Annotated in this window: 48 protein-coding genes (2 of these 48 running past the window's edge); 24 read left to right on the forward strand and 24 right to left on the reverse strand. The window is 36.0% G+C overall.

The window, feature by feature from the left end:
- On the reverse strand, positions 1–1,153 hold the 5' end (the start) of the coding sequence (locus tag B0X80_RS12325) for a glycoside hydrolase family 3 protein (RefSeq protein WP_077340682.1). 1,421 nt of this gene lie to the left of the window's left edge; only the first 1,153 of its 2,574 coding nucleotides appear in the window; the start codon lies at positions 1,151–1,153; its stop codon lies beyond the left edge, outside the window.
- Positions 1,154–1,429: 276 nt separating this feature from the next.
- On the opposite strand from B0X80_RS12325, the gene B0X80_RS12330 reads away from it, so the two are divergent.
- The 3 genes from B0X80_RS12330 (at position 1,430) to B0X80_RS12340 (ending at position 5,518) form a co-directional block, all read left to right on the forward strand.
- Positions 1,430–2,758 (forward strand): GH1 family beta-glucosidase, encoded by a 1,329-nt coding sequence (locus B0X80_RS12330; RefSeq protein ID WP_077340684.1) that lies wholly within the window; start codon positions 1,430–1,432, stop codon positions 2,756–2,758.
- Positions 2,759–2,856: 98 nt separating this feature from the next.
- Positions 2,857–4,383: an MFS transporter gene (locus tag B0X80_RS12335; RefSeq protein WP_077340686.1), complete on the forward strand. Its 1,527-nt coding sequence runs from the start codon at positions 2,857–2,859 to the stop codon at positions 4,381–4,383.
- A 133-nt stretch (positions 4,384–4,516) separates the two neighbouring features.
- A complete protein-coding gene (locus B0X80_RS12340) occupies positions 4,517–5,518 on the forward strand; it encodes a LacI family DNA-binding transcriptional regulator (RefSeq protein ID WP_077340688.1) in 1,002 nt (333 codons plus the stop codon).
- Between the two features lie 42 nt (positions 5,519–5,560).
- Here B0X80_RS12340 and B0X80_RS12345 read toward each other — a convergent pair whose 3' ends face one another.
- The 3 genes from B0X80_RS12345 to B0X80_RS12355 all read right to left on the reverse strand — a co-directional run bounded on the left by B0X80_RS12345 (position 5,561) and on the right by B0X80_RS12355 (position 11,101).
- Entirely contained in the window at positions 5,561–6,829 is a 1,269-nt protein-coding gene (locus B0X80_RS12345) for a glycerate kinase type-2 family protein (protein ID WP_077340690.1), read from the reverse strand.
- A gap of 53 nt (positions 6,830–6,882) precedes the next feature.
- Entirely contained in the window at positions 6,883–8,463 is a 1,581-nt protein-coding gene (locus B0X80_RS12350; RefSeq protein WP_077340692.1) for a sodium:solute symporter family protein, read from the reverse strand.
- A 142-nt stretch (positions 8,464–8,605) separates the two neighbouring features.
- The gene (locus tag B0X80_RS12355; RefSeq protein WP_077340694.1) at positions 8,606–11,101 is read right to left on the reverse strand and encodes a TonB-dependent receptor domain-containing protein; all 2,496 of its coding nucleotides are present in this window, start codon (positions 11,099–11,101) and stop codon (positions 8,606–8,608) included.
- A gap of 290 nt (positions 11,102–11,391) precedes the next feature.
- Between B0X80_RS12355 and B0X80_RS12360 the strand changes: the two genes are divergently transcribed.
- The 4 genes from B0X80_RS12360 (at position 11,392) to B0X80_RS12375 (ending at position 16,194) form a co-directional block, all read left to right on the forward strand.
- The gene (locus B0X80_RS12360; RefSeq protein ID WP_077340696.1) at positions 11,392–12,660 is read left to right on the forward strand and encodes an MGH1-like glycoside hydrolase domain-containing protein; all 1,269 of its coding nucleotides are present in this window, start codon (positions 11,392–11,394) and stop codon (positions 12,658–12,660) included.
- Positions 12,661–12,681: 21 nt separating this feature from the next.
- Complete coding sequence (locus B0X80_RS12365; RefSeq protein WP_077340698.1) at positions 12,682–13,674, forward strand: carbohydrate kinase family protein; 993 nt, start codon at positions 12,682–12,684, stop codon at positions 13,672–13,674.
- Between the two features lie 15 nt (positions 13,675–13,689).
- Positions 13,690–14,865, forward strand: coding sequence for an AGE family epimerase/isomerase (locus B0X80_RS12370; RefSeq protein ID WP_077340700.1), 1,176 nt, complete (start codon positions 13,690–13,692; stop codon positions 14,863–14,865).
- Between the two features lie 171 nt (positions 14,866–15,036).
- On the forward strand, positions 15,037–16,194 hold the full coding sequence (locus B0X80_RS12375; RefSeq protein WP_077340702.1) for an ROK family transcriptional regulator: 1,158 nt from the start codon (positions 15,037–15,039) through the stop codon (positions 16,192–16,194).
- 21 nt (positions 16,195–16,215) lie between these two features.
- On the opposite strand, the gene B0X80_RS12380 is transcribed toward B0X80_RS12375, so the two are convergent.
- Positions 16,216–17,046, reverse strand: a complete 831-nt coding sequence (locus tag B0X80_RS12380; protein ID WP_077340705.1) for a helix-turn-helix transcriptional regulator — start codon at positions 17,044–17,046, stop codon at positions 16,216–16,218.
- Positions 17,047–17,208: 162 nt separating this feature from the next.
- On the opposite strand from B0X80_RS12380, the gene B0X80_RS12385 reads away from it, so the two are divergent.
- The 10 genes from B0X80_RS12385 (at position 17,209) to B0X80_RS12430 (ending at position 33,721) form a co-directional block, all read left to right on the forward strand.
- Positions 17,209–17,496: a SemiSWEET transporter gene (locus B0X80_RS12385; protein ID WP_076419335.1), complete on the forward strand. Its 288-nt coding sequence runs from the start codon at positions 17,209–17,211 to the stop codon at positions 17,494–17,496.
- Positions 17,497–17,814: 318 nt separating this feature from the next.
- On the forward strand, positions 17,815–19,521 hold the full coding sequence (locus tag B0X80_RS12390; protein ID WP_077340707.1) for a methyl-accepting chemotaxis protein: 1,707 nt from the start codon (positions 17,815–17,817) through the stop codon (positions 19,519–19,521).
- A gap of 139 nt (positions 19,522–19,660) precedes the next feature.
- On the forward strand, positions 19,661–22,438 hold the full coding sequence (locus tag B0X80_RS12395) for an EAL domain-containing protein (protein WP_077340709.1): 2,778 nt from the start codon (positions 19,661–19,663) through the stop codon (positions 22,436–22,438).
- Positions 22,431–23,441: a transporter gene (locus tag B0X80_RS12400; protein ID WP_077340711.1), complete on the forward strand. Its 1,011-nt coding sequence runs from the start codon at positions 22,431–22,433 to the stop codon at positions 23,439–23,441. The genes B0X80_RS12395 and B0X80_RS12400 overlap by 8 nt, the downstream gene beginning before the upstream one ends.
- Positions 23,438–23,959, forward strand: coding sequence for a YfiR family protein (locus B0X80_RS12405; RefSeq protein WP_077340713.1), 522 nt, complete (start codon positions 23,438–23,440; stop codon positions 23,957–23,959). The genes B0X80_RS12400 and B0X80_RS12405 overlap by 4 nt, the downstream gene beginning before the upstream one ends.
- Before the next feature lie 185 nt (positions 23,960–24,144).
- On the forward strand, positions 24,145–26,688 hold the full coding sequence (locus B0X80_RS12410) for a glycoside hydrolase family 2 TIM barrel-domain containing protein (RefSeq protein WP_077340715.1): 2,544 nt from the start codon (positions 24,145–24,147) through the stop codon (positions 26,686–26,688).
- Between the two features lie 567 nt (positions 26,689–27,255).
- Positions 27,256–28,422 carry a serine hydrolase domain-containing protein gene (locus tag B0X80_RS12415; RefSeq protein ID WP_077340717.1) on the forward strand — a complete coding sequence of 389 codons (1,167 nt, stop codon included), beginning with the start codon at positions 27,256–27,258 and terminating at the stop codon, positions 28,420–28,422.
- A 221-nt stretch (positions 28,423–28,643) separates the two neighbouring features.
- Entirely contained in the window at positions 28,644–29,129 is a 486-nt protein-coding gene (locus B0X80_RS12420) for a hotdog fold domain-containing protein (protein WP_077340719.1), read from the forward strand.
- A gap of 334 nt (positions 29,130–29,463) precedes the next feature.
- On the forward strand, positions 29,464–33,099 hold the full coding sequence (locus B0X80_RS12425) for a hypothetical protein (protein ID WP_077340722.1): 3,636 nt from the start codon (positions 29,464–29,466) through the stop codon (positions 33,097–33,099).
- 7 nt (positions 33,100–33,106) lie between these two features.
- Positions 33,107–33,721, forward strand: coding sequence for a PEP-CTERM sorting domain-containing protein (locus B0X80_RS12430; RefSeq protein ID WP_139345317.1), 615 nt, complete (start codon positions 33,107–33,109; stop codon positions 33,719–33,721).
- A gap of 115 nt (positions 33,722–33,836) precedes the next feature.
- Here B0X80_RS12430 and B0X80_RS12435 read toward each other — a convergent pair whose 3' ends face one another.
- Positions 33,837–34,823 carry a zinc-dependent alcohol dehydrogenase family protein gene (locus B0X80_RS12435; protein ID WP_077340727.1) on the reverse strand — a complete coding sequence of 329 codons (987 nt, stop codon included), beginning with the start codon at positions 34,821–34,823 and terminating at the stop codon, positions 33,837–33,839.
- 102 nt (positions 34,824–34,925) lie between these two features.
- On the opposite strand from B0X80_RS12435, the gene B0X80_RS12440 reads away from it, so the two are divergent.
- Both B0X80_RS12440 and B0X80_RS12445 read left to right on the forward strand, forming a co-directional pair.
- Positions 34,926–35,822 (forward strand): LysR family transcriptional regulator, encoded by an 897-nt coding sequence (locus B0X80_RS12440; RefSeq protein ID WP_077340729.1) that lies wholly within the window; start codon positions 34,926–34,928, stop codon positions 35,820–35,822.
- Between the two features lie 108 nt (positions 35,823–35,930).
- On the forward strand, positions 35,931–36,350 hold the full coding sequence (locus B0X80_RS12445) for a hypothetical protein (RefSeq protein ID WP_077340731.1): 420 nt from the start codon (positions 35,931–35,933) through the stop codon (positions 36,348–36,350).
- An 83-nt stretch (positions 36,351–36,433) separates the two neighbouring features.
- On the opposite strand, the gene fdx is transcribed toward B0X80_RS12445, so the two are convergent.
- From fdx to trmJ, 9 genes are all read right to left on the reverse strand, one after another.
- Complete coding sequence (gene fdx, locus B0X80_RS12450; protein ID WP_077340734.1) at positions 36,434–36,772, reverse strand: ISC system 2Fe-2S type ferredoxin; 339 nt, start codon at positions 36,770–36,772, stop codon at positions 36,434–36,436.
- Positions 36,773–36,776: 4 nt separating this feature from the next.
- Positions 36,777–38,651 (reverse strand): Fe-S protein assembly chaperone HscA, encoded by a 1,875-nt coding sequence (hscA, locus tag B0X80_RS12455; protein WP_077340736.1) that lies wholly within the window; start codon positions 38,649–38,651, stop codon positions 36,777–36,779.
- A 14-nt stretch (positions 38,652–38,665) separates the two neighbouring features.
- A complete protein-coding gene (gene hscB / locus B0X80_RS12460) occupies positions 38,666–39,193 on the reverse strand; it encodes a co-chaperone HscB (RefSeq protein WP_077340856.1) in 528 nt (175 codons plus the stop codon).
- 26 nt (positions 39,194–39,219) lie between these two features.
- Positions 39,220–39,543, reverse strand: a complete 324-nt coding sequence (gene iscA / locus B0X80_RS12465) for an iron-sulfur cluster assembly protein IscA (RefSeq protein WP_076419319.1) — start codon at positions 39,541–39,543, stop codon at positions 39,220–39,222.
- Positions 39,544–39,560: 17 nt separating this feature from the next.
- The gene (iscU, locus tag B0X80_RS12470; protein WP_077340739.1) at positions 39,561–39,941 is read right to left on the reverse strand and encodes a Fe-S cluster assembly scaffold IscU; all 381 of its coding nucleotides are present in this window, start codon (positions 39,939–39,941) and stop codon (positions 39,561–39,563) included.
- Between the two features lie 100 nt (positions 39,942–40,041).
- Entirely contained in the window at positions 40,042–41,256 is a 1,215-nt protein-coding gene (locus B0X80_RS12475) for an IscS subfamily cysteine desulfurase (protein ID WP_077340741.1), read from the reverse strand.
- A gap of 35 nt (positions 41,257–41,291) precedes the next feature.
- A complete protein-coding gene (gene iscR / locus B0X80_RS12480; protein WP_076419316.1) occupies positions 41,292–41,804 on the reverse strand; it encodes a Fe-S cluster assembly transcriptional regulator IscR in 513 nt (170 codons plus the stop codon).
- Between the two features lie 166 nt (positions 41,805–41,970).
- Entirely contained in the window at positions 41,971–42,780 is an 810-nt protein-coding gene (gene cysE, locus B0X80_RS12485; protein ID WP_077340743.1) for a serine O-acetyltransferase, read from the reverse strand.
- Between the two features lie 34 nt (positions 42,781–42,814).
- Positions 42,815–43,570, reverse strand: coding sequence for a tRNA (cytosine(32)/uridine(32)-2'-O)-methyltransferase TrmJ (gene trmJ, locus B0X80_RS12490; protein WP_077340857.1), 756 nt, complete (start codon positions 43,568–43,570; stop codon positions 42,815–42,817).
- 411 nt (positions 43,571–43,981) lie between these two features.
- On the opposite strand from trmJ, the gene suhB reads away from it, so the two are divergent.
- Complete coding sequence (gene suhB, locus B0X80_RS12495) at positions 43,982–44,785, forward strand: inositol-1-monophosphatase (protein ID WP_077340745.1); 804 nt, start codon at positions 43,982–43,984, stop codon at positions 44,783–44,785.
- A 145-nt stretch (positions 44,786–44,930) separates the two neighbouring features.
- On the opposite strand, the gene B0X80_RS12500 is transcribed toward suhB, so the two are convergent.
- From B0X80_RS12500 to B0X80_RS12525, 6 genes are all read right to left on the reverse strand, one after another.
- Positions 44,931–46,238 (reverse strand): tetratricopeptide repeat protein, encoded by a 1,308-nt coding sequence (locus B0X80_RS12500; protein ID WP_089024875.1) that lies wholly within the window; start codon positions 46,236–46,238, stop codon positions 44,931–44,933.
- 8 nt (positions 46,239–46,246) lie between these two features.
- On the reverse strand, positions 46,247–46,867 hold the full coding sequence (locus B0X80_RS12505; protein ID WP_077340748.1) for an energy transducer TonB: 621 nt from the start codon (positions 46,865–46,867) through the stop codon (positions 46,247–46,249).
- Positions 46,868–46,869: 2 nt separating this feature from the next.
- On the reverse strand, positions 46,870–47,283 hold the full coding sequence (locus tag B0X80_RS12510; protein WP_076419312.1) for an ExbD/TolR family protein: 414 nt from the start codon (positions 47,281–47,283) through the stop codon (positions 46,870–46,872).
- A gap of 114 nt (positions 47,284–47,397) precedes the next feature.
- Entirely contained in the window at positions 47,398–47,925 is a 528-nt protein-coding gene (locus tag B0X80_RS12515) for a MotA/TolQ/ExbB proton channel family protein (RefSeq protein WP_077340750.1), read from the reverse strand.
- Positions 47,926–47,928: 3 nt separating this feature from the next.
- Entirely contained in the window at positions 47,929–49,314 is a 1,386-nt protein-coding gene (locus tag B0X80_RS12520; RefSeq protein WP_077340752.1) for a MotA/TolQ/ExbB proton channel family protein, read from the reverse strand.
- Between the two features lie 23 nt (positions 49,315–49,337).
- Positions 49,338–50,126 (reverse strand): DUF3450 domain-containing protein, encoded by a 789-nt coding sequence (locus B0X80_RS12525; RefSeq protein ID WP_076419309.1) that lies wholly within the window; start codon positions 50,124–50,126, stop codon positions 49,338–49,340.
- A gap of 297 nt (positions 50,127–50,423) precedes the next feature.
- On the opposite strand from B0X80_RS12525, the gene B0X80_RS12530 reads away from it, so the two are divergent.
- Positions 50,424–51,074, forward strand: a complete 651-nt coding sequence (locus B0X80_RS12530; protein ID WP_077340754.1) for a sulfotransferase family protein — start codon at positions 50,424–50,426, stop codon at positions 51,072–51,074.
- A 22-nt stretch (positions 51,075–51,096) separates the two neighbouring features.
- The gene (locus B0X80_RS12535; RefSeq protein ID WP_077340756.1) at positions 51,097–51,834 is read left to right on the forward strand and encodes a dienelactone hydrolase family protein; all 738 of its coding nucleotides are present in this window, start codon (positions 51,097–51,099) and stop codon (positions 51,832–51,834) included.
- Between the two features lie 111 nt (positions 51,835–51,945).
- Here the strand turns inward: B0X80_RS12535 and eno are convergent, their stop codons facing one another.
- Together eno and B0X80_RS12545 are read right to left on the reverse strand one after the other, a co-directional pair.
- On the reverse strand, positions 51,946–53,244 hold the full coding sequence (gene eno, locus B0X80_RS12540) for a phosphopyruvate hydratase (RefSeq protein ID WP_077340758.1): 1,299 nt from the start codon (positions 53,242–53,244) through the stop codon (positions 51,946–51,948).
- Between the two features lie 186 nt (positions 53,245–53,430).
- Complete coding sequence (locus tag B0X80_RS12545; protein ID WP_077340760.1) at positions 53,431–55,068, reverse strand: CTP synthase; 1,638 nt, start codon at positions 55,066–55,068, stop codon at positions 53,431–53,433.
- Between the two features lie 326 nt (positions 55,069–55,394).
- Here B0X80_RS12545 and B0X80_RS12550 point away from each other — a divergent pair, with 326 nt between their 5' ends.
- The gene (locus tag B0X80_RS12550) at positions 55,395–57,101 is read left to right on the forward strand and encodes a two-component system response regulator (protein ID WP_077340762.1); all 1,707 of its coding nucleotides are present in this window, start codon (positions 55,395–55,397) and stop codon (positions 57,099–57,101) included.
- Positions 57,102–57,188: 87 nt separating this feature from the next.
- Positions 57,189–57,572, forward strand: a complete 384-nt coding sequence (locus B0X80_RS12555; protein WP_077340764.1) for a response regulator — start codon at positions 57,189–57,191, stop codon at positions 57,570–57,572.
- Here the strand turns inward: B0X80_RS12555 and B0X80_RS12560 are convergent.
- Positions 57,569–57,671: the end of a CHASE domain-containing protein gene (locus tag B0X80_RS12560; RefSeq protein WP_077340765.1), read on the reverse strand. The gene runs 1,838 nt beyond the window's last position; the window shows 103 of its 1,941 coding nt (coding positions 1,839–1,941); its start codon lies off the right edge, out of view; it ends in the stop codon at positions 57,569–57,571. The genes B0X80_RS12555 and B0X80_RS12560 overlap by 4 nt on opposite strands.

Raw genomic sequence — 57,671 nt, forward strand, 5'->3', positions numbered from 1 at the left:
CTAAAATTTCACCTGCTTTAACTTGAGCAATCGTATTTTCAAGCAAAGGCTTCCATGCAGAAGTAGGTACCATAAAGATATCTAACCCTGCATTTACAGCTTGAGCACAACTTTCATTTGAGCAACCTTTAACTTGTCCGTGGCCATTCCAGTCACCAACAACAAAGCCGTCGAAGCCCATTTTTTCTTTTAGTACATCATTCAATAAATACTTGCTGCCGTGATTTTTTTTACCATGCCAGCTATTAAAAGAAGCCATTACAGACTGAGAGCCCGCAGCTAATCCGCCGATATACCCTTGCGCGTGAAGTTTAAAAAGCTCTTCTTCTGAATCAATGTTATCACCTTGATCATCTCCGCCAACGGTTCCTCCATCACCTAAAAAGTGCTTAACGGTACTAATAACCCGAGTATCACCTAAAAAATCTTTATCTGCGTGACCTTGTAAACCTTTTACAATAGACGCTGCATAAATTTTAACTATGTCAGGATCTTCAGAATAGCCTTCGTAAGTTCTTCCCCAACGATCATCACGTACCACGGCAACTGTTGGTGCGAACACCCAATCAATACCCGTTACCATAACCTCTTTAGCTGTGATTGCTGCAATATTCTCAATTAAATCAGGGTTATTAGCGGCACCTAAACCAATATTATGAGGAAACAAAGTAGCGCCAATAACATTGTTATGGCCATGAACTGCATCAGTTCCCCACATAGTTGGAATATTAATACCGTCTAAACTGTCATCAACTGACGCTTGATACATATCCTCAGCAAGCTTTATCCAATCACTTGGTGTTGAATGTTTGTTACCGTTTGGAAAAGAGCCGCCACCATTTAAATATGAACCAAAGCCATATTTACGCATATCTTCTACGGTAATATCTCTAATTTCAGGTTGTATCATTTGAGCAACTTTTTGCTCTAACGTCATACTATCAACTAAAGCTTTTACCTTACGCTCTAATTGAGGATCCGTTTTTACTTCATAGGCTAATTTTGGCCAAAGTGTATTGTTATTATGGTCATTCGAAGCTTTAACCTGCTGTAAAGATTGATCCACTGTTTTATTTTGTTCAATGCTGTTACACCCCTGAATAAAGAGTGACAAGGTAAGACTTAACACTAATGTAGAATTATATTTTTTCATAAAGAAACCTAGAATATTTAGAAAATAGTTATTAGTCGTTATAACTAAAAGAAAAATATAGATTTATCCCTAACTCCAATAAAGAGTAAATCATTTGTAGTTAGTAAATTAAATAAAACTTATTGACCTTTTAGGTATAAAACACTAACCTAAATGTAAGCGCTTTCATAGTTATATTTTAAATAATAGCAATTTGATAAACCGTTAAAACATTGAATAACTAAAATTCAATAAAAATAACAGAACTAAATTCTTCTACTATTTCTTGGACGTAAAATGAGAAAACTATCTTTACCCGAAAATTCTAAAATGTTGACACCTTCTTTCACCTTTGGTGTAGCAACAGCTTCATTTCAAATAGAAGGAGGTATCGATTCAAGATTACCCTGTATTTGGGACACATTCTGTGCAACCCCAAATAAAGTAGCTGACGGCTCTGATGGAACAACGGCCTGTGATCACTTTAATTTATGGGAAGAAGATTTAGATTTGATTGATTCTTTAGGCGTAGATGCATACCGATTTTCAATTTCTTGGCCCAGAGTTATACATAAAAATGGGGAATTAAATCAAGAAGGTGTAAATTATTACCTGAATATTCTAGAACGCTTAGAGCAAAAAAATATCAAAGCCTTTGTAACGCTATACCATTGGGATTTACCGCAACACCTTGAAGATAATGGCGGTTGGCTAAACCGTGAAACAGCTTTCGAATTTGCTGAATACGCAGACAAAATAACACAGGCGATTGGTCATAAAGTTCACTCTTTTGCGACCCTAAACGAACCCTTTTGTAGTGCCTATTTAGGGTATGAAATTGGTGTACATGCCCCAGGTAAAATAGGTCAAGGGAACGGAAGAAAAGCCGCACATCATTTATTATTAGGCCATGGTTTAGCTATGGAAAAACTCAACAAAAACTGTCCAGATGCTCTCAACGGCATTGTACTTAACTTTACGCCTTGCTACCCCGCTAGTGAAAAAGAAGAAGATATTAAAGTAACGAAATTTGCTGATGATTACTTTAACCAATGGTACGCAAAGCCAATATTTGATGGGGCTTATCCGGAAATATTACACAACTTACCTGAAGAAAATCGTCCAGATATATTAGCCGGAGACATGGAGATAATTTCTCATCCAATTGATTTCTTAGGTATTAACTTTTATACGCGTGCTATATACAAGGCTGACGACACTGAACATTTTATTCAATTAGCTCCTCCATCACCTAGAACTGATATTGGTTGGGAAATATATCCACAAGCACTCAACAAGCTACTTACGTCACTTAACGAAACCTATAAACTGCCACCTGTTTACATCACCGAAAACGGTGCAGCTATGGCAGATATAATAGAAAACGGCCAAGTAGATGATTTTGATAGGGTTAACTATTACCAACAACATTTAACCGTAGTAGACCAAGCAATTAAAGACGGTATTACCATTGACGGTTATTTTGCTTGGAGTTTAATGGACAATTTTGAATGGGCAGAAGGTTACTTAAAACGCTTTGGTATTGTGCATGTTGACTATGAAACACAAAAAAGAACCATTAAAGCCAGCGGACATGCCTTTAAAAATTTGATATCTAATAGATAGTTAAAAAGTTAAATTATTATCCGTTATTATCAATAATCAGATGCGATGAAGTTAAGCTTCATCGTTTACCATAAACTAACAACAATAAGATAATCAATATGACCAAACTGCCATTCTATGAAAAAGTCGGTTACGCCATGGGTGATGCTGCAGCTAATTTAGTATGGCGCGGAGCATTAGCCTATCTAGCCGTATTTTATACTGACACGTTTGGACTTACTGCTGCTGCTGCAGCCATGCTATTTTTAGTGGTTAGATTATCTGACGGTGTTACGGATATTGTAATGGGTATGATCGCCGACAGAACAAATACTCGCTGGGGTAAATTTAGACCATGGATTTTATGGTCTACTCCCGTACTTGGCTTATTTATGGTGTTATGTTTTACCACTCCTAACTTTAGCGATAATGGCAAATTAGTTTATGCCTACTTTACTTATATAGGTTTAACCTTAGCTTACACATTAAACAACGTACCCTACTCTGCCTTAATGGGCGTAATGACAGATAGCGATATAGAAAGAACAAGTTTATCAGGCTTTAGATTTGCAGGGGCATTTTTAGGAGGCCTTTTAGTGATGGGATTTCTGCCTGAACTAGTCGCTTACTTTGGTAATGGCAACGATGCTCAAGGCTATCAATATACTATGTACGTATTTGCATCGTTACTTATTGCTTTGATGGTGATTACATTTGCTACCACCAAAGAGCGCGTTGAAGCTCCCATTGATCCAAACTCTAATTTAAAAACAGAGCTTTGGGATTTAACCAAAAACCTACCTTTTATCATTTTACCTTTATTATCAATGACTTTGTTTTTTTATTACCGCGAAATATACAGCGGTATATTTTTTGTCGTAGTAATGACAGCTATGGCTCTTGTCATCAAAAAACTCATTAATAATACGCCTGAAAACATGACAGGAACCCAACGTGACATGGTTGATTTGTTAACCAATAAACCTTGGTTAATTCTTCTTGGTATGGGTTTTTTAACCATGATGTTTAACGGCATAAAATATGGAGTTATCGCCTACTACTTTAAATATCATGTAGGTGATGAACTTATGGCTGGTCAATACTTTGTCGCTTTACTTGTTGTTTCTATTTTAGGAGCATTAGCTACAGAACATTTATCAAAGTGGCTAGGTAAAAAGAAAGTATTTATTATTTCACTTATACTGAGTGGCCTTTTAACTGGCGCCTTTTATTGGATACCCCAAGGTAATATTACCGCTATTTTTGTTTTAGGTTGTTCAGCTGAATTTTTTGCAGCCATGATGCCAACATTATTTTTTACTATGCTAGGTGATTCAGCCGATTATTCAGAATGGAAAAACAAAAGAAGAGCCACAGGATTAATTTATTCCGCGGGCACTTTCGTACAAAAAACGGGTGGCGGTTTTGCCGGTGCACTGGTACTCGTTGTACTAGCAAGTTACGGCTATAACGGTATGGATGTATCAACAATTGATCAGTCTTTACCAGGCATGCAATTATTAATGAGTTGGATCCCCGCCAGTTTTGCTTTTATTGCAGCAGGCCTTATGGTTTTATATCCATTAACAAGCCAGCAAAATGCCTTAATTGGCTCTGAACTCATGCGACGTAGAGTAGAAAATTAAAGAGATAAACTTTAACCTTCGGATCTATTTAAGAAAAACCATGGTAAAATACGAAAGATAAAATTAATTTATAGTTTTTTAAGTCAAACAGCTTACCTCCTAACAAGAGGACTAATAATAACAATGGAAAAACATGGCAACTATTTACCAAGTTTCTGAACTTGCAGGTGTATCTTTAGCAACGGTATCTCGCGTTTTAAATAAAAACACTCGTGTTAGTGATAAAACACGAGAAAAAGTTGAAAATGCCATGAATGAATTAGGCTATCGGCCTAACTCTATCGCTCAATCTCTTGCATCAAATCGCTCAAACAGTGTTGGTATTCTTGTAGCCGAACTTCATGGTCCTATTTTTGGTCATATGATGGCAGGTATAGAGTCAGAATTAAGAGCAGCGGGTAAACACGTTATTATTACTACAGGTCACAGTGAAGAAGAAAAAGAAAAAGACGGTATCGAGTTTCTATTAAGTAGAAATTGCGACGCACTTATTTTACATGTTGAAGCCGTTTCAGATGAGTTTTTAATAGAATTAAGTAAAGGTACTGTACCAATCTATTTAATGAGTCGCTATGTAAGCGAACTTAAAGATCATTGTATTAGTATAGACAATTGTTTAGGTGGTTACTTAGCAACCCAAGCCGTTTTAGCGCAAGGCCACACTGATATTGCGTACATTACAGGTCACCAATATAAAGCTGACTCGGTTAATCGTCTTATTGGTCATAAAAAAGCATTGGCTGAAAAAAATATAGCTTTTGATGAAAACTTATTTTTTGTGGGAGACTATAAAGAAACAGGTGGAAGCGCAGGACTAAAACACTTTATTGATAATAAGCGTTCATTTTCAGCTTTAGTTTGTGCCAACGATGAAATGGCATCAGGTGCGATGAAGTATGCACGAGAGCATGGTTATGAACTTCCTAAAGACTTGTCAATAATGGGGTTTGATAATGTTATTTTTGCAAACTACTTATACCCTAAGTTAACCACCATAGATAACCCAGTAAGTGATATGGGGAAAATGGCGGCTAAATTAGTCCTTAAAACCGTGTATAACCAGAAAAATATTGAGATTCAAAATATCTTTGAACCTAAAGTTATCATGAGAAAATCGGTTATTGAGCATAAATAATACCCAATAACATAAAAAATACACAAATAAATTCAGCTCAACCTAATTAACAGGCTCAATCATAATAACCCTAAAGTCGTTCACATTCGTATGTGTGGGCCCTGTAATAATTAAATCCCCTAGTGGTTCAAAAAAGTTAAAGCTATTATTTTTCTTTAAATAAGACTCAAGTAATAACCCCTTATCTTGTGCTCGTTTTATCGTGGTTTCATCAATAAAAGCGCCAGCAACATCTTGATTTCCGTCAACCCCATCAGTATCACACGCTAAAGCTGATATACCTTTAGCACCTTGTAACTCTTTAGCCAACGCAAGCATGTACTGTTGATTAGGTCCGCCATGTCCGGCTTCTTTATCTAAAGTAACAGTAAGCTCTCCGCCAGAAAAAAGTAATGTGGGTTCATTCAACATTTGCGTTTTTAAAGCGATTTTTGCATGTTCTGCGGCCACTTTATTGGCATCGCCTATTTCATCATAATTAAGAACTTTAATTTTCCATTTTGCTAAGTCAACACTCGCAATAGCCTTATCAATTGACTGTCGAGCATTTGCCATAATAGTAAAGTTTTTAATAGGCTCTGGAAATATTGATTGGGCAGAGATACCTTCTTTAACTTGTTCAGCAAGCAACGCCTTTTCGACTGAAGCAATGGGTTGCCAATGATATTTAGTTAATACATTAAGCGCTTGTTCACCCGTTGTATTATCTTTAATCGTTGGGCCAGAAGCTATAGTTGCAGGATCATCTCCAACCACATCAGAAATAATTAAGGTATAAAACTCACCTTTAACAGCCTCTGCTAATTTCCCGCCTTTTATTTGAGACAGTTGTTTTCTTACACAATTAATTTCGTCAATAGAAGCACCAGAAGCAAGTAAAAATTTATTGATCTGCATTTTCTCTGCAAAGCTAACGCCCTCAATAGGTAACGAAAGTAAAGCAGAGCCGCCACCTGAAATTAAAAACACAACGGGAACATCTTTCGGTACGCTATGAGCTAAAGCTAAAATTTCTTTACCTGCTTCAATACTTCCTTCATCAGGAATAGGATGACCTGCCGTTAATATTTTAATACGGCCAATACTTAAGTTATTGGTATAGCCATGACGAGTCACTACCGTTCCATAACATTTTTCTCCAAAGAACTGATGCATAGTATTTGCCATATCAACAGCGGCTTTCCCCGCTCCTATTACGCATAAACCGTTACTGGCATCAATATTTTCAAGATGTTTTGGCATACATACCGACGGGAGACTTTCGTTTACAGCAATTTCAAATAAGTTTTGTAAAAATTTTTTAGTTTTCATTGTTTTACACACATAAAATAAAAACAGAGAGTCGTTCAGCTCCCTATTAAAAATTAACTTAATAACGACGGAATTGATAAACAAATAGCAATCATTACGAAGAAATAAGCCACTAAAATAGCAATATCTTTTCTTGATAAAATAGCCGGTGTATCAGACAAAGACGTTAAAGAAGGGTTATACGGCATACGTTCTGTTTTACTAAAAAGTAATATTCCATAAGCGACAACACAGGTTACAAGTAATCCAACCAAATTCCACCAAAACCAAAACAGTTCAGGTACGCATAACCAGAGATAAATATTAAATGCGACACCAGCAAGCAAGCCAATATTAATCTGTAAAGCACATAAGCGCTTATCAAAAACAGCTAATAAGAAAATAGCTAAGATAGGCCCATAAAAAACAGAACCCACTTTGTTAATAGCTTCAATAACCGTGGCAGCTATATCACCAGCATACAAAGAAAGCGTTAAGGTAACTACGCCCCAAAGAATCGATGTATACTTTGCATATTTCATGTAAGTTTCATCATCAGGCTTTTTGTCTGTAATACGGCAATAATCTTCTACAGTAACTGCTGATAATGAATTAATAGTTGAGCTTAACGATGACATTGCCGCTGCTAAAATAGCAACAATTAAAATCCCTATTATGCCGTGAGGTAGATAATTAATAATAAAAACAGGCATCATCATGTCGCTTTTACCTTCCGGTATAAGCTCTGCAAAGCTAGCATCAGATAAAGCTAAGGTGCCTATAATTAAGCCTGAAAAACAATAAAGTAGAGTTACAGGAAAACGTAAGAAACCATTCGCCATCATCATTTTTTTAAGTTGGTTAGGATCTTTTGCCGAAAGTGCTCGCTGTGTTTGAGTTTGGTCACAGCCATAATAAGATGCATACAAAACAATACCGCCAAACACCATAGGTAAAAAACCAAAACCATCACCTTCCACACCGTAAGAAGAGAAGTTAATGGCTTGTAGACGAGACTGATCCACGTTTTGTAAAAAACTATCAATCCCCCCTAAGTGAGTTAAGCCAAAATAAATACAAGCAATAGTTCCCAGCACAATAATAATCATTTGAATAGCGTCACCATAAACAACGGCTTTCATTCCCCCTTGTAAAGAATAAAGTAAGGTAATAACACCTACTAATATAATTGATTGCCAAAGAGTTATTCCCATAGTGGCAATAAGAATAAGTGACACTGCGTAAATCATAATACCGGTAGAAAATGCACGACTAAATTGAAAAACAAAACTAATAACTAATCGAGAAGAACGCCCAAAGCGTTGCTCTAGGTAATCGTAAATACTAACAACCCCAGAACGATAAAGCACAGGCAATACGGTAGACAATACCAAAATCATTGCTAGCGGTACCGCTAATTCATACGAAAGCCACTGCATTCCGCCTCCCTCTCTCATACCAACAAAAGCGGGAGCTGAAACAAAGCTAATGGCGGAAAGCTGTGTAGCCATTACAGATAACGTTAAAGGCTTCCAGCCTAGCGTTCTACCACCTAAGAAATAATCAGATTTAGTTGATTGTCCCCTAAGCTTAAATCCCATAAAAATCAGTAAAACTAGGTAAATAGCAATAATGCCATAATCAAAAGTATTCATGGAGTTGCAACCTTAGCCAAAAGTAAATTAAGTAAAAAATAACAATAAGTTATATATTTACATTATGCATATGCACATCAAATAGCGTTAAGAAAGGCAATACATTTATATATTGCCTTCTGCTTGCATGACTTAAGATTGATTAAAAGTCATATCTTGCGGTAATGCTAACTCTACGAGGTAAAATAGGTCTACCTACAAAGAAAGTTGCATCAGATACTTGACTATTCCCTTGACGAGGAGAACCTTCTGTTACACCGTCACTATCAAATAAGTTAAATACACCTACACCTAAACGAATTTGTTGATCATTTGCTAGCTCCCATGTATACCCTGCATCTAATCTCACAATACTATGGCTATCTAATTCAACGGTATTACTGTTATTAGCAAAAGCAGCTCCAAAGTAACTTACGGCAATACGCGCATCAACTACTCCATTGTTATAAGTTAAACCTAAGTTACCTGTAAAATCAGGTTGTCTACTAGGTTCTTTATCAAGAATACTCGCATCTCCTTCAGAGAAACTAGCGTCTTGATAAGTGATATTACCGTCGAGTAAAAGTTCATCAGAAATATTCCAGCGACCAATAATTTCAGCCCCTACTGTTTCGGTAGATAAAATACTGAGTTGTTCATCAATACCACCGCTACCATTATTAACAAAATCTACATTGCGTCGATTATCTAAATTAGCCATAAAGATTGATGCATCAATATATAAGTTATCAGGGAAGTACTTAATACCTAAAGCCGCTAGCGTGATATCTTCACCTTCGTAGCTTTGCGGTTCGCCATTTTCGTTAAACTTAATACTACGTATTTGTGGAAAGAAGTAACCTTTTGAAGCATTACCATACAAATTAACAGTATCATTCAATTTATATAAAGCAGCTGCAGAAAATGCAGCTTCCGTTGTCCCTACTTCTCCATATAAAAAGCGACCATTACCTGTAGTATTAACTTGTAAATTGGGCGCTAAACTAACATCGTCATTCACTATAACGCTTGTACTGCCTTCTGATTTTTGAGTACCTTCAGCACGTTCAAGTCTCATACCTATATCAAATGCCCAATTATCATTTTCCATTTGATCTGTAATATATATTGCTGCACGTTTAGAGCTTAAACGCTTATTGGTATAGCTAGTACCTGGCCCTGTAACGCCATTTTTAGCATACTGAACCGTATTACCTAAGTTATCAGTAAACGATAAATCCACTAAACGAGCACTTTTTCCATCACTAAAGTCAGCTAAATAACTAGAAATAATGTTGTAATCCATTTGTTCCGCATGAATAAAAAACGTACCTATGTTTACAGTATGATCAAAGCCGCCGCCTTCTAACGTACCGGTAATATTAAATTCCGTACTAAAAAAGTTACCATCGCGTTGACGATCTAATAATCGGTTACCAAATAAAGAATAATCGCTTGGAACAGCTTTACCTGTTTCAGCCCATGTATAACTTGGCGTACCATATAAATCAGTTAAAGAAACTTTATCGTCTACGTCATTATCAGTAAAATCAAAGCCATGGTCAGGATTTGTAGCATAACCAGTGAGTGATTCTGGCGAATTAGTCACACCATCACCGTCTAAAAATAAATTAAACGTATGCTCATAATCAGCAACTTTTGCTTTAGCGTTTAAGGTCCAGGTATCGTTTAAATCTTTTTGGAATTCAATACCAATAGAGCCACCTTCAGTAGAAACACCATCTCTAATAGTTGATTCATATTTACCATCAGCTGTTGGGTATGATAATTCTGCAGCACTAACAGTCTGCCCTACATAAACAGTAGAGCCATTGTTACCGGTTAATCTTTCTCGGCTTTCTCCATCTAGAGGTAATGGTAAGAAAAACTGTACTTTATCGTTTATCATTTGACCGGAAATTTTGAAAAAACCATCATTAAATTCTTTTAAAATGTTGCCGCGTAATTGATAACCTTTAGTAGGTAAACCAGAATCTAATGGCCCTTCATCATAACGATAAAAGCCTGACATAGCGTAATATAGATTGTCTTTACTTGATAAAGCTCCGCTAGTAAAAAAGTCTGTTCTTAAACGGCCATCTTCAGCAACTTCTAATTGCACAGTGCTTTCTGGGTCGTCTGAGCCGGTTTTAGAGATGTAATTAATAATACCTGCAACTGAGCCGGGGCCAAATAAGTTGGAAACACCACCTCCTACAAATTCAACACGCTCAATACCTATATCTGGGCGATAATAAACATCTTGTGCTGTAGATGTAAGACCTGATTGAAATGCAGGCATACCATCATAATTTAATGGAGTAAATTGAAATTGTCCGCCAGAAGGTAAACCACGAACAAAAGCGTTCGTAGCAACTTCACCACCACCGCCTTCAACTTTTATTCCTGGAACACTCATTAAAATATCAGCTTGGCTAGTAAAGCCTTTTTTAGCAATATCTTCGTTAGTAAACCACGTTGTTTTTGCTGGAGTATCCGCTTCTGTACGTTGAACGCTTGAACCAGTAATAAGAATAACTTCGGTATTTTCTACTTTTTTATTTCCGGCTTCTTTTACTTTTTCTTCAGCAGCCCATGTAGATGTAGACGATGTAGCTAGAGCAACCATTATGACTTTAGATAATAGATTTAATTTCATTTTTATTTCCCCGTTATAACATGTTGATATTTAAATTTTTTAAACTTCATGTTTAGTCATTTATAAAAAGCATAATTATTGTTAACTCAATTAAATATAGTGCATATAAAAATAAGTATTACTTCAAATTTAGCTAACTGACTTTTGCTTGTTTATTAATTACTCACTACAGTAAAACATATAGTTTTTCTCATTTCAACCCAAAATAGGTTTTATTTGTCTTGATATTCAATCCCATTTGATGATTTAATACCCATAACGAGTTATTTGTATTTAAAGAGAGTATAAAAATGACAGATAAAAAAGTATTAATAGAGAAAGCAAAAGAGATTTTGAAGCGTAATAATGTAGATGGATACACCGTACCTACACATGACTTATATCCTTTTCAATGGAATTGGGATGCCGCTATTACCGCACTAGGCTGGATGAAATTTGATGAAAGTCGTGCTTGGCTTGAAATTGAAATGCTACTAAAAGGTCAATGGGATAATGGTATGGTGCCACATATCGTTTTCCATAAACCTGTAGATACCTATTTCCCAGGCCCTGATGTTTGGGGGGTTAAAAATGACATTCCAACAACGGCAATATCACAACCTCCAGTACTTGTTAGTATTGTTAAAATAATGGTTGAGCAAGCAACAGATAAAGCCTTAGCTGAAAGTAAACTAACAGAAATATTACCTAAACTTATCGCTTATCATCAATGGTGGTATAACGACCGAGATCCTGAAAACACAGGCCTTGTTGTGAGTTATCATCCATGGGAGTCAGGCATGGATAACAGCCCAGCCTGGGATGAAAGCTTAGCAGCTGTACCACCTGTTACTTATAAATATAAGCGTAAAGATCTTGATCATGTTGATTCTGAGGAACGCCCTCATGCCGAACAGTATGACCGTTACATTTACCTTGTTGATTTTTTCAAAAACTCGAACTTTGATAGTGAAGCTATTTATAAAAACTGCCCATATAAAGTCAACGATTTAGGTATTATTACGATACTCCATAAAGCAACTAAAGATCTCATTTTTCTTTGCAAACACGCAAACACAAATAAACAAGAAGTCACTTGGTTTAATGAGCAATTAACATTAACAGAAAAAGGGATTAATACCCTTTGGAGTGAAGAACATAAAAGCTTCTTAAATAAAGATGTGATCACTCAAAAGTTATCTCCTATATTAACCACTGGCACCATGCTCGTTATTTATGCCGAACTTGCTTCAGCAGAACAAATAAATGTATTAAAACCTTTATTAAATGATTGGTTAAATGAAACAAAGTACTGCATGTCTTCAACCTATGCTAAATGCGAAGCGTTTGAACCACAAAGATATTGGCGCGGACCAGTATGGCTACATATTAATTGGATGATCGCATTAGGCGCAGACAGTTATGGTTTAATCGAAGAAAGCGCACAATTAAAAACAGAATCAGAAGAGCTATTAACAAAGTTTGGTTACTTTGAATATTTCAATAGCGAAACTGGTGTCGGCTGTGGTGGTGACGATTTTTCATGGACTGCGGCCATCGCATTACATTGGTTTTTATAAAGTATAAAGAGAGATAGACTAATGAAATCAGTCATTTGTTTTGGTGAAGCTCTTATCGATTTTTTAAATATTAGTCGATTTGAAGAAAAGCCTTTGTGGCTAAATGAGTTTCGACAATATCCCGGAGGCGCGCCAGCAAATGTTGCGGTAGCCATAGCACGGTTAGGTGGAAAGTCTTTATTTGCAGGGCAAGTAGGTAAAGACACTTTCGGTGATTTTTTAGAGCAAGCACTTACTTGTTATCAAGTAGACACTCGATTAATGTCTCGTCATCCCACCGCAAAAACGGCTCTTGCTTTTGTGACACTCGATGAAGAAGGCGATAGAAGTTTTACTTTTTTCAGAGAAGCTACGGCTGACTTATTGTTTAAACCTTCTCAAGTAGATGAAAACTGGTTTACTCACTCTTCTATCTTTCATTTTTGTAGTAATACGTTAACCAATGAATATATTACCGAAACCACACAATTTGCTGTAACTATGGCTAAAAGTAAAGGGTTAACGATTAGCTTCGATGTTAATTTACGCCATAACTTATGGGTAAATGAATCGATAAATATTGAACGTGTTAATGCCTTGGCTGAACAGGCTCATGTATTAAAATATTCAAAAGACGAGTTAGATTTTCTCGCCCAAGGTGATCAACAAACTTATATTGATTCTTTAATGGCTCAAGGTGTATTGCTTATACTCATTACCGACGGCCCCGACACTATTCATTATTATAGTGGTATGCACAGCGGAACAGTAAATCCACCACGTGTAAACGCTGTAGATACAACCGCAGGTGGTGATGCTTTTATTGGAGGCTTTTTATTTGGCTTAAACAAGATTAGTCAAACAAGCCCAGCCAAACAACATCTAACTTCATTAAACTCAATCATTCCTTTAATCAACTTTGCAGCAGCTTGTGGTGCGCATGCCGTTACTAAACCCGGCGCATTCCCAGCACTCCCAATATTTGATGATGTATCTTCAAGTTGGCAATTAAACTCATTCGATAATAAATCGTAAATAAAAAGGCCGAATATGAATTTTTATAGCTCTGAATTTTTAACACAACATAGCCAATCTATTCTTGATTTTTATGATAATAGCGTTGTTGATCAAACCGGTGGTTATTATCAGAATTTTTACGATAATGGCGACGTGTTTAATGGGCGTTTTCGTCAATTAGTCAGTAGTACCCGTATTATTGTTAACTATGCGATGGCAGGAATAGCTCTTAATAAACCTGAATACTTTACAATTGCAAAGCATGGCCTTGATTACCTAGAACAAGTCCATTGGCAAGAAAAAAGCCAAACCTATGCGTGGACTTTAGAAAATCATCAGCCTCTTGATATGACACAACAAGCCTATGGTTACGCATTTGTTTTATTAGCCTATGCCGCTGCTAAAAAAGCCAATATTATAACAACCGATGAGCCATTATTAAAAACTTATCAGTTATTAGAACAACGCTTTTGGCAGCCTGAATTTGGTTTATACGCCGATGAAATTAACATACATGGCGAACTTAATAACTATCGTGGTCAAAATGCCAATATGCATTTATGTGAAGCTATGATTGCCGCTTATGAAGCAACCCATAATAAATTATTTTTAGATAGAGCTTTTCTAATTGCAGAAAATATAGCTCAACGTCAAGCAAGTTATACCAATGGTTTGATTTGGGAGCATTATAAAACCGACTTTTCTCCTGATTGGGAATACAACAAAAACGATCCTAAAAACTTATATCGTCCTTGGGGATTTCAGCCAGGTCACCAAACCGAATGGACAAAGCTATTATTAATGCTTAACCGTCACAAACCGACTGCTTGGTTAGTTGACAAAGCAAAAGTATTATTCGATAAAGCTATGGATGTTGCATGGGATGAAACTCACGGCGGACTCATTTACGGTTTTGATCCTGAAGGAGATTGGTGCGACGACGACAAATACTTTTGGGTACAATCAGAAAGCTTTGCCGCTGCCGCCATGTTACATAAAGCAACAGGTGAAGAAGTCTATTTAACTCATTACAATAAACTGTGGCAATATAGCTGGGATCACATGATCGACCATACCTATGGCGCATGGTTTAGAGTGTTAACTCGTGATAATAAAAAAATGTCTAATGAAAAAAGTAGCGCTGGAGCAAAATGCGACTATCACTCTTTAGGCGCTTGTTTAGAAGTGTTAAGAACAATAACCCCCTAACCTCAAAAGCACCAGCCATCTCAATAGGCATATTGACCTAAAACACGTCTATTGAGATAAATCAGATAGCAATACTTGATTAGTTAAAACAAACCATCAAAGGTTTTAACTTATTCTAAAAAAGATGTTTTAATAACAGCCTATGACATAACACAAATTATGGTTACTTGAATGCTAGCTTACAATAATAAAGACTTGCTTAGATCAAGCTTTACCCTAGGTAAAGGAGATAAGCTTTTTCAACATAACGAACGCGCAGTATTGAAGCACGTTTTTTGGAATGAAAACGTCACCCAAAGCCAAATAGCTGAAGTGACTAAAATCCCCCAACAAACTATGTCTCGTATGGTTAAATCACTCATTGATCTTGGCGCATTAAATCAAACCGACACTATCAGCTCTTCATCTCGCGGTAAACCAGGTACGAACTTAGAACCTAATCCTAATTACGCATATACCTTTGGTCTTTCTATTTTATTAAATGCTATTGCCATTACCGTAATGAACTTTAAAGGTGAAGTGGTAGGCACACAATTAATAGAAATGGAAGATATGAGCATAAAACACGTTTTAAAAAATGTAAGTCTGCTAATTGATGAACTATCACTACAGTATAAAATACCGTATGAACGCATATTAGGCATAGGTGTAGGAATATCAGGCTTTTTCAGCTCTATGGATGGAAAGATGAACACCCATCATGCCCTAGAAGAGTGGGCACAAATTAACATAGCCAAAATAGTCGCCGATACTTTTAATTTACCGACATGGGTAGTAAACGATGGTACTGGTGCTGCAGCAGGAGAAGGAATTGTAGGTAAAGGAAAAGAGTATAAAAACTTTGTGTATTTATTTATTTCTTCTGCTTTTGGTGGTGGATTAATTAACAACCTCGATATATTAAAAGGTACATACGGCAATGCTGGAGAGCTAGGCGATATGCTACCACCTAAACTATATAGCCACCCCAACTTAGAGCTATTTCGTCGTATTTTACTTAAAAATGGAGTTGAGATACCGTCTATTTATAGCTTAAACGAAACGTACGATCCTCAATGGCCAGGTGTAGATGAATGGATATATAAAGTGCAAGACTCCTTTGATCTTGTTGCGACTTGTAGTTCAGCCTTGTTAGATACCCAAGCAATTATTATTGGTGGGCATATTCCTAAAAAACTCGCAGAAAAAATCATTCCCCGCATTGATGTTTACGCTCAATTTCGTCGCGGAGAAAAAAGACCACAACCTAAAATTGTATGTGCTGATGTTGTTACTAACCCTGTAGCAGTAGGTGCTGCAACACTCCCATTACGTGATTGGTGTTTTTAAGTTCAGTAACCCAAACTAGGACTAAATAAGCTCAGTTTTTCGAAAAGCTCCTGGGGGTGAACCTATAGATTTTTTAAAGCGTTTTGAAAAATTAAATACGTCTTTGTAACCTACTTGTTCTGCTATTTGTTCAATAGACCACGTGGTATTTTTTAATAAATATTTTGCTCGCTCCATACGTAAAAATATCAAATGCTGAATAGGACTTCTCGTAAAATGCTTTTGAAATAGACGATATAAATGCGGTGATGAGTAATGAATAATTTTACTCATGTCTTCTACAGTCCAATTGAAATGCAATTTTTTTTCAATATCGCGTATCAGTTGAGCAAGTTTTTGATGTTCTGAGGCAACTAAAGATTCAGCACCTAAGGTTTCATCTAAATAATATTCAAGCTGCTTCACTGAAGACTGTCGTAACCTACTCGAACGCTCATAATAGATAAAACTTAATATATGAAAAATTTGCCTACCACTTTCACACAATGCCACCGAAGGACGGTTTTCACATAACGTTCGCCAATGTAGGCAATCATTTAAATCAAACCATACCATCGAAAAGTTTTCAGACTGTAATTCTATTAAAAAAGGCTTATGAGCCGGAAGCGTGACTAAATGGCCTTTATCTATGGTTTGTCGGCCTTTTTCAGTATGTAGCTCTAACGAACCATCAACAACATAAAATATGGTATGGCACATAGGATCAGCCCTGCCCACACAATATTTACCAGATAAAAAAGAAACGCCACACAACTTTATTTCGAGCTTTTCTAACTCAGGTACTTTATTACATTCAACAAAGCGTTCGTTACACTCAGGACCAATTTCTAATACATCTAGCCACTCTGTCATATATGCTCCTTTTTCACACAATGATAGTTTTGGACAAATATAAGATAGATTAACCCATAAAACAATATTCTATTACACATTAGAATAACATCATAAATTAGTTAACTTACTAGCAAGTTTTTTACATTGTAATATATACATATTTTATTTGAGGGGTCACGTATGACTAATATCGAAATTTTAGGATTTACATCAGCATTTTTAACAACATTTTCTTTTCTTCCTCAAGCAATACAAGTGATAAAAACACGTGATACAGCATCATTATCTTTAGCTATGTATAGTATTTTTACGGTGGGTGTTGGTTTTTGGTTAGTATATGGAATAATTAAAGAAGACAGCGCTATGATAGTTGCTAACATGATCACGTTTATTTTATCTTCAATCATATTATCAATAAAAGTATATAACGATTTATTGGTTAAACGTCACACTGCACACGCTCGTTAAAAAATGAGCTATTCCCCAATAAGGTAGTAATGTTTTTATTACCTTATTTGTTAAAATTTTATTGCTATATTTCTTTTATTCATAATCGTTGTTGCATTGATAATGTACTGATTTTTAAAATCAAAAACCAACTAATCACTTAAAAATCAATTATATACTTATCCTACCCGAAGATATCTAAAAAATATTCACCTCTATATTCAATTTATTCTATTTTATTGGGAAAAATAATAAATACGGACTATAGTCTTTAACTATTGATATTAAAAAATAAATAAATAATAACCCTTTTAGATTCTGGTTTTTTAAGGAATGTACATGACAATAAAAACTCGCCTGCTGGCAATACTGATTTCAATTATCGTATTACTTCTTGGTGGCATTGCTGCAGAAAACATATCAACTCAAAAAAACTCCATTCAAACACAAAACAGTAAGAACCGTTATTTATCGTATTTAATTGCGGATGAATTTAGACAAACCTCGATGGACCTTACTCGACTATGTCGCTCTTATGTGGCTACGGGAAATAAAGAACACCTAGATGCCTATTGGAATATTGTAAAATGGCGTAATGGTGATATAGCAAGACCAGATCATGTTGATATAAATTTATATAGAGGTAAAAAGAAAAAACAAAGTGAAATAATGCGCGAGTTAAATTTCTCTAGCACTGAATTCGCTTTATTAGATGAAGCAAGTAATAATTCAAACGCTTTAATAGAAACAGAAACTCAAGCTATGGAGTCTATTAAAACAGGAAAAATAGTTGAAGGCCCATATTCTCCTCTTCCCAACGAAAGTGTCAATAACTTTGCATTACGTATTGTTTTTGATAAAGCTTATCACCAAGAAGTGAATAAAATAATGGCCCCAGTTGATAAGTTTTTCTTCAATCTCGATAACCGCACATCAAATGAGCTAATTAACTCTCAAAAAGAAGCGTCTTTTTGGTTAAATATAAACCTAGTTATTCAACTCATTGTGGCTGGGCTTGTAATAGCATTAATGTTTTATATAAATCATACTTTATTTAAGCCTCTGCAATTCGCTACTTCGGCTATGCTAAATATTGGTGAAGGTGATGGTGATTTGAGTAAACGATTGGATGAAGACGGTAACGACGAATTGACCTCATTAGGTCGTGGTTTTAACCTTTTTGCAAACCATATTCAAAACGTTGTGGTTGAATTACGAGACGCTATTAATGAAATATCAACCTCTTCCGTTCAGTTAAGTTCAACAGTATCGCAAACAGATCAAGCTATTATCGAACAGAAAAAAGGGATTGAACAGTTACTCCATTTACTCGAAGAAATTTTACCTGCCGTTCAACAAGTTGCAGTTAATGCTTCGCAAGGAGTAGAACTCGCAAACACATCGAATGAAGCCGCATCAGACGGTTTAAAAGTAGTTGATCAAGCCATGAATAACATCAATCTATTAGATACCGACATTGAAAATGCTTCCCATGTTATAGATACATTAGCACTTGATACTGACAACATTGGCTCTGTGCTCGATGTTATACGAGGAATTGCAGATCAAACAAACTTACTCGCATTAAATGCAGCTATTGAAGCAGCAAGAGCAGGTGAACAAGGTAGAGGTTTTGCAGTAGTTGCTGATGAAGTTCGTACCCTAGCTCAGCGTACTCAAGATTCAACTTCAGAAATTCAAACCATGATTGAAAAACTACAAGTTGGTGCAAAAAAAGCGGTTGAAGTAATGCAAGAAAGTAAAAACCGTACAATAGCTTGTGTAAACAACACAAAAGAAACAGGAGAGTCGCTAGATAAAATAACCACTTCTGTAGCTTCCATCATGCATGTAAACGCAGAAATTGCTTCCTCAACTGAAAAGCAAAATGAAACCATTGATGAAATTAAAGCTAATGTAGACAATATTAATCAACAAATTGAGTTCACAGTGCAAGGCTCACAAGAAACAGCACATAACAGCCAATATACCACTCAATTATCTGAACAAATTAAAACACTCGTTAATCAATTTAAAACATCATAAAAGGGAAAGTGCAGACTATTAACACTACAAATTAAAGTAGTCTGCATATTGATAAATTGCTTAACCAAAGTTCAGGTTACCTATATAAAATGACCTTTTATATAGGTCTTGATTTTATATATTTAAAAAGGTTAGTTATTTGAAGCCACGTCAGCAGTCTATCAAACATAATATTCAAAGTGTTGTACTAAGAGCATTAATGCTCTGTTTGCTTTTACTCTTTATTGCGGTTTTAACTTTAGAGTACTTGAATACTGATAGAATTTTTCGTCAAAACATTAAAAATATATCGTCATTGGTTGCTAGCTATAGTATTCCTACATTACTGTTTAATGATGAAGAAGAAGCCACAAATACATTAAATATTTTAAACATAGACAAAAGGATCATAAAAGCACAAATCAATAAAAAAAACGGTCAAGTACTAGCCGAAAGAACATTTATAAAACAAAAAAAACTTCGTGACGCATACATGGTTAAAATTGATATTATCGAAGAAAAGGTAACTTTAGGAACACTTACCTTATGGGTCGATTTATCAGATCAACAATTCAATCTTATTAAAATATTTTTTATCTTACTCGTATTAAGCGTATTAAGCTTATTCATAGCCTACCTTTTAAGTAAACGACTTCCCTCGCCTATTACCGTTGCTATATCCAATGTTGTTCATGTATTTAAAGAAATAAGACAAACACAAAATTTTAACCGCAGAGTAGAAAGCTCTAACATAAGTGAAATGGACACCATTGTTAATGGCTTAAATTCCATGTTAGAGCAATTAGAAAATAGAGAATATGAACTTCAACGTAACAAAGAGAAGTTAGAAATAGCGTTAAAAAGCAGTGGCGAAGGGATATGGGAGTTTGATCCTAGATTAAGTATTATTACGAGTGATTATACAACTCAAGCCATAATTCAACAGACTAAAGATATTACCATTCCTTTTAACAACTCACTCAATGATGATCAAAGCCACTATATAACCTGGTTAAAACGTTTTGATCGTAAAGATAGATCTAAAATTTTTCACAACATTAAAGAACTGCTATTAGCAAATATCAAAGGCTTTAAAATAGAATGTAGAATTAAATGTACCGAAAACTCATTTCGATGGGTCAATATACATGGGTTGTTATCCTACGATCAGGTAGGCCATCCGACCAGTATTATCGGTACTATAGTTGATATACATGAACAAAGAAAAGCCGCCCAAGAAAACGAGTTACTTTCTGCAATCTTTCAAAAAACTCAAGACCCTGTTGTCGTTATTGATTCAAGTTTTATTATTCAAGCGGCCAACAACGCTTTTAGTCAACATACCAATATTAAACCTCACGGCAAACACTTAGAGCAATTTTTTGATAAAAAATACCATGACCGATATTTTTTTGATCACATCAAAAACTCAATATTGAAAAAACACAATTGGGAAGGTGAACTACGTTTCTTAACAGCGAATAAAGAAGAGCCTCCCATGTGGCTGTCGCTTATTCCTGTTAGCAAAGGGAAAAACATAAACTATCTTGGCACCTTTTCACAGCTATCTCAACGCCAAAGTATAGAAGATGAACTACGATATTTAGCTCACTACGATAGCTTAACAGACTTACCCAATAGACGAATGTTTAACGATCGTTTAAACCAGTGTTTAAAAGCGTCTAAACGAAACAAATACAATTTCGCTATTGTTTTTATTGATGTAGACGACTTTAAAAACATTAATGATACCTTAGGACATAAAGTAGGAGATGAAGTCTTAATTTCATTTGCCAAAGGATTAACCCTTCCACTGAGAAATATTGATACTGTTGCCCGACTAGGTGGAGACGAATTTATTGTTCTACTAGAACAATGCGGTACTAGAAAAGAAGTAGCAGCAGTAACCGAACGTTTATTTGAAGAAGTTTCAAAGCCACTATTAATAGAAAATCATAAGCTGCTCCCTTCATCAAGTATTGGTATTGCTTATTACCCTGACGATGGTTTAACGGCTGAAGAGCTGATGACTAACGCAGATCTTGCTATGTACCGAGCTAAAAAAGACAAAAAAACACCTTACCTATTTTTTAAAAGTGAGTGGGGAAAAATAGCAGATCGTCAATCAAAATTGAGGTATGCACTTGCCACCGCGATTGAAAATAATGAGTTATATATTACCTTACAGCCTAAATTTGATATCAAAACATTACATATAGAATCTGCAGAAGCTCTTATACGATGGGAACATCCACAACATGGTTTTATTTCGCCTGTAGAGTTTATTCCTTTAGCCGAAGATAGCGGCTTAATTGAAGAAATTGGTAATTGGGTTTTACATCAAGTAGCAGCAACCTTAGAGCGTTGGAAAGATACCAATTTAGCTCATATAAATATTGCCGTTAACGTTTCAGCCGTTCAATTTGATGAAGATAAATTGTTAAAAGAATTAAAGATTTTAACGAATTGCTATAATTTTCCTATTGAAAAGTTAGAGCTAGAATTAACAGAATCAATTTTATTAAAATCAGAATCTAAAGCCACAGAAATCCTTAATCAAATAAAAGAAATGGGATTTTTAATGTCTATTGATGACTTTGGCACTGGTTATTCATCACTTCAATATTTAAGTAAATTCCCTGTACAAGCACTGAAAATAGATCGTAGCTTTATTAATAATTTTGAAAGCGACCTTCGTAATGAAACCATAGTAAAAGCAATAATAGCTATGGCACAAGGTTTAGGAATGAAAGTTATTGCCGAAGGTATAGAAACACATAATCAGTTAGAACTCCTTGCCACAATGGGAACTGACATAGGGCAAGGTTACTGGTGCTCAAAACCCATTAGAATCCCAGAATTTGAATTATTTATTCACGAATGGTTCACAAAAACATCCAATAGTAATGATAAAAAGGAAACTTTAGATAATGAATAAACATCTATCCTTATTTTTGTGTCTACTCTTCCTTCTTATTTCAAACCCAATTAAAGCACAAGATTTAACCTCTCTTTCACTAGAAGAGTTAGGCGAAATAGATGTATTTCCAGGGACAGTTTTAGATACTCATATTCATCAAAAAAATGACATGATGTTCGCGTTATATCAAAGTTACTCAGAAATGGACTCTTTAGGTCGTGAGACAAAAAACATATCAATAAACGATACATTATCTCAGTACATGGTATCGCCCACTCACATGTCAATGAGAATGACAATGTTCCATGCTATGTATGCCTATTCAGATAATTTAACTTTTGCTTTTATGACTCATTTCATGGATATGTCGATGAAACATGTAACGAGAATGAAACAAGAGTTCACCACTCAGTCTCAGGGCATTGGCGATAGTGCCATTACATTAAATTATTTATTCAACGAAAGTCATAACGGAAAAAATCATTGGATAATGCATACCTCATTCATCATTCCTACAGGTAGTATTGATGAAAAAGGAACAACACCTTTAGGTTACGTACAGTTACCTTATGCCATGCAATTAGGCCAAGGAAGTTATCAATTAAAGCTAGGGATGGACTACACTTTAAGCCAACAGAACTATATTGTAAGTGCTAATTTTTTCGCTCAATCTCCTATAAATACCAACGAAGCCAATTATAAAGTTGGAGATAGTTTTTCAGCAAACCTAACTTACCTTTATTCTTTAACCAATATTATGAGTTTAGACGCACATATTAATTATATGTGGCAAAACAGCATAAGTGGCTTTGATGAACGCTTAAATTCAAACATAGTTCCCACCGCTAACACCAATAATTACGGCGGTAAAAATTTAAATATTAATGTAGGGGTATCATGGTTATTACCATATCGAAACAAAATTTCAGTGTCTTATGTAAAACCTATTTGGCAAAATATACGAGGCATTCAATTACAAAAAAATGAACAAATCAATTTAAGTTGGGAGATAACATTATGAGAATAAAAATATTCTTCTTACTGTTTATTAACTCTCTTTTATTTAGTTCTACTTTATATGCTAATAATGAACAAGCCTACCAAGTGAAAGCCGCATACCTTTATCAGTTTTTTAAATATACAAATTGGTCAAATAAAAATGAAGCAAACACCATTGGAGTTTTCGCTGAAAAAGATATTCAAAAATATTTTACATTAATTGAAGAATCGTATTTTTTAAAAAATAAAATAACAATATATTCTATCAATAACATAGAAGACGCATTGAAGTGTTGCGATATGATCTACTTTGGCCCCAATACAGAGCTAAAACTTCAACAACTGACCCAAACTAAACTTAGCGGTGTCGTTATTGTTGCAGATGACTCATTAACTAATGGTCATTTAGCTATGATCCAACTTCATAAAAAAGGCACTAAACTAAAATTTATTGTTAATAGCTATAACACTCTTTCTCAAAATATTGAGTTAAGCTCTCGTTTATTAAGAGTTGCAATAAAAATAAATACTGACGTTTAATAGTAGACTCGTTTAGGAACGAGCTATATTCAACCCACATCATTTAAATTATCGATATTTGGCTCTGCATTAAAAAACAATAAATAAACAAAATTATGATACTTTTTATATTTAAATATGCATTTTTAAAAGCGAAGCGGTGTTATATTAAGAATGAATATAAAAATAAATCATAAGGTACCTATATGCTATTTAATAAAAAGAGAGTTTTCTCAACACTACTCATAGTATTCTTTTACAGCATAACAATTCAGGCAAAATCAATTGAAGACTTCAATTTCAACTGGAAATTTAGTTTAGAAAAACAACAAGCTGCACATCAATATACTTTTGATGACAGCACATGGCAGCCCGTAACGTTACCACACGACTGGGCCGTTGCATTACCCTACACTAATGAAAATGCAGCAGCGAGCACAGGCTTTAAAGCAGGTGGTATTGGCTGGTACCGTAAAACATTCAGCTTACCTAAATCTGACAAAAATAAAAAAATATGGGTTGAGTTTGATGGTATTTATAACAACTCAGCTATATGGTTAAATGGTCACTATATTGGAGGTAGACCTTATGGTTATTCAAGCTTTCAAGTAGATTTATCCCAATACGCCAACTACGGTGACAACACTAACGTTATTACCGTAAAAGTAGATCGCACAGCATACGCAGATTCAAGATGGTACACTGGCTCAGGTATATACAGAAATGTACGTCTAGTTAAAACAGAACCCGTATATATCCCACAATGGGGTATTCAAGTTACAACTCCAGATGTTTCCTCTAAAACAGCAAAAGTGAATATAAATACCCAGATTATTGCGCAAAAATATCAAGGCGAAAAGGCTAAACTAAAAATAGAATTATTCGACCAAGAAGGTAAAAAAGTCGCTCAAGATAAAGAGTCGTTTGATCTAAGCCATGAAAATAAAGTCACTCAAACCCTAACAGTAAAAAAACCGCAGTTATGGTCGTTAGAAACACCTCATTTATACACCGCTAAAGCAACGATTTACGTAGATGGCGATAAAACAGAATCAGATACAACCACCTTTGGTATTAGAACCATTAAGTTTGATAGTAATAAAGGATTTTTCTTAAATGGTGTTAATACAAAAATTAAAGGGGTTAATTTACATCACGATGGTGGTGCAGTCGGTACAGCTGTTCATAAATCAATATGGTATTCTCGTTTAACTAAACTAAAAAGCGTTGGTGTAAATGCTTTACGTTTATCACATAACCCCCATAACCCAGGCTTACTCGAGTTAGCCGATGAAATGGGTTTTTTAGTTAATGCTGAAGCTTTTGATGACTGGGACCGCGCAAAAACTAAAAACAAAATATCAATGGGCGACAATAAAGCCAGTGGTGCTTCAGTAGTATCTTACAACATTCATTTTAACCAATGGGCCGAACGAGATTTAAAAGACATGATCCGTCGTGACTTTAATCACCCTTCTATATTTATGTGGAGTATAGGTAACGAAATAGAATGGACCTACACTTACTATCCTAAAGCAGCTTCATATGCTGAAGATGGAACAGATTACTACACTGAAGCAGCCGACTTTAACCCTGAACGTATACGTAAAAAACTCAAGGAACATAACCCTGATAAAATAGACAACCTTCCAATTGTGGCAAAAATGCTCTCTGACTTTGTTAAAGAAGTTGATACAACTCGCCCAGTTACAGCAGGCTTAGTGCAACCATCAGTCGGTTTTGCATCTGGTTATACTGATACTCTTGATCTTGTAGGTTTTAACTATCGTGCACCATCATACGAAGCAGCACATAAAATGTACCCTAATAAAGTTATATACGGTTCTGAAAATTGGGGAGCATGGCGCGAATGGAGAGACGTAAAAGACAAAGATTATGTTGCTGGTATATTTATTTGGACAGGCTTTGCTTACAAAGGTGAAGGTGGCCCTTTACCAAGAATGGGGTTAGAAATATCACTATTCGACTATATAGGTAACAAAACACCTAGAGGTCATTTTTTTGAAACCATTTGGGTTGATAAACCAAAAACATACTTAGGTACAACACCAGCTAAAATATCTGAATTTTCATATACTAACGATAAAGGTTGGATCTTTAAAAAACGTAAAGCGCCAGCTAATGTTTGGCAAGAGCTTCGTCGCTGGGAATGGTTCGACATTTATGAAATGTGGAAATACCAAACGAATGAAAACATTGTTGTACAAAGTTATACCAATACAGAATCAGCTGAATTATTTTTAAACGGTAAATCGCTTGGCCGTAAACAACTTAAAGACTTCGACGATCAAATCATCAAATGGATGGTCCCCTACCAAGCTGGTGAGTTAAAAGTTATTGGCTATAACAGCGGTAAAGCGGTAACTCAAAGCATATTAAATACTCATGGTAAGCTGGCTTCCATCAAACTTAACACCGAGAAACAACACTTAACGGCAGATCAATACGATACAACTTACGTTCATGCTACGTTATTAGATAAAAATGGTAACCTATTGTCTGATGCAGAAATGGATATAAAGTTTACAGTTGAGGGCTACGCAAAAATCGCTGCTATTGATAACGGTTGGGAAAATAACATTCAAGATGTTTTAACAGACCATGTTATTACCCATAAAGGTAAAGCCGCCATTCTTTTACAGGCGCAAGACAAAGCAAGCCAAGTAAAAGTATATGCAACGATTAATGGCATAAAATCTAAGCCCATTTTAATTAATGTGCAAAAATAATATCTATACCCGTTATCATTCAAGATGCAGGTTTCAGTGGGAACTAAAAACAATTTAGGCACAGATTTCATGTTCCAGACGAAATCTAAGTACATACATCCATGTATGCAAGGCATTAAATTTACGTCATGGTTATTCTCGGTAACTGCTCCTGCGTTACCCTAATGTCCTACATCCGTGTAGGAACCTTACTAAAGTTAATAAGCCCCATAAATTGTTTTTAGACCCATCGGAGAAGCGCTTGAGCAAAATCACTTCTTCGTTAATGCTTTTTATAAGGGAACGACCATTATTGCAAAGCATTGCCTTGAATTGATATCGCTCAAGTGCTCTGAAATACGCATCTTGATTGGTAACGGGTATATACTTAGTTTTTCTTCAAAAGAAAAGTAAAACGATAAAAAACCTACTTTAGCTAATTTAAAGTAGGTTTTTTTAATGGCGTTACCCAAGAAAATATAAAGTATATTCGTGAAATTTTACAAAATAATATAAACTCCTCCCTCTTTTTTGTTATTTCTGCTTAATCGCTTAGTAAATTACAATTTACTTGTAAGGTTTTCTGCTATGTTTTTTCGATTCACTTTTCTTTTATCTTCTCTGCTTTTTTTCCCTTTATCTTACGGAAATGACTTTACTGAAGTTAGAAAAAAATTCTCAAAAACAGTCGCTAACGAATTAAAGAAACATAACATTCCAGGCGCCGCTTATGTCATTATTCAAAACAATAAAGTGGTTGAATTAGAAACCTTTGGTTATACAGATAAAAGTAAATCAAAAAAAATAACCTCTGATACAGTTTTTCGATTAGCGTCAGTTTCAAAACCTTTTGCAGCAACAATTACCACCATGCTCGCGCAAGAAAAGCGCTTAAATTTATCAGATCCTATCACCCAATATATTCCTAACTTTGTACTTGCTAAAAAAGATGCGTCTAAAAAAATTCAAATTAAACACCTACTAAGTCATTCAAGTGGGTTAATGCCTAATGCTTACGACAACTTATTACATGAAAACTGGAATATGCAAAAAATCATAGGCAGATTTGATCGAGTAAGCCCAATTTGTCAGCCAGGAATATGCTACGGCTACCAAAATATAGCCTACGGTTTTTTACAGTTTGCTATTGAAAACAGCCAACCTAAAAGCTACGCAACACTATTACAAGAACGCATATTTACCCCTTTAAAAATGCATAATGCCTCTGTGGGTATTGATAACTTTTTAAACAATAAAAACATTGCAAAACCGCATGTACTCATTAGAAGTAAAAGAACGGGTAAAAAAGATAAAAACGGACGATATATTAAACAAAATGTATGGCACCCAGTAAAAGTACAACCTGACTATTATAAGGTAGCACCCGCAGCCGGTGTTAATGCAAGCATCACAGATTTAGCTAAATGGTTAAATGCTAATATGGGTAATAACCCTGATGTTTTATCACCCCATTTACTTAACGAATTAACAACCCCCAGAATAAAAACCAAAAAGGATCTAAGACGTAGATACTGGAAAGAAAGCCTTAAAGATGCCTATTACGGCTATGGATGGCGTATTTACCAATTCGACAAAAGTCCCATAATTTATCATTCTGGCTGGGTACAAGGCTATCGCGCTGATATAGGCTACTCACCTGAACTTGGGATAGGTTTTGCTATGTTAATGAATGCAGAGTCCAATTTAATCAATAAGTTATCTCACGACTTTTGGAAAGCAGTTCACAAAAAATAGTATTTCTCTCTTAAATGAAAATAACAAAGGGTGATAACTACAATGTTTTCATCCTTTCTCCCATACTAGCTTTATACCTAACACGCATTCCCTAGTAAAATTGCCGAGCGTAAAAAAACACTAAAGTCATCAATCAATTTTTGACTTCTAATTGATATCAGTTCAAACTAACAAAACAAACTCATCAGACCAGTGTTTTTTTTATCTAGGGGTAAAGAAAAATGTCATATAAACCTTCCAAAAGCCTCATGCTAAAACTGTGGAAAATATTCGGTGGTTTCGCTATAGGACGGTGGATTGTAGGCAAAGCTTTATGCTTTACTGCTCCTTATTTTGGTACGATTAAACCCAAGTTAATTATTGTAAAACCTGGCCACGTAGAACTTACCATTAAAAAACGTAGAGCTGTTTATAATCATTTAAAATCAGTTCATGCCATTGCTATGTGTAATGCTGCTGAACTTTCTGCTGGTGTTTGTATAGACATCTCTTTGAGTGATGATTTCCGCTGGATACCAATTGGCATGACGGTTCAATACTTAAAAATTGCTAAAACAGACTTACGCATAATTTGCAAAATAGATAAATTTGACTGGCAAGAAGCCGAAGATGTAGTGCTGCCTGTTGATGTTTATGACAACGCACATAACAAAGTTTTTCATGCGGATATTACTATGCGAATTTCACCAAAACCATCACAGCCATAAAAATAAAAGGGTAAAGCCTAAAGACTTTATTTCTTCTTTTATTCAAGTCACTTATATTAATGAATTGTAAGCTAGATTTAGAGCATAGAGTGCAATTCAACATTTACCTCCCCCACAATAAAGCTATCTTGTAATTTCTTTGTATAATCATTTAACAAACATCTCATTCTAAAATAAAGGATAGCGCTATCCTTTATTTTATTGATCTAATAAATAAACAATGCTACTTTTAAAATGTACTTAAAATGAGCATATTACTTATTTTTATTTTAAGTACATTTAAACTCAAACATATAAAACAACAATAAACATAAATAACAATAAGATAATTAAAATGAAAATAAAAAAACTATCCGCAATCATATTAAGCACTTGCTTTATATCGCATAATGCAATGTCAGAACAACAAACAAACTCTGGTATTTTAAGTATAGAAACAGGGAGAGCGATAACCCATGTTCGCACAGGTGATTTTGAAAGTACCCCCATCATAATTACAGATAGTTATGAAGGGACTATTTCAGCCTATAACTTCAGTGGTCAAGAACTATGGTCAAATACTCTCTCTGGTTTTATGAATCATGACGTTTGGGTTGCCGATTTAAACAACGACGGAATCGATGAAATTTTAACAGCAAACGCCGATGGAAAAGTATATTGTTTAAATGCTGACGGCTCACTTAATTGGTCTTTCGGTTTAAATGAAGTACCAATGAACTCGGTAACCGTTGTAAAAGGCGGAAACACCACTTATATCGCTGCAGGCGGCTATGACAAAAATTTATATTATTTAGCAACAGATGGAAGCCTTTTAAAAACAATAGCTTCAAGCACTTACTCTCAAGAAAAAGTATTTGGTAAAGGTGTTTTACCTACCCCTAATAATCATACAGTTAATCATTTAAGACCATTAAAATTAGCGGATGGTTCTGAAAAACTCGTATTACTTGGTACAAATAACTCGATGCAAGCAGCAGGTAGTTATTATATATTTGAACCTTTTGCAGACCTACCAGATAGTAAAACCAAAGTACACATAAAAAATGGCATTGGGGACATGCGCGCTATTGATTTTGACGGCGATGGCAACGAAGAACTCGTTATTGGTAACAGTACAGCAATTGGAAATTCAGCCATCTCGGTTTTCAACCCGCTTGATCTCAGTTTTAAAAAATCGTCGATCAATGACATTGGCAGAAAAATCGACCGTTTCGGATATCGTGTAGCTCAAACAGAAGTTATCATGAACCAAGGTGAAAAAGTCTACGTAACCTTATTTGGCTCTCGCTTATTAATAACACCAGCATCTTTTGATGTAAACGACGCAACTATTTTAGCCAATAAATACTCTTATAATGATTTATGGAAAGATAGTGATTCAGGTAAGCTAATTCTTGCGAGTGCACAAAGTGGTGGTAGCCAAATTCACATAATTGATCCCTCTCAAGCTGGGTGGCAAGAGCAATATACCGCATTAGAGCCTGGCGGAAAGCTTGCGGCTATTCAAGCAAATACCCAAACAGTTTCGCAGCAACTAGCATCGTTTAATAAGCCTTTATACGAAAGAACACCACTACCCGTTTATTTTATTTCAGAAAGCCGAAGTGAAGTGGGTTCTATTATTGAAAATTTAGAATCTGCCTATTCATCTCCTGTATTTTTGAATACTACAACGTTACCTAATGTGGAAAATTGGGATCGTAGTGTAGAGCTAGCAGATAATCCTGAATACAGAGACAAACGTGATGGACGTAAAAACTACACACTAACTAGCCAAGAAATGTTTGATACATTAGCACCTAAGTATCAAAACAGCGATGGTATTGCACAATGGGCTGGCCATGGTAATGATCCATATATGATCAGTCTACCAACACTTAAAGAGATTATTACTGCCGGTGAAGGTAAGAAAACGGTTAATATATATCCTGAAGTTAAAGGTAGGGGTGAAGCCTTTAGTAAAGTATTAAGTCATCTTTTCTTCCCTCTTTCTGAATTCAGTGCTGAAAATAACGCTAATATATTCATGCGAAATAAACATACCTTTTGGCAATCTTCTGTATATTTACCTGAATGGCAAGAACTAAGATCTGGGCAACACGCTGATGTTTTTGTTCCTGCGATGGAAGAAACTACTGATAAATCAATGGAAATGAGTCTTGCGGGTCGTATGGGTTTTTGGATGAGTGGCGCGGTTAACAATTGGGGCGAACGTTACGCTCGTGACAACCCTAGCTTTAACCGATTACGCCAGCATTCTCACCAAATGGTACCTAATCATGCTTTACGCCAAACCATATATAAAGTGGCCTCTGGTGCACGATATATTAATAATTTCTCATTCAATCAAGAATACATGAGTTTAGCGTGGGAGTTAATTGCAAAAGGTGCCCTGTACGTACCTAAACGTAATGAATTACTGAACATATCTCCTGTTCATCTTAGTATGAAAGAACCAGATCCATACTACTTAGAAAGCAGTAACAATGTAAAATGGACAACGTTTTATGACGCAGCAGTAGATAACGAACCTTATGTATTTAACCGTTTAAGCGGCACTTGGCCTGGCGCTAAAAACGTAGATTGGGATTATTCTTTATACGCTGCAGGTACTAAAGATCGTCGCTTAGACTTTATTCCTAAATTTCCTCAGGGTGTTGTTTTAATCACCCCTGTGCAACAAGGTGTTTTCAAAGATAGAGGTACAGTTCGAGGTGCATTAACAGATCATATGCACCCAATATACCAAGGAAATATGAAAGAATTTATTACCGACGGTAAAAACTATATAACCCCAAATGGTCAAACAGTGGTTGCAGCCAACAGCAATCGAGTTGATCAAATAAAAAATCAACTACGCTTAAAGTCTGGTTTACTTCCAATGACCGTTTCTGGTGGCACAGCATGGGTAGTGGCTCAGTCAGCACCTAAGCATCTGCGTTTAACATTAGTTGACAGTGGTTATTTAAACCCTGAAGACCGTATTGCTCAAGTCAAATTTAATTCAGTTACTCCTGTGGCAATAACAGATTTACTATCAGGTGAAAGTTTTGTTGTTAATTCAGACAATATAACTGAAATTCCAGTAAGCGCAGGGTCATTTAGATTTATTGATGTGGAAATATCTGAAGCTATTGGTGATTTTCCTGCACTTGAAGATTCGGTTAGCTCTACTGATAATATCAACACACTTGAAAATTCTTTAAATTACACTTTTAATTTTAATTATAAAGCAGTTGAGGAGCTAGGTTCCATCACCGTTAATTTATTAAAGAATAATGTACAAGTAGCTACCACTACTCAAGCGGTTGCAGCAGGTGAAGGCTCAGCAGCTATTACACTAAACTTTACTGAATTACCTGAAAACGGTATCGATTACTCTTTAGAATATTCAATCTCTGCACAGGGCGAAACCGCAAGCGAAGTTCATAAAATAGATAATATTTCAATAATAGCGCCGCCCCCTGCAGTAGACGCACTAATGGATGTATCTTTCGCGGCTATTTCCGATCCTTCAACACCTGTACCGGTTGAGATTGAAATTGACGTTACCGAACCTAGAGATCTCATTTTTGATTTACGTAAAAAATCAGACTTTAGCAAAGCCGATTTATATAGAGTAACGGTAAATGAACCAGGAAAGGTAACTCTTCACATACCTGTTGCTGAAAGTGTTGAAGATGGTGAATATAGATGGAGCTTTTACATCACCCCAGTTCGCGGAAACTATAGAGATCGACTGAGTGATCCAATCAAAAAATTTGTTACTTTTGAAAGATCAGTTCAACAAGTTGTAGGTGACTTAGATAAAAACGGTCAAGTAGACCGCTTAGACTTAGTAACACTTCAAATGCAAATTAGAGCAAGTTCTACCGACTTAACTTACGATGTTAACAATAACGGTTTAGTAGACAGAGGTGATGTTTCTGCACTGATGTCGCTATGTACTAACCCAAGATGCGCGGAGTAATAAAACGATGAAATATTTTTTAATTATACTCATGTTATTTTCAAGCCAGAGTTTCGCTGGTCTAATATTCACATCATCGTCTAACAACGTAAAAATGGGAGATGAATTCAGAGTAAACGTTACGTTTGAACATAATGCAGGGGCTAGTTATTTAGAGCTTTATGGATTCGACTTTGTATATGAATTTAGCGACTCACTGGCTGTATTAGATCCAAGTAAAGATATTGATTTTACAGCGGACGGAATTCAGCTTGCAGAACCATTTAACTCAAATGGCGATTGGGCATTAGACATACTTGGTGATTATGCTTTAGCAGGTAATTATGCAACAAGACCTTCTATTAACCCTTTTGATACATCAAAAGCTGTTTGGGATATTCTTACCTTTGACTTTATTGCAGTACAAGCAGGAGCTTTCAATCTTAATATTTCAGATATGTTCTTCTTAGATGAATCTTTTAACTCTATTGCCACAGCTAACCAAGGTATTGAAATTAATATTAGCTCTGCACAAGCAGTAAATGAACCCAGTACATTGTTTATAGCTTTATTAGGCTTAATAGCTATAGGTTTTAAACGTAAAAATGGGTTTAATAATTGTAGTGCCAATAACTTAGGTTAACCTTAAACTAGGGTTGGGTGATACTTATCGCTTAACCTCTTATTTGTATTAGGTTTATAAAAAGGTAATAACATCGCTGTTATTACCTTTTCTAAAGTAAAACTGAAACCTTTTATTAAAGCTCTACAACAACTTTACCCATACCTTGTCCACTTGACAAACGATCATGTGCTCGCGCAACCTCTTCTAAAGTAAAACGCTGTTCATCTAATACGGGAGTTAAACCACCCGCTTCAACTATTTCAGTTAATTTATTTAAAATATGCGCATGCGATTCGCGTTTATAATTGTGCAGCATAGGAATTAGCATAAATACAACATGTAACGACAAACCTTTAAAATGAGCGAGAGAAAGATCTAACTCAACCATAGCTACCGTTGAAGCAACATGTCCATTTAATGCTGCTGCCTCAAAAGAATTCACCATATTGGCACCGCCAACTGAATCAAACACGACGTCGAAACCTTTACCTTGCGTATATTTATTTACATAATCAATAACCGTGTCGGTTTTATAATTAATTGCTTTCGCACCTAATTGCTCAATTAAAGCAAGTTGCTTATCGCCACCACCAGTAGCATAAACATTAGCACCTAAATAGCTGGCTATTTGTAAAGCAACATGACCTACGCCGCCTGAACCACCATGAACAAGTACCGTTTGTCCTTTAGTTATATTTGAGCGCATTAACCCTTCATAAGCTGTAATCCCTACTAAAGGTAAAGCCGCCGCTTCACGCATTGATAAGTTTTTAGGTTTACGTGCTAACAAACGTACATCAGCTAACATATATTCAGCTAATGCACCTTGTAAATCAGCTAATCCGCCAGCACAACCATATACTTCATCGCCCACATTATACTCACTAACCCCTTCACCAACTTCTGTTATTATGCCAGCAAAATCCATCCCTAAAACACTAGGTAATTGTGGTGCAAGTGGTAAATCATCCCCCATTAAACGGATCATAGTATCAACAGTGTTCACACTTGTGGCTTTAACATTTACAAGTACGTGCCCTGATTTTACTTCAGGTTTATCCAATTCAGCAGCTTCAAATACTTCAGAACCACCAAAACTTTTTATAATCATTGCTTTCATTATTCATTCTCACTTTATTTTCGATGAAGTGATTATATTTCTTTGTATAAAAATGATAATAAGGCAAAATAAATAATAACTTTTTATATTTTGCATATAATTATGAATATTGAACACCTCAAACTATTTACACGCATTGCTCAAACTCAGAACATAAGTGCGGCAGGACAAGAGCTAGGCTTATCTCCTGCGGTTGCCAGTACTTACGTTAATAAATTAGAAGAAGGTTTGAATGTTCGCTTAATTCATAGAACAACAAGGAAAGTGTCGTTAACAGAGGAAGGTATTGTGTTTCTCCCTCATGCCGAAGAGGTGTTAGCTCAAATAGAAGCTGCTCGTTCCGCTGTTGGTATTGGAAATAGCCTAGCCAGCGGTATTTTGAGAGTCGCAGCACCTGCATCTTTTGGTCGTATGCACTTAATACCCGCCTTAAAAAAGTTTTTAGCACAGTACCCCGACATGAAAGTTGATTTACGTTTGTCTGACACTATTATCGACTTGGTAGAAGGTGGTTTTGACATTGCTATTCGTAATGCTGAATTAAAAGATTCAACACTAATAGCCAGAAAATTAGCTCCAGATCATAGAATAATCTGTGCATCTCCAAATTACCTTGCCACTTATGGCGAACCTAAAACACCAGACGATTTATACAAACATGAATGTATACGCTTAATGGGACTTGAAAACTGGGAGTTTGTCAGCCCTAAAGGTAAAACAGTTATTAAAACTAAGGGGCGTTTTAGAACCGACAACGGTGAAGCGATTAGAGATGCCGCTGTAAACGATATTGGTATAACTATCAGCTCAACTTGGAGTATTTACAAACATTTAGAGCGAGGTGAGTTAGTACAGATACTTAAAGATCATCCATTAGCATCAAACACTGCATTATGGGCTGTTTATCCAAGTTCGCGTTTGTTAGCCCCAAAAGTAAGAGCCTTTATCGACTTTTTTTCTAAATACTTTGGTGATACACCTTATTGGGATTCAGAGTGAACAAAAGCTATCAAGTATAATATGAACTTCACGGTGGCGTAAATTAACCAATAATTATATGATTAGTTTAAATATTTCAGCACAAAACAAGATTAATAAGGATTTTAAATGAGAGGCGCAGGTGGTACTTCAGGTGGATTAGGACACTTTTTTATTGGCCTAATTATGATGTGTGGTGGCTTTTATATGTTATTAAATGCAATCACTGTAACGTCAAGTTTTGGCATGGGCATGCGGCTATATGGCTTTTCAGCGGGTGGAGGAAGCTTTAATGTAACCAGTGGAATGATTATGATCCCTTTTATTTTTGGTGTAGGTTTAATTTTTTATAACAGTAAAAATATTTTAGGCTGGGTGTTATCTATAGGCTCGATAACCGCGTTAATTTTTGGTGTTATTTCTTCTATTCGTTTTTCTTTTAGAACCATGAGCTCATTTGATCTTATTGTTATATTGGTTTTAGCTGTAGGCGGCTTAGGCTTGTTTTTACGGTCTTTAAAAACATTAGATCAAAAATACCCTGATTAAATAAAACTTTAATCAAAAAAGGGGTAATAACATCTCTGTTATTACCCCTTTTTTATATTTTTACTTTCACAACCAGTAAAACATTAGTGGTTTTCAGACACCATATTTACTGTGTATTTTGGAATTTCAACAACAAGGTCTATATCACCAACAATGGCTTGGCAACCTAAACGAGAGTCGGGTTCTAATCCCCATGCTCTGTCTAGCATGTCTTCTTCAAGCTCATCGCTTTCTTCAATAGAATCGAAACCTTCACGAATGATGATATGACATGTTGTACATGCACATACTTTTTCACAAGCGTGTTCAATACCTATGTCGTTTTTTAGTGCAACATTTAGTACACTTTCACCTGGTTCTGCATCTAATACGGCACCGTCTGGGCAAAGTTCTTCGTTAGGTAGAAATATTATTTTTGGCATGTAACTAAACCTCGTCTACTGAATGGCCTGCTAATGCTGTTTTTATGGATGAATCCATGCGTCTTTCAGCGAAAACAGCAGTACTTTCGTTTAATTTGTCGATAGCTGATTCAATATCGTCAGCTACATCTGATTGTATAATTTTATTTAAAGCGTTAATGGCTTCATTAATAGCACTCGCTTCATCTTCGCTTAATAAGCTGCCATCAGCAGCTAAGGCCGATTGCACTGACTCTATTACGCGTGCAGCTTCAACTTGTTGCTCTTTTACCATACGTGCTTCTATGTCTTGTTTTGCATTACTCATAGAGGCTTTTAGCATAGAAGCAATTTGATGCTCTTCTAATCCGAATGAAGGTTTAACTTCGATACGTGATTCTACGCCCGTAGATTTCTCCATAGCTGACACTTCGAGTAAACCGTCAGCATCAACTTTAAAAGTTACACGAATATGCGCAGCGCCAGCAGTCATTGCTGGAATCCCACGTAATTCAAAACGTGCTAGTGATCGACAATCTTCAACTAATTCACGTTCACCTTGTAAAACATGAACAGCCATAGCCGTTTGTCCGTCTTTAAAGGTGGTAAATTCTTGTGCTTTGGCAACAGGAATTGTGGTGTTTCGTGGAATAACTTTTTCAACCAAACCGCCCATGGTTTCTAAACCAAGCGATAGTGGAATTACGTCAAGTAATAACATGTCGCTATCAGGTTTATTACCCGCAAGTATATCCGCTTGAATTGCAGCGCCTACGGCAACAACTTTGTCAGGGTCGATTGAAGTAAGAGGTGTTTTCTTGAAGTATTTTTCTACTTCTTCACGCACTAGCGGTACTCTTGTAGAACCACCAACCATAACCACTTCTAGTACTTCTTCTGTTGTTATATCAGCATCTTTCAATGTACGTTTACAAGCTCGTAGTGTTTTATTTACTAGGCTTGAAATTAAGCTATTAAAAGTTTCTTTGGTTAAAGTACCTTGCCATTTTTCACCGTTTTCTAATACTAAATTGATCTCGGTTGACTCATTTTGGCTTAATTGTTCTTTAGCATTACAGGCTTGTTGAGAAAGCTGACGCTCTAATTTACGCGATAAAGGTCGTGTAAGCTGTGCTTGTTCAATAAGATGGTCAACAAGTGTTACGTCGAAATCATCGCCGCCTAACGCGGCATCGCCACCTGTAGATAAAACTTCAAATACGCCTTTATTTAAACGTAATACTGAAATATCAAAGGTTCCACCACCTAAGTCGTAAACAGCAATAACACCTTGTTGCTTACCTTCATGTTTAGTATCTAGCCCATAAGCAACAGCCGCTGCAGTTGGTTCGTTTAATAAACGTAATACATTAACATTAGCTAACTTGGCTGCATCTTTGGTGCTTTGACGTTGTGCATCATCAAAATGAGCAGGTACTGTAATAACGACACCTTTAAGCTCCCCACCTAGTGCATTTTCAGCACGGGCAACTAAGGTTTTAAGAATTTCAGCTGACGCTTGAACCGGATTTATCGACCCGCGACGTGTGTTAATTTCAGGATGGTTTTCGTCACCACAAAAATCGTAAGGTAAAGATGGATATTTAGATTGAATATCACTTAACGAACGACCAATTAAACGTTTTGCAGAAACAATAGTATTTTCAGGATCGTTAACAGAAAACGCTTTTGCTGCGTTCCCTACTAAAATATTGTCGGTTTGGTAGCTAACAATTGACGGTAGAATGTCTATACCCTGTTCGTCTTGTAGAGTTTCAGCTAAGCCACTTTTTACGCTAGCCACAAGTGAGTTGGTTGTACCCAAATCAATACCTGCAGCTAGATTATGTTCATGGGGTACTGTACTTTGTCCAGGTTCTGCAATTTGTAATAAAGCCATAGGGGATCTTTTAATTAATCATCTAATAGAGAGTCTTCGAGACGATCTAACTCTATATGAAGTTTTTGATAAAATTTAAGTTTGCGTAAGTTGTCACACGCTAGCGTATTCGATTCTGCTGAGTTTTCATTTAGCTGAGCTTGCATCATTTTAAAGAGCTGTTCGTATTCAGTGTCTAATGTTTCAGTTGCACTAAATATTGCAGCTTCTATGTTATCGGATCCTTTGATCTCAGATAACATTTCGCGTAATTCCATTTGATGCATTAAAAAAGCAGTATCACCAAATGATGCTTGTTCACTTGGCATTTCAGTTCCGCGCTGCGTTAATATATAAGTCGCTCGAGTAAGCGGATTTTTTAATGTTTGATATGCATCATTGATCATTGACGACTTTTGAACAGCAAGTAATTGATCTTGTGAAGATGCACTAGCAAAACGGTCTGGATGAACCGTTTTTTGCAATGATTGGTATACTTCAGCTAATTTTGTTGTATCGAGATCAAAGTGGTCTTCTAAACCAAATAATTGAAAGTAATTCACTATAAATCCAGTATTAATACAATAAATTAAACGTTGAAGCTTTCGCCACAACCACACTCACCTTTTGCATTAGGATTGGTGAACTTGAAACCTTCGTTTAGTCCTTCTTTAATGAAATCTAGCTCGATACCACTTAAGTAAACTAAGCTTTTAGCATCAATAATGATATTCACACCATTAATGCTAAAGAGTTCATCATCTTCATTAAGGTCGTCTACAAACTCAAGTACATATGCTAAACCAGAACAACCTGTAGTTTTTATACCTAAACGTAAGCCAAGACCTTTGCCTCGGTTAACCATGAACGATTTTACTCGCTCAGTGGCTGCAGGAGTCATTGTAACACTCATACTAATAACCTCTTTTACTAAACTTTTTTACTGCGGTAATCTGCAATCGCTGCTTTGATAGCGTCTTCAGCTAAAATTGAACAGTGAATTTTTACTGGCGGTAATGCTAATTCTTCAGCGATAGCTGTATTTTTAATTTCGCCAGCTTCGTCGATAGACTTGCCTTTAACCCATTCAGTTACTAATGAACTTGAAGCAATAGCAGAACCACAACCGTATGTTTTGAATTTTGCATCTTCAATAATACCGTCTGCAGAAATTTTAAGTTGTAACTTCATTACGTCACCACATGCTGGTGCGCCAACCATACCGGTTGCTACATCTGGATCATTTTTATCCATTGAGCCAACGTTACGTGGGTTTTCATAATGATCGATTACTTTTTCGCTATAAGCCATGATATTTCTCCTAAGTTGTTTAAGTGACTTATTATTCGCCTTGTACAGGTTTAAAAATAAATAATAAGTCTGTAAACAATACTTGTTTAATAGGTGCTAACTAGTGAGCAGCCCATTCGATTGAATCTAAATCAATACCATCTTGGAACATTTCCCAAAGTGGTGACATGTCACGTAAGTGACCAATAGATTGTTGAATGATGTTAATTGCGTGATCAATTTCTTCTTCGGTAGTAAAACGACCAAAACTGAAACGAATTGAACTATGCGCCATTTCATCATTTAAACCTAAAGCACGTAATACGTACGAAGGCTCTAAACTTGCTGATGTACATGCTGAACCTGAAGATACGGCTAAGTCTTTAAGTGCCATAATTAATGATTCGCCTTCAACAAAGTTGAAGCTTACATTTAAATTACCAGGGTAGCGTTTGTCTGCATCACCATTAATGAAAACTTGTTCCATTGAGCTAATACCAGCCCAAAGACGGTCTCTCATTTTAGTTACGTGAATACGGTCTTGCTCTAATTCTTCTTTAGCAATTCTAAATGCTTCCCCCATTCCCACAATTTGGTGAGTAGCTAAAGTACCAGAACGCATACCACGTTCGTGACCGCCGCCGTGAGTTTGAGCTTCTAAACGAACACGTGGTTTACGGCTAACATACAATGCGCCAATACCTTTAGGTCCGTATATTTTATGTGCTGAAAATGACATAAGGTCAACTTTCAGGTTTTCCATATCAATAGCAATTTTACCTGCACTTTGTGCGGCATCAACATGGAAAATAATCTTTTTAGCACGACACATTTCACCAATTTCAGCGATGTCTTGAATTACACCAATTTCGTTGTTTACATGCATGATGCTTACAACAATAGTGTCTTCACGAATAGCGTCATTTAGCTTATTCAAATCAATTAAACCGTTTGATTCCGGATCTAAATAAGTAACTTCAAAACCTTGGCGTTCTAATTCTCTACATGTATCTAAAACAGCTTTGTGCTCAGTTTTACATGTAATGATGTGCTTACCTTTTTTCGAATAAAAGTTAGCTGCACCTTTAATCGCTAAATTGTTTGATTCTGTCGCGCCTGATGTAAATACAATTTCACGGGGATCGGCGTTAATTAAATCAGCAATTTGGTTACGAGCAATATCTACAGCTTCTTCAGCTTGCCAACCAAACTTGTGTGAACGAGATGCAGGGTTACCGTAAAAACCATCAGTAGTCATATACTGCATCATTTTTTCAGCAACACGCTTATCTACAGGTGTTGTTGCTGAATAATCAAAATAAATAGGAAGCTTCATAAGCTAACTCTCTCCAACTTTGTAGATCGCAAATATTATTGCAAATCAGGTAAAATGCTTTGGGTTGTAATTAAAATATTATTTGAATGAGTGCTTTCACGCTTTTGTTTATGCATGTCGTCTTGGCGTTGTGAAACCATTTTAACGTTTCTTTCCTCAACGAGCTCTGAAAGCGAAATATTCTGTAAAAAATCTTCTATGCGTACGCTTAAATCTTCCCATAATGAATGGGTTAAACATTGGTTACCACCTTGGCAGTTACCTTGTCCGGAACATTTAGTTGCATTAATGCTTTCATCAACCGCAAAAATAACGTCTGCTACAGCAATTTGAGCTGAACATCTACCTAAGCGATAACCACCACCAGGACCTCGCACGCTATTAACCAAACCATGTTTACGTAAACGCGAGAATAGCTGTTCTAGATACGACAATGAAATACCTTGTCGTTCAGATATGTCAGCTAATGATACAGGACCTGAAATGGCATGAATGGCAACATCAAGCATTGCGGTAACCGCATAACGCCCTTTTGAAGTCAGTTTCATTATGTTCTCCTGTATTTTTGCTGCGCATTTTACATAACCATGTAAAATAATCAACTATATAACCAAGTAATTTAGTCAAGTATTTTACGCGAGATAAAAATAGAGTCAATATAAATACTTGAGTATTTTACTCAAGTACTATATTTAAAATGAAGTAAACCTGATCTTATATTTCGGGATCGAAGGCAGTAACGATTGATTCTCTACGTTTTGCAGCTTCTTTTTCGTCTTCAACAAATTCACCAACGCGTAGTTCAGGTAACGATTGCTGACAAACATTGCCCCCGAGTTGATTCACTTCTTTACATAAATCTTCTACTTTGGTGTCCATTAAATGCATATGATCTAATAAACGTCCTATCGCTTTCGCAACAGGATCAGGGTTATCGCCAGAGACTGCATAAGCATCGAAACCAAATTTTTGCGCGGTTTTTTCTCGTTCAGACATTTCTGCTTCAGACTTCTTAATATTAACAATGCGGGCTGGTATACCAACCGCAGTTGCGTTATCGGGTAAGTCTTTTACAACAACAGAGTTAGACCCCACTTTGCCGCCATGACCTATAGTAATAGGACCTAAAACTTTAGCTCCAGCCCCAATAACAACGTTATTACCTAATGTAGGGTGGCGCTTACCTGCATTCCAACTTGTACCGCCTAATGTTACACCGTGATATAACGTACAGTCTTCACCAATCTCGGCTGTTTCACCAATAACAACGCCCATTCCATGATCAATAAAGAAACGTCTACCTAAGGTTGCACCTGGATGAATTTCTACCCCAGTTAACCAACGAGAAAAAGTTGATAATAAGCGAGCCATAAGTTTCCAATCAGCTTTCCATAATTTATGACTTACTCTATGTATCCATATAGCATGCATGCCAGGGTAATTAGTTAATACTTCAAACGAATTACGCGCTGCGGGATCTCTATCAAAGACACTTTTAATGTCTTCTCTAATGCGGCTGAACATATTTTATCCTTTACTCTTAATGCTTTTTTATCAATTAGGCTTTATTTTTTGCTGCGCGTTCTACTGACGCTAACATGCCACGTAACATTTTAACTTCTTTGTTATCGGGTCTTGCTCTATTTAATAAGCGTCTTAATTTTGTCATCACTAAACCAGGGTGACTTGGTACAATAAACCCCGTTGCTTTTAAAGCATCTTCAAAGTGTTGGTATAAACGTTCAGTTTCTTCTACTACAGGATACTCTTCATCTTCTTCAACATTTGTTGCTGTAACTTCAGTATTATTATGCTTTTGATTTTCAAGCGCTAAATAGCTCATACGAACTTCGTAACTTAGTGTTTGAACCGCCATAGCTAAGTTCAATGAACTATATTCTGGGTTAGCAGGTATTTGTACATGAAAGTGACACAGCTGTAGTTCATCGTTTGTTAAACCACTACTTTCACGACCAAATACAAGAGCCACAGGAAAGTTATGTGCTTCTTCAATAAGCTTTTCACCACAACTTCTTGGCTCTAACATTGGCCAAGGTAAAGTTCTTGAACGAGCACTTGTACCAACAACTAAACCACAGTCGGTAATAGCTTCTTCTAACGTACTAACCACTTTAGCATTGGCTAAAACATCGGATGCACCAGCTGATAAAGCTTGAGCTTGACCATTTGGCATTTCAATGGGATCAACTAAAACTAGTTGACTTAACCCCATTGTTTTCATTGCTCGGGCGGCAGAACCAATATTACGGCAATCTGACGTGTTTACTAAAACAATACGTACGTTATCTAACAAACTTCCTAAAGAAGGATCTAACATTATTTTTTTACTCTCAAAATTTTGGGTAATTTATATAAAATTAAAGACCGTGATTTATTCTTTTTAACTTCACTAAAGGTAGATAGTGAAAATCTGAATATAAATTATCTATCTAGACGTCTAAAACTATAAAATAATTTTATCACAGAACCTTACGCTTGTACTGAGAAAAAATCATCTTGTTTAGCTCCGTTGATTAGCGTAAATCAATCTGATTTATGTCGTTAAATTATAATCAACCCTGTATTACTTAATATTAATTTTGCTCTAGTGAATTTTGGTCGCCATCTAGTATTTATTTTGCTATACTTCGCGCCGCTTGATTTTCGCTCTGCGTTCAAGTTTCTCGTTCTTTTAAAATGCTGTTTATAAAATAAGGTAGTTGTTATGCATCCTATGCTTAATATCGCTATACGTGCTTCTCGTGTGGCTGGAAAAGTAATTGTTCGCGCTTTTGAACAAGTTGATAAAATTGAAGTTCAATCTAAAGGCACAAATGATTTTGTGACTAACGTTGATTTAAGTGCTGAAGAAGCCATTATTGAAACAATTCGTAAGTCTTACCCAGATCACACAATTATTGGTGAAGAAAGCGGAATATCAAAAGGTAAAGACGACGATTACCAATGGATCATTGACCCACTTGATGGCACAGCTAATTTTATAAAAGGCATTCCTCACTTTGCAGTTTCTATCGCATTAAAAGTAAAAGGTAAGTTAGACCAAGCAGTAATATACGATCCTATCCGTGGAGAGTTATTTACAGCAAGCCGTGGTAAAGGTGCGCAGTTAAACAACTTCAAAATTAGAGTTAAAGCACATAAAGAACTGGGCGGTACTATATTAGCGACTGGTTTCCCATTTAAATGTAAGCAACACACAGACGCTTACTTAAATATCTTCAAATCATTATTTACGAAAACAGCTGACATACGTCGTGCTGGCTCTCCAGCACTTGATTTAGCTTATGTGGCCGCTGGCCGTATTGATGGTTTTTTCGAAATTGGTTTAAAACCATGGAATTCAGCTGCTGGTGAATTATTAGTGATTGAAGCCGGTGGATTAGTAACAGACTTTGCGGGCGGCCATAATCACACATCGTCGGGCAACATTGTTGCTGCTAGCCCAAGATTAGCAAAAGAAATTTTACAAGACATGCGTCCTCAATTAGGTGAAGCATTAAATAAATAATTTACCTTATTGATTAAAGAACGAGTAAAAGACACAAAAAAAGGCTAAAGAAGAATATCTTCTTTAGCCTTTTTTCTGTTTAGATTTAGGTGCTATACCGAGTTGTTCAATATGTTATTTAAATTGATATGAGTAATATTTATTTTTACTCATTTAACATCGCTAATTGCATTTGTGCACTTTGCTCACGTTTGACGTATTGATACCATTGTTCCGCTGTTTTTGCAGACTCTTTTAACTTTTGAGCATCAGCAAATGCCGTTAAAGATGCATCAAACTTCTTTAAGTTAAAGTTAGACATACCAATCACTAAATGCATATTACCTAAACGATCGACCCCACCACGTTTAATGGCTTTTTTAGCTGACGCTATTGCCAGATCCCACTTTTCTAAATTCAAGTACGATTGCGCTAAAAACGCGTCAAACTTACCAGTTTCTGCAATTTCAGAAGCTTTAACTAATACAGGAATTGCTTTTTCGTCATTTTTAGCAGAAATATAAGATTGAGCTAACATATCTAAATATTTTTCTTCTGCCGCTACTTGGCCTTTATCTATAGCGGTAGAAAGTAGTTTAGCCGCTTTATATGGTACGCCATGAAAACGATATAATTGTACTAAGGTAATAATATCTTGCGATGAAGTAACGTAACCGGCTTGATATGCACTTTCCATAACCGCAAGTTGTTTTTCTTCTTCACCTATTTCACCGTACATACCACTTAGCTGTATCCAATATTTAGGTTTATCGTGAAAACGCACTAAATCTTCTATCACCTTTACAACATTTTCAGGTTGCTTAAGTTCATAGTAATTTGCACGTTGTAAAATAAACCAGTTTTCTTTGGGCACTTCGTCTTTAGAAAGAGAAAGTTCAACGGCTTCGTTTACATATTTCAGTGAGTTTTTGTAATCTTTATTTTGGTAATATATTTGCGCAAATAATACTTGTTGTGTGCTGGTTAATGGTTTAGCGTTAATCTTTTTCCACTGACCTAAATACTTTAACGATTGATTATAATCTTGTTGCTGCATAGATAATTGCGCTAAAGAATATAAAGTTGAAGTACGTAAAGTAAGAGGAATAGCTTCTTCAGCGATAACTTTTTCAAAGCTTTCAATAGCTAAAGGTAAGTTGTCACTACCGTAATACATAAAACCATAAAAGTTCCATAACATGGCTTGCTCGTAGCTATTTAAACTACTAATGCGATCTTTTACTTCGTCAAGAACTTCTAGCCCTTCTTTCTTGTTACCTTCATCAGCCAGCTTTTGTGCACGAGCTAATTGCGAATAAACACGATTACGCATGGCGGGGACTTTAACTGTTTCTGTACTTTGCGCTTTTTCTTCTGCCTGCGCTACCGCTCCACCAAGTTCATTGGGTATGAAACTCGCCGTACTAAAAAGTACTGCTGCTGAAATTAAAGATAATGATAATTTTTTAATCATAATGTCTCCTAACCGTCTATTTGGAACGATATTTTATTTTGTACGCCAGCGACTTCCATAGCGACACCGTCAACAACGCGCGGCTTGTATTTAAATTTAAGTGCTGCGTCCATTGCTGCTTGGTCAAAAATGCTTTCTGGTTTTGATTCAACCACTTTAGCATCTCGCACTGAGCCATTTTTAGTTACAACAAACTCTACAATTACGTAACCTTCAATGCCTCTTGACTGTGCTCTGCGTGGGTAAATAGGCGCCACTTTAACAATAGGTAAATAATCACCATCACCAGTATCTAAACTTAACCCACCACCTAAAGCTGTATCAGCTTGTACATTAGCTGCAAAGCTTGTACTTACCGCATCAGCATTAGGGTTAGCTTGTTGCATTTGTGGTTGCTCCATTGGTGGTGGAGGCGTTTTAGGTTTAGCCGGCTTTTGTGGTTTACGTTCTTTCTTAGTTACATCTTGCTCTTTCTTTAAACGGATAAAATCAAGTACGTTACCTCTTGGTGCTTCGGTTAATGCATTGTTGCCGCCAGAAATAAGCGCCTGCATTCCCCACAATAAAGCAAAGGTAACAACAACAGCGAAAGATAAGCCAAATAAATAACGGCCACTTTTATTTATCATGGTTAGGCCTCTTGCGCCGCAATTGAAACATCGTAAACACCAGCTGCACGCGCTGAATCCATTACTTTTATTAATACGTCAGTTGTTGCTTTTTTATCGGCTTGAATAACCACTGTACCTTGTGGATTTTCAGCTTTTAAACGCTCTATGTTGGCTTGTACCGCACGAACATCAACGCGACGTTTGTTGATCCAAATCTCACCTTTGTCACTGATGGCAACTAATATATTGGCACGTTCTTTTTTAACGGCGGTTGCTGCTTCAGGTCGATTAACTTCAATGCCAGCTTCTTTTACAAATGAAGCGGTTACAATGAAGAAAATTAATAGAATAAAAACAACATCTAGCATAGGCGTCATGTTAATTTCTTCTGCTTCTTCTTGCTCTTGCAATACTTGTGATAATTGAGAACGCATCTTTTGTACCTTACTGTAAACTTTTATGTAAATCTCCTTGTGATCATTAACAAGGAGTATTCATTATTTCCTACGACTCGATTTAATCTAGCCAAATAGGTTTTAAATTTTAGATTAATGAACTAATGGCAAGCTATCTTCAAGCTGTTGAGTTCTGCGTTTAATCTTGCGTTGTAACCAAGTAACAACAAAAACACCGGATAATGAACCCACCATACCAGCCATTGTTGGAATAGTTGCTCTTGAAACGCCTGACGCCATAGAGCGTGCATTACCACTACCCGAAATAGCCATAACATCAAAGACTTCAATCATGCCAGTTACTGTTCCTAATAAACCCAGTAACGGACATAAAACCACTAAACTTTGAATAAGCGCGACATTTTGCTTTAGCATTTCAGTCACTCTTGAAACATTAGCGATTTTAATTTGTTCAGCACTCCATGAGCTTTTATCTGTTCTTTTTTCCCAACGTTGAACTATGTCGGCTTTTACGTATTTATAACTACGTAAAAAGAAATACATACGTTCAAAGATTAAGAGCCACATCAAACAAATAACAAAAGCGATAACGGTGAGCACTTGCCCACCCGTATCAAGAAACTCACGAATGCTATTCATCATTTCGATGAATAAAATCATGGTTTACGCTCCTTTTTCCGTTTTTTCAGCTTCAAAACGCTCAGCAAGAATACCTGCACTTTGATGTTGTAAAATATTGATGATGCCACGGCTACGTGTATTTAATATGGTAGAAATAAATACCATTGGAATAGCAACCACTAGACCTAGTACTGTAGTAACAAGTGCTTGTGAAATACCGCCAGCCATTAATTTAGGGTCGCCTGTACCGAATAATGTAATCGCTTGGAAAGTATTAATCATACCAACAACCGTACCTAGTAAGCCGATAAGTGGTGCGACTACTGAAATAATTTTTATAAAGGTTAAACGCGTAGTAAGTACCGGAACTTCTTGCAGTATACGTTCAGAAAGCTTAAGTTCTAACGTTTCAGCATCTGAACTCTTATTTTCGTCTTTAACTAACATAACGCGACCAAGTGGGTTGTTTTTAGACGCTGTAGTGTTTTTAAGTTGGCTGTTAACTTTACCACCAATAATGGTTAATGAGATAAAACGCTCTACACCAATAAGTAAACCAATTAGGCCTATCGCTAAAATCACATAACCCACTGAACCACCTTGGTCTACGCGCTCTTGAAGGTTTGGAGCTTGTACAAGTAAACCTAAAATTGAACCACCCGTTGGGTCTAAAGCAAAAGGTACAACGCCTGATGTATTAGATGTTAATTCTGCTGCGCTTGCTAAATAGCGATCTGAAGGTTGTCTCATTAATTCAACAACACTACCTGTTTCGTCTACATATTCTAAGTATTTTCCATCAGAAATTAAGTTAAAACCGCCTACTCGCACAACATCTGTTTTTAATTTTTCGCCGTTTGCTGTAACCACTTCACGACTAAATTTATGTACTTTACCGCTTTGCGTCATTTCACGTTGTAGTTCAAACCACAGGCGTTCAATTTCTTCGATTGACGCTAATTTTGAAGAAGATCCCATGCTTTGAGCAAAATCATCTAAAAACACGCCACGGTCTGCTATTTGAGCTGAAATTACAGAGGTTTGAAATTTACTTCTTGTATCACCAGCAACCTGTTGAAGCACACCAAACAACTCTTTTAACTCCCCCATGCGCTTTGTTAGTGCATCAGATTTATTTGCTAATTCAATTTCGTTATCTTGAAATGTTGCTTCTAACTCAGCACTTAACTTTACTTCATTATCGCGTATATTTTTAGCTTGCTTAAGTAAGTTTTCTTGCTCTGATTTTTTCGCATTAAACTCTGCTTCACGCGCTGTATTTTGTTTAGTTTGAGCAATTTTACCTTGTTCAAGTTGCTTTAATAATTCATCTAATGATGAAGCGTCTTGAGCACTTACGCTTGTTGCTATACTTGTAACTGATAGAGCTAATACAACCAGTGAAAAAAATTGGCTTAATTTTTTCATTTTTATAATTCCTATTACCGTACTTATTCGGCTGAGTTTTGCGCTACTGGCACAATGATTAAATCTGGGGCAAGTTGTTTACGTGCGATACGTAAACCCTTATTAATGTTTGAACGGTATTCTGCTGGAAGCTCGTCCCAAGACTTAGTCTCGTTATTCCACAAACCTAGTTTTTGACCATCACGTGTTTGGTACACTAAGCTAACTCGACCAATACGTAAAAAATCTACGTCACGTTCGCTGCCATCAATTGTTAATAAACCGTTGTAAGCTTCAATAGTGCGTCCGTATTCAACTTCCACTTGGTAAGCTTCTAATACACGACGAAATTTTTCAGATACTGAAACGTCTGCGCGTTCCATCATCTTCTTCAAACCAGCAATTCGTTCGCTACGCTCAGTAGGTAAAAACTGAACATCTAAACCAACAAAGGCTTCTAACGTATCTATCATACGTGCCATAAGTGGTGAGATTTGACGTTCAATAATGCTCACTTGCTCCATTGAAACCGCTAACTGACTTAACTCTTTTAGCTGGTTATCAATTTGAGTATTCATTTGTTGGTTGTAAACACGTAAACCATCAACTTCTTTATTCACGGTTTTAAATTGTTGAAGTTTGGTTTGAATTTGTTCGCTAATATTATCTACACGACGTTGTGATTTGTTTGCAGACTGGTTGATTTTTTTGCCAGCATCTACCACTTGTGATAATGGTTCATCATCAGCTGGAGAGGCATTTACAAGTGTAGGTAGGCTTAGTGCACTTGCACTTAAAAGCAAACTTGCTTTAGCCAAAGTAGACAATTTCATATTAAAACCTTTTGTTGAAATTCAATAGTATTAAACGTTTTTAGTAAACGCCTATTCAATATACCGCTATAATTGGGCACATTTTAAAGGCCGAATATGACAACTTGGTTTCATGAATATTGCATATTTGTTACATGACAGTTCAGTGACATTTTTTTTACAGAAGAGGGACATTAACAAAGCGTGACTTGTTTTAACCTTACATTTAAAGATTTGAGATAGTGTTCGTCATCACTTTCCCCTAAAATGTATTATCATTAACTCTCGTAACTATAGGCCGCCTTTAACAAAGACATTATGAATAAACTTTCAAAGATATTTGTTGTAGGATTACCCAGAACAGGCACAACGAGCATTTGTTCTACTTTACTCACTCTTAACTATTGCGTAGCTCACACGGCTTATACGCAAACAACGTTCGACAAAGCCAATGCGATAGCAGACACCCCTGTTTTTAATGACTATAAAGCTTTACATCAACACTACCCTAACAGCCAATTTATTTATTTAACGCGTAATGCCCAAAAGTGGATCCCTTCAATAAAGCAACTATTATTGCGCATGTATCATAATGTAGTACGAGATGACGGCGGTTTTAATCCTATAATTAAGCGTTGTTATACTGAAATATTTTCCCCTTTTACCTTAGATAACATTAATAATGATGATTTCTTATTAGCTTGCTACAACAAACATAAAGCCGCGGTTACCGAATATTTTGAACAGCAAAGGCACCCTGTATTATTTATTGATATATCTAAACCAGGCAATTACCAAAAGCTATTAAAGTTTTTAAATAAACAAAATATTAACGATGACTCCACAGACTTGAGCTTTCCCTTCTTAAATAAAGGCGGAAAAGTCACTGCATGGAAAGATTTAAAACATCCGCTTAAAGTTGATTCAACTAAAAATGGCCGTTGCTCTACCCTAGACCATATTTCATAAATATTAAGGATTTATAAACACCATGATCATTACCCATAGCCAGCACGATATTGCTACCCCAACAGGTGATATGCGCACTTATATTTATCAACCTGAAAAACAAGGTAACTATCCTTGTGTTATTTTCTATTCAGAAATATTTCAACAAACAGCCCCTATAGCACGTAGCGCAGCTATTATGGCAAGCCATGGTTTTATTGTATTAGTGCCTGAGGTTTTTCATGAACTAAACCCTATTGGTACTGTATTAGGATACGATGATGCAGGTAAAGACAAAGGCAATGAAGATAAGTGGGCCAAACCTTTAGAGCATCACGACTCAGACACTCAAGCATTAGTCGACTTCGCTCAAACACTTGATAATTACTCTGGTAAAATAGGGACAATGGGCGTTTGTATTGGTGGCCATTTAGCTTACAGAGCAGCTTTAAATAACAATATTCTAGCGGCGGCGTGTTTATATCCTACCGACATTCATTCAAACACATTACCTTGCGATGAAGGTAACGACTCATTAACAAGAACACCTGATATTAAAGCTGAACTATTAATGATTTTTGGTAAACAAGATCCTCATGTACCAGATGAAGGGCGAATGAAAATTCATCAACATTTATTAAACAGTAAAAACACATTTACTTGGCATGAGTTTAACGCACAACATGCGTTTATGCGTGACGAAGGTGAGCGTTATGATGCTGCTTTGGCCATACAAGTTTACTTAATGGCTGTTGAGTTATTTAAACGAAAGCTTGCTTAAATCATTCGTAATTTTTCATAAAAAGCACATATAAAAAACCCGACATTACTTTGTAATATCGGGTTTTAAATTTTTTAAGGTTTGCTTAATGAATAACGAAAGCGTTATTAATTACTGACCTTTAACTTCAGATAAACCGTTAAAGATAGCTTTATCACCTAAAAACTCTTCAATACGTAATAATTGGTTGTACTTAGAAACACGATCAGAACGACATAAAGAACCCGTCTTAATTTGACCTGCAGCAGTACCAACCGCTAAATCAGCGATAGTTGCATCTTCAGTTTCACCTGAACGATGAGAAATAACAGCAGTAAAACCAGCATCTTTCGCCATTTTAATAGCGGCTAATGTTTCAGTTAAAGAACCAATTTGGTTAAATTTAATTAAAATAGAGTTACCAATACCTTGCTCAATACCACGAGCTAAAATCTTAGTGTTTGTAACAAATAAATCATCACCAACGATTTGAACTTTATCACCAAGTAATTTAGTTTGGTAAGCAAAACCATCCCAATCTGACTCATCTAAGCCGTCTTCAATTGAAACAATTGGGTATTCTTCACAAAGCGTTGCTAAGAAATCAGAAAATTCGTTAGCTGTAAACTGCTTGCCTTCACCCTTAAGATCGTAAATACCTTTGTCTGCATCGTAGAACTCAGAAGCTGCACAATCCATAGCCAAAGTAACATCTTTACCTAAAACGTAACCTGCAGCAGCAACTGCTTCTTTGATTACTGCTAATGCATCAGCATTAGAGGCTAAGTCAGGTGCAAAACCACCTTCATCACCAACGGCTGTATTTAAGCCTTTAGCTGATAATACTTTCTTAAGCGCATGGAAAATTTCAGCCCCCATACGTAACGCTTCTTTAAAACTGTCAGCGCCAACAGGTTGGATCATAAATTCTTGAATATCAACGTTGTTATCAGCATGCTCACCACCATTAATGATGTTCATCATAGGTAAAGGTAAAGAGTAAACACCTGGAGTACCGTTTAAGTCAGCAATGTGTTCAAACAATTGAACATTTTTAGCATTAGCAGCCGCTTTAGCTACAGCTAAAGAAACAGCAAGAATAGCGTTAGCGCCAAATTTTTCTTTGTTTTCAGTACCGTCCAAGTCGATCATAATTTGATCAACCTTTGCTTGTTCTAAAGCGCTTTGACCTAATAAAGCAGGAGCAATACTGTCATTTACTGCAGCAACTGCTTTTAAAACACCTTTACCTAAGTAACGAGCTTTATCACCATCACGTAACTCTAAAGCTTCGCGTGATCCCGTAGAAGCACCAGAAGGAGCAGCAGCGCGGCCCCAAGCACCTGATTCTAAATAAACATCAGCTTCAACAGTTGGGTTACCACGAGAGTCCATGATTTCACGAGCAATAATCTTACTAATATTCGACATTTTTTATCCTATTTTATTAAAAAGCCGCTCGGTATTTATATACAGCGAGCTTATAAATACTATTTACGACAACATTTATACTAATTATATATAAATGAATATTCTTTTTTAGAACATTCAATTATTTTAAATACCCTAAATAACAATTTTAAATAAGAAAACCGCAGCTAGGCTACGGTTTTAATATTATGATTGTTTATTTTTTTGATGCTCAAAAGAAGCAGCAACAAAACTTTCAAATAACGCATGTCCATCACGAGGAGTTGAGTTGAACTCAGGGTGAAATTGACAAGCAACAAACCATGGGTGATCTGGTATTTCAATAACTTCAACTAACGACTTGTCAGTAGATAAACCAGAAAAGATTAAACCTGCTTTGCTTAACTGATCTCTATAGTTATTATTCACTTCATAACGATGACGATGTCTTTCATAAATAGTATTACTACCATAAACTTCATGTACTTTCGTATTAGGAAGCAAATGACATAACTGAGAGCCTAAACGCATGGTACCGCCTAAATCTGAATCTTCGTGGCGATATTCAACTTGCCCTTCTTCGTCTAACCATTCATTGATTAACCCCACAACTGGAGCTGATGTTTCTGGATTAAATTCTGTACTATGTGCATCGGTTAAACCCGCAACATTACGAGCATAATCAATTAAGGCAACTTGCATACCTAAACAAATCCCTAAATAAGGCACTTTATTTTCACGTGCGTATTGTGCGGCTAAGATTTTACCTTCAACACCACGTTCACCAAACCCACCAGGAACAAGGATAGCATCTAATCCTTCAAGAACTGAAACGCCTTTACTCTCTACATTTTGAGAATCAACGTATTGTATCTTTACAGTAACTTGGTTTTTTAAACCCGCATGTTTAAGTGCTTCATTTACTGATTTGTATGCGTCAGGTAATTCAATGTATTTACCTACCATACCTATAGTAACTTCACCTTTAGGATTTGCTTCTTGATAAAGTACTTGTTCCCATTCGCTTAAATCTGCTTCAGGTACATCTAATCCAAAACGTTTAACCACTAATTCATCTGTGCCTTGTGCTTTTAATAACGCAGGTACTTTATAAATACTGTCAACATCACGCATTGATACAACGGCTTTTTCTTCTACATTAGTAAATAGCGAGATTTTTGCACGTTCATTAGCCGGAATAGCTTGTTCACTGCGGCAAACTAAAATATCAGGAAAAATACCAATTGAGCGTAATTCTTTAACAGAATGCTGTGTTGGTTTAGTTTTAATTTCGCCTGCTGCTGCTATATATGGCACAAGTGTTAAATGCATGAACATCGCACGTTCACGGCCTAACTCAACACCTAACTGGCGGATAGCTTCTAAGAAGGGTTGTGATTCAATATCACCCACTGTGCCGCCAATTTCGACCATAGCAATATCATAACCTTCAGCCCCCTCAATAACGCGACGCTTAATGTCGTTAGTTATATGTGGAATAACTTGAATGGTTGCACCTAAGAATTCACCTTTACGTTCACGGGCAAGAATATCTTGGTAAATACGACCTGTTGTAAAGTTATTACGTTTATTCATTTTGGTACGAATAAAACGCTCATAGTGACCTAAATCAAGATCGGTTTCAGCACCGTCTTCTGTCACAAATACTTCACCATGTTGAATTGGACTCATTGTACCTGGGTCAACATTAATATAAGGATCAAGTTTAAGCATAGTGACATTAAGGCCACGGGCTTCAAGTATTGCCGCTAAAGATGCAGCAGCAATGCCTTTTCCAAGAGACGATACAACGCCGCCTGTTACAAAAATATATCTAGTTGTCATGTGATACCAAAGTCAGGATAAGCAGAATTTTGTGTTAAATTGACAAACTGTTTAGTGAAACAATTCAATCTAACAGGACGGGAAAGCATTATACTTAACTTACCCTTAAACGACAATATATTAGATAGGGGTATATTGGATTTTTACATTAAAATTATCTTAATAGAAAAGGCCAAAGCAATATTTTAAATTAACGCTATAATTATGAAGTGTTTATGCAGGCACAAAGATATAGTAAAAATTTGAATTTCAAATAGAATAGGCTATAGACAATTGAAAGTGTTAGTTTTGTTACAAGCTGGCCGTATTTAACATAAGGAATTCATGTGAATATACTTTTAGTCGATGACGATGAAGTTGATCGAAAGCTAATTAAAAGAGCACTCACTAATGATGCGAATGTTCGTAACTTATGTGAAGTTTCTTCGGCTATAGAAGGCCTAAAACTTGCTGAAACCGGTGAGTTTGATGTCTTATTGCTTGATTATATGATGCCCGAAATAGATGGCATAGAAATGGTGATAGAAATAAGAAGCAGACCAAACTTAGGTGAAACTGCCATTATAATGATGAGTTCATCTGAAGATGAAGAATTAGCCCTATCGTGTTTACATGCAGGCGCTCAAGATTTTATTACCAAAAAAGAAATCACATCGTCAAAATTAAAACGCTCTCTTTTACAAGCTAAAAAACGCTTTGAGATGGAAAAAAAGCTTCACGATAGTTTCTGTCAAGTTAGAGAATTAGCTGAAAAAGACTCCCTAACTGGGCTTTCAAATAGATACCACTTTGAAGATGCACTTAAAGTTTCAATCAATAACAATAAACGATCTAATGATATTATCGCATTACTCTTTTTAGATCTTGATCATTTTAAAAACATTAATGACACCTATGGTCACGAAATGGGGGATATGTTTCTGAAAGAAGTCGCCAAACGTACCAACCAATGTTTACGTGGAAACGAATTATTTGCTCGTTTAGGAGGTGATGAGTTCGCTATATTGTTAACCGGATTAAAAAATGATAATGATGCGACAACCGTTGCTAGACGTATAATAAAAGCCCTTGGCAAAACTATCGTTATTAATGAAAATCAACTGCAATGTGGTGTTAGTATTGGTATAGCATTATATCCCAATGATGCTGACTCAGCAGAAACATTAAAGAAATATGCTGATATTGCAATGTATAGAGCTAAAAAAGAAGGACGTAACCAGCTTTGTTATTTTGAACCATTAATGCAGCAGCAGTTTTCACGCAACTTTCAAATTGAAACCCAATTAAAAGAATCAATAAAAAACAATGATTTTGAATTACATTATCAGCCAGTTATCAGTACCCTAAATAAAAAAATGATAGGGGTTGAAGCACTTATCAGATGGCCGAACAGCCCTTTTATATGTTACCCAGATGAATTTATTCCGGTTGCAGAACAATCTCGTATAATAGAAGAAATAGGTGAATGGGTATTAGAAACAGGAATAAAACAACTTTCGCTTTGGCAAACAAAGTTTGATGATGAATTCACAATGGCTATTAATATTTCGGCAATCCAATTAGAAAGTAAGAACCTTACTTCAACCATAAAAAAAACATTAAAAGCCTATAATGTGCCTTCTAAATCATTAATATTAGAGCTAACAGAAACAGCCTTACTTGTTCAAGATGAAAGTAATCGCATGCAAATAAACGAGCTTTGCGAATTGGGTTGTAAATTAGCTTTAGATGATTTCGGAACGGGATTTTCTTCACTATCTCATTTAGTCAATTTCCCAATTAACACCGTTAAAATAGATAAATCACTCTTACCGACATCAGACAGAGAAACAAGACATTTATCCATTGTAAAAGGCATCACAAAAATGGTGAATACTATTGGCCTACATATTATTGCAGAAGGCGTTGAAACAGAGTATCAATATGAACTTTGTAAACAACTTGAAATTAGTGAATTACAAGGTTACTTTTTTGACAAAGCAATGCCCAGTGATGAATTAGAAAGAAAATGGTTATTCTCAAACCCTAGTTAGGTTTAATTAACCTGAATTTAGGTTATATTAAAATCCCCCAGGAAAGAATAAAAAGTTTTACTTTATATTTTCCAAAAGAGCTTAATAATGACTGATATCGTAAATGTTTTTTATGTAGAAGATGACAAGGATGAAGTAGAGTTAATGTCTTTATACCTCAACAGATATAATCTACAACCCAAAATAGTACTGCATATAGCCGACACTGTTGATGAAGCCAAACAAATGTTTAATTTAGAAAAATATTCTCTGGCGTTAATTGACTGGAATTTACCTGATGGTACAGGTGGGGATATTGCCCTTCATATCCGTAATGCAGACTCTTCTTTTCCCATTGTGTTTTTAAGTGGTCTAGTAACAGTAAGCTTAGTAAATGAAGCGAAAACTTATGATCCCGAAGCGTTTTTAGAAAAAGACTACAATAAAAAGTTTATTGAAGAAATTTATGCCATTTTAAAAAGAGATAGTTAAACCTCACTGACTAACTCCTGCAAAGTTACATCACTTTTACATTCTGTTATATTTTTAGGCCACGTAAAACAGAATATACTTCCCTTTCCTATTTCTGAC

The sequence above is a fragment of the Pseudocolwellia agarivorans genome (genome assembly GCF_002000085.1).
GTDB classification, from domain to species: domain Bacteria; phylum Pseudomonadota; class Gammaproteobacteria; order Enterobacterales; family Alteromonadaceae; genus Pseudocolwellia; species Pseudocolwellia agarivorans.

Coding starts and splice junctions, on each gene's coding strand:
- B0X80_RS12330 (WP_077340684.1), top strand. CDS start 1,430: ATGAGAAAACTATCTTTACCCGAAAATTCTAAAATGTTGACACCTTCT.
- B0X80_RS12335 (WP_077340686.1), top strand. CDS start 2,857: ATGACCAAACTGCCATTCTATGAAAAAGTCGGTTACGCCATGGGTGAT.
- B0X80_RS12340 (WP_077340688.1), top strand. CDS start 4,517: ATGGCAACTATTTACCAAGTTTCTGAACTTGCAGGTGTATCTTTAGCA.
- B0X80_RS12345 (WP_077340690.1), bottom strand. CDS start 6,829: ATGAAAACTAAAAAATTTTTACAAAACTTATTTGAAATTGCTGTAAAC.
- B0X80_RS12350 (WP_077340692.1), bottom strand. CDS start 8,463: ATGAATACTTTTGATTATGGCATTATTGCTATTTACCTAGTTTTACTG.
- B0X80_RS12355 (WP_077340694.1), bottom strand. CDS start 11,101: ATGAAATTAAATCTATTATCTAAAGTCATAATGGTTGCTCTAGCTACA.
- B0X80_RS12360 (WP_077340696.1), top strand. CDS start 11,392: ATGACAGATAAAAAAGTATTAATAGAGAAAGCAAAAGAGATTTTGAAG.
- B0X80_RS12365 (WP_077340698.1), top strand. CDS start 12,682: ATGAAATCAGTCATTTGTTTTGGTGAAGCTCTTATCGATTTTTTAAAT.
- B0X80_RS12370 (WP_077340700.1), top strand. CDS start 13,690: ATGAATTTTTATAGCTCTGAATTTTTAACACAACATAGCCAATCTATT.
- B0X80_RS12375 (WP_077340702.1), top strand. CDS start 15,037: ATGCTAGCTTACAATAATAAAGACTTGCTTAGATCAAGCTTTACCCTA.
- B0X80_RS12380 (WP_077340705.1), bottom strand. CDS start 17,046: ATGACAGAGTGGCTAGATGTATTAGAAATTGGTCCTGAGTGTAACGAA.
- B0X80_RS12385 (WP_076419335.1), top strand. CDS start 17,209: ATGACTAATATCGAAATTTTAGGATTTACATCAGCATTTTTAACAACA.
- B0X80_RS12390 (WP_077340707.1), top strand. CDS start 17,815: ATGACAATAAAAACTCGCCTGCTGGCAATACTGATTTCAATTATCGTA.
- B0X80_RS12400 (WP_077340711.1), top strand. CDS start 22,431: ATGAATAAACATCTATCCTTATTTTTGTGTCTACTCTTCCTTCTTATT.
- B0X80_RS12405 (WP_077340713.1), top strand. CDS start 23,438: ATGAGAATAAAAATATTCTTCTTACTGTTTATTAACTCTCTTTTATTT.
- B0X80_RS12410 (WP_077340715.1), top strand. CDS start 24,145: ATGCTATTTAATAAAAAGAGAGTTTTCTCAACACTACTCATAGTATTC.
- B0X80_RS12415 (WP_077340717.1), top strand. CDS start 27,256: ATGTTTTTTCGATTCACTTTTCTTTTATCTTCTCTGCTTTTTTTCCCT.
- B0X80_RS12420 (WP_077340719.1), top strand. CDS start 28,644: ATGTCATATAAACCTTCCAAAAGCCTCATGCTAAAACTGTGGAAAATA.
- B0X80_RS12425 (WP_077340722.1), top strand. CDS start 29,464: ATGAAAATAAAAAAACTATCCGCAATCATATTAAGCACTTGCTTTATA.
- B0X80_RS12430 (WP_139345317.1), top strand. CDS start 33,107: ATGAAATATTTTTTAATTATACTCATGTTATTTTCAAGCCAGAGTTTC.
- B0X80_RS12435 (WP_077340727.1), bottom strand. CDS start 34,823: ATGAAAGCAATGATTATAAAAAGTTTTGGTGGTTCTGAAGTATTTGAA.
- B0X80_RS12440 (WP_077340729.1), top strand. CDS start 34,926: ATGAATATTGAACACCTCAAACTATTTACACGCATTGCTCAAACTCAG.
- B0X80_RS12445 (WP_077340731.1), top strand. CDS start 35,931: ATGAGAGGCGCAGGTGGTACTTCAGGTGGATTAGGACACTTTTTTATT.
- fdx (WP_077340734.1), bottom strand. CDS start 36,772: ATGCCAAAAATAATATTTCTACCTAACGAAGAACTTTGCCCAGACGGT.
- hscA (WP_077340736.1), bottom strand. CDS start 38,651: ATGGCTTTATTACAAATTGCAGAACCTGGACAAAGTACAGTACCCCAT.
- iscA (WP_076419319.1), bottom strand. CDS start 39,543: ATGAGTGTTACAATGACTCCTGCAGCCACTGAGCGAGTAAAATCGTTC.
- iscU (WP_077340739.1), bottom strand. CDS start 39,941: ATGGCTTATAGCGAAAAAGTAATCGATCATTATGAAAACCCACGTAAC.
- B0X80_RS12475 (WP_077340741.1), bottom strand. CDS start 41,256: ATGAAGCTTCCTATTTATTTTGATTATTCAGCAACAACACCTGTAGAT.
- iscR (WP_076419316.1), bottom strand. CDS start 41,804: ATGAAACTGACTTCAAAAGGGCGTTATGCGGTTACCGCAATGCTTGAT.
- cysE (WP_077340743.1), bottom strand. CDS start 42,780: ATGTTCAGCCGCATTAGAGAAGACATTAAAAGTGTCTTTGATAGAGAT.
- suhB (WP_077340745.1), top strand. CDS start 43,982: ATGCATCCTATGCTTAATATCGCTATACGTGCTTCTCGTGTGGCTGGA.
- B0X80_RS12500 (WP_089024875.1), bottom strand. CDS start 46,238: ATGATTAAAAAATTATCATTATCTTTAATTTCAGCAGCAGTACTTTTT.
- B0X80_RS12505 (WP_077340748.1), bottom strand. CDS start 46,867: ATGATAAATAAAAGTGGCCGTTATTTATTTGGCTTATCTTTCGCTGTT.
- B0X80_RS12510 (WP_076419312.1), bottom strand. CDS start 47,283: ATGCGTTCTCAATTATCACAAGTATTGCAAGAGCAAGAAGAAGCAGAA.
- B0X80_RS12515 (WP_077340750.1), bottom strand. CDS start 47,925: ATGATTTTATTCATCGAAATGATGAATAGCATTCGTGAGTTTCTTGAT.
- B0X80_RS12520 (WP_077340752.1), bottom strand. CDS start 49,314: ATGAAAAAATTAAGCCAATTTTTTTCACTGGTTGTATTAGCTCTATCA.
- B0X80_RS12525 (WP_076419309.1), bottom strand. CDS start 50,126: ATGAAATTGTCTACTTTGGCTAAAGCAAGTTTGCTTTTAAGTGCAAGT.
- B0X80_RS12530 (WP_077340754.1), top strand. CDS start 50,424: ATGAATAAACTTTCAAAGATATTTGTTGTAGGATTACCCAGAACAGGC.
- B0X80_RS12535 (WP_077340756.1), top strand. CDS start 51,097: ATGATCATTACCCATAGCCAGCACGATATTGCTACCCCAACAGGTGAT.
- eno (WP_077340758.1), bottom strand. CDS start 53,244: ATGTCGAATATTAGTAAGATTATTGCTCGTGAAATCATGGACTCTCGT.
- B0X80_RS12545 (WP_077340760.1), bottom strand. CDS start 55,068: ATGACAACTAGATATATTTTTGTAACAGGCGGCGTTGTATCGTCTCTT.
- B0X80_RS12555 (WP_077340764.1), top strand. CDS start 57,189: ATGACTGATATCGTAAATGTTTTTTATGTAGAAGATGACAAGGATGAA.